This is a genomic window from Paenibacillus taichungensis, assembly GCF_003287275.1.
GTDB classification, from domain to species: Bacteria; Bacillota; Bacilli; order Paenibacillales; family Paenibacillaceae; genus Paenibacillus; species Paenibacillus taichungensis_A.
Genome location: NZ_QEVW01000005.1, coordinates 1 through 57,671 on the forward strand (window position 1 = coordinate 1; position 57,671 = coordinate 57,671).

At 44.6% G+C, this 57,671-nt stretch carries 48 protein-coding genes (1 of these 48 running past the window's edge); 14 read left to right on the top strand and 34 right to left on the bottom strand.

Annotated elements, in window-relative coordinates; genetic code table 11:
* Together DC345_RS32330 and DC345_RS05320 are read right to left on the bottom strand one after the other, a co-directional pair.
* The coding region (locus DC345_RS32330; RefSeq protein WP_220095233.1) for a collagen-like protein at positions 1-860 on the bottom strand (860 nt) is incomplete at its 3' end.
* Positions 861-990: 130 nt separating this feature from the next.
* Positions 991-2,202: an RICIN domain-containing protein gene (locus DC345_RS05320; RefSeq protein WP_397333648.1), complete on the bottom strand. Its 1,212-nt coding sequence runs from the start codon at positions 2,200-2,202 to the stop codon at positions 991-993.
* A gap of 285 nt (positions 2,203-2,487) precedes the next feature.
* Between DC345_RS05320 and DC345_RS05325 the strand changes: the two genes are divergently transcribed.
* The gene (locus tag DC345_RS05325) at positions 2,488-3,423 is read left to right on the top strand and encodes a carbohydrate deacetylase (protein ID WP_181586492.1); all 936 of its coding nucleotides are present in this window, start codon (positions 2,488-2,490) and stop codon (positions 3,421-3,423) included.
* Positions 3,424-3,501: 78 nt separating this feature from the next.
* Here DC345_RS05325 and DC345_RS05330 read toward each other — a convergent pair whose 3' ends face one another.
* Positions 3,502-4,959, bottom strand: a complete 1,458-nt coding sequence (locus tag DC345_RS05330) for an alpha-L-fucosidase (RefSeq protein WP_113052837.1) — start codon at positions 4,957-4,959, stop codon at positions 3,502-3,504.
* Between the two features lie 122 nt (positions 4,960-5,081).
* Here DC345_RS05330 and DC345_RS05335 point away from each other — a divergent pair, with 122 nt between their 5' ends.
* The gene (locus tag DC345_RS05335; RefSeq protein WP_113052221.1) at positions 5,082-5,945 is read left to right on the top strand and encodes an AraC family transcriptional regulator; all 864 of its coding nucleotides are present in this window, start codon (positions 5,082-5,084) and stop codon (positions 5,943-5,945) included.
* A 28-nt stretch (positions 5,946-5,973) separates the two neighbouring features.
* Here the strand turns inward: DC345_RS05335 and DC345_RS05340 are convergent, their stop codons facing one another.
* Together DC345_RS05340 and DC345_RS05345 are read right to left on the bottom strand one after the other, a co-directional pair.
* Positions 5,974-7,044: a glycosyltransferase WbsX family protein gene (locus DC345_RS05340; protein ID WP_113052222.1), complete on the bottom strand. Its 1,071-nt coding sequence runs from the start codon at positions 7,042-7,044 to the stop codon at positions 5,974-5,976.
* Positions 7,045-7,072: 28 nt separating this feature from the next.
* A complete protein-coding gene (locus DC345_RS05345) occupies positions 7,073-8,095 on the bottom strand; it encodes a glycosyltransferase family protein (protein ID WP_181586493.1) in 1,023 nt (340 codons plus the stop codon).
* A gap of 300 nt (positions 8,096-8,395) precedes the next feature.
* Between DC345_RS05345 and DC345_RS05350 the strand changes: the two genes are divergently transcribed.
* Positions 8,396-8,794: a hypothetical protein gene (locus DC345_RS05350; RefSeq protein ID WP_113052224.1), complete on the top strand. Its 399-nt coding sequence runs from the start codon at positions 8,396-8,398 to the stop codon at positions 8,792-8,794.
* Between the two features lie 77 nt (positions 8,795-8,871).
* On the opposite strand, the gene DC345_RS05355 is transcribed toward DC345_RS05350, so the two are convergent.
* From DC345_RS05355 to DC345_RS05380, 6 genes are all read right to left on the bottom strand, one after another.
* Positions 8,872-10,221: a glycoside hydrolase family 30 protein gene (locus tag DC345_RS05355; protein WP_113052225.1), complete on the bottom strand. Its 1,350-nt coding sequence runs from the start codon at positions 10,219-10,221 to the stop codon at positions 8,872-8,874.
* A 22-nt stretch (positions 10,222-10,243) separates the two neighbouring features.
* Positions 10,244-11,887 carry a type 2 periplasmic-binding domain-containing protein gene (locus DC345_RS05360; RefSeq protein ID WP_113052226.1) on the bottom strand — a complete coding sequence of 548 codons (1,644 nt, stop codon included), beginning with the start codon at positions 11,885-11,887 and terminating at the stop codon, positions 10,244-10,246.
* Between the two features lie 76 nt (positions 11,888-11,963).
* On the bottom strand, positions 11,964-12,851 hold the full coding sequence (locus DC345_RS05365; protein ID WP_113052227.1) for a carbohydrate ABC transporter permease: 888 nt from the start codon (positions 12,849-12,851) through the stop codon (positions 11,964-11,966).
* Positions 12,852-12,866: 15 nt separating this feature from the next.
* Positions 12,867-13,859, bottom strand: coding sequence for an ABC transporter permease (locus DC345_RS05370; RefSeq protein ID WP_220095234.1), 993 nt, complete (start codon positions 13,857-13,859; stop codon positions 12,867-12,869).
* 117 nt (positions 13,860-13,976) lie between these two features.
* Positions 13,977-14,999 carry a LacI family DNA-binding transcriptional regulator gene (locus DC345_RS05375; RefSeq protein WP_113052228.1) on the bottom strand — a complete coding sequence of 341 codons (1,023 nt, stop codon included), beginning with the start codon at positions 14,997-14,999 and terminating at the stop codon, positions 13,977-13,979.
* Positions 15,000-15,196: 197 nt separating this feature from the next.
* Complete coding sequence (locus tag DC345_RS05380; RefSeq protein WP_113052229.1) at positions 15,197-15,541, bottom strand: thioredoxin family protein; 345 nt, start codon at positions 15,539-15,541, stop codon at positions 15,197-15,199.
* 165 nt (positions 15,542-15,706) lie between these two features.
* Between DC345_RS05380 and DC345_RS31665 the strand changes: the two genes are divergently transcribed.
* The gene (locus tag DC345_RS31665) at positions 15,707-15,844 is read left to right on the top strand and encodes a hypothetical protein (protein ID WP_181586494.1); all 138 of its coding nucleotides are present in this window, start codon (positions 15,707-15,709) and stop codon (positions 15,842-15,844) included.
* Between the two features lie 114 nt (positions 15,845-15,958).
* Here the strand turns inward: DC345_RS31665 and DC345_RS05385 are convergent, their stop codons facing one another.
* The 3 genes from DC345_RS05385 to DC345_RS05395 all read right to left on the bottom strand — a co-directional run bounded on the left by DC345_RS05385 (position 15,959) and on the right by DC345_RS05395 (position 18,689).
* Positions 15,959-16,252 carry a DUF3817 domain-containing protein gene (locus DC345_RS05385; protein WP_113052230.1) on the bottom strand — a complete coding sequence of 98 codons (294 nt, stop codon included), beginning with the start codon at positions 16,250-16,252 and terminating at the stop codon, positions 15,959-15,961.
* Positions 16,253-16,428: 176 nt separating this feature from the next.
* A complete protein-coding gene (locus tag DC345_RS05390) occupies positions 16,429-17,637 on the bottom strand; it encodes a macrolide family glycosyltransferase (protein ID WP_113052231.1) in 1,209 nt (402 codons plus the stop codon).
* Positions 17,638-17,720: 83 nt separating this feature from the next.
* Positions 17,721-18,689 (bottom strand): LacI family DNA-binding transcriptional regulator, encoded by a 969-nt coding sequence (locus DC345_RS05395; RefSeq protein ID WP_113052232.1) that lies wholly within the window; start codon positions 18,687-18,689, stop codon positions 17,721-17,723.
* A 166-nt stretch (positions 18,690-18,855) separates the two neighbouring features.
* On the opposite strand from DC345_RS05395, the gene DC345_RS05400 reads away from it, so the two are divergent.
* Complete coding sequence (locus DC345_RS05400; RefSeq protein ID WP_113052233.1) at positions 18,856-20,289, top strand: glycoside hydrolase family 1 protein; 1,434 nt, start codon at positions 18,856-18,858, stop codon at positions 20,287-20,289.
* A gap of 132 nt (positions 20,290-20,421) precedes the next feature.
* Here the strand turns inward: DC345_RS05400 and DC345_RS05405 are convergent, their stop codons facing one another.
* The 5 genes from DC345_RS05405 to DC345_RS05425 all read right to left on the bottom strand — a co-directional run bounded on the left by DC345_RS05405 (position 20,422) and on the right by DC345_RS05425 (position 25,018).
* A complete protein-coding gene (locus tag DC345_RS05405; RefSeq protein ID WP_113052234.1) occupies positions 20,422-21,426 on the bottom strand; it encodes an ROK family protein in 1,005 nt (334 codons plus the stop codon).
* Between the two features lie 117 nt (positions 21,427-21,543).
* Positions 21,544-22,131 carry a sugar O-acetyltransferase gene (locus tag DC345_RS05410; protein WP_113052235.1) on the bottom strand — a complete coding sequence of 196 codons (588 nt, stop codon included), beginning with the start codon at positions 22,129-22,131 and terminating at the stop codon, positions 21,544-21,546.
* 41 nt (positions 22,132-22,172) lie between these two features.
* Positions 22,173-22,748 (bottom strand): sugar O-acetyltransferase, encoded by a 576-nt coding sequence (locus DC345_RS05415; protein WP_181586495.1) that lies wholly within the window; start codon positions 22,746-22,748, stop codon positions 22,173-22,175.
* Positions 22,749-22,990: 242 nt separating this feature from the next.
* Complete coding sequence (locus tag DC345_RS05420; RefSeq protein ID WP_113052236.1) at positions 22,991-24,154, bottom strand: MFS transporter; 1,164 nt, start codon at positions 24,152-24,154, stop codon at positions 22,991-22,993.
* 105 nt (positions 24,155-24,259) lie between these two features.
* Complete coding sequence (locus DC345_RS05425; RefSeq protein ID WP_113052237.1) at positions 24,260-25,018, bottom strand: TrmB family transcriptional regulator; 759 nt, start codon at positions 25,016-25,018, stop codon at positions 24,260-24,262.
* A 207-nt stretch (positions 25,019-25,225) separates the two neighbouring features.
* On the opposite strand from DC345_RS05425, the gene DC345_RS05430 reads away from it, so the two are divergent.
* Positions 25,226-25,354 carry a DUF4023 family protein gene (locus DC345_RS05430; protein WP_036664828.1) on the top strand — a complete coding sequence of 43 codons (129 nt, stop codon included), beginning with the start codon at positions 25,226-25,228 and terminating at the stop codon, positions 25,352-25,354.
* A 135-nt stretch (positions 25,355-25,489) separates the two neighbouring features.
* On the opposite strand, the gene DC345_RS05435 is transcribed toward DC345_RS05430, so the two are convergent.
* Positions 25,490-27,526, bottom strand: coding sequence for a catalase (locus DC345_RS05435; protein WP_397333633.1), 2,037 nt, complete (start codon positions 27,524-27,526; stop codon positions 25,490-25,492).
* A 232-nt stretch (positions 27,527-27,758) separates the two neighbouring features.
* Here DC345_RS05435 and DC345_RS05440 point away from each other — a divergent pair, with 232 nt between their 5' ends.
* On the top strand, positions 27,759-28,022 hold the full coding sequence (locus tag DC345_RS05440; RefSeq protein ID WP_063563578.1) for a hypothetical protein: 264 nt from the start codon (positions 27,759-27,761) through the stop codon (positions 28,020-28,022).
* Between the two features lie 82 nt (positions 28,023-28,104).
* On the opposite strand, the gene DC345_RS05445 is transcribed toward DC345_RS05440, so the two are convergent.
* From DC345_RS05445 to DC345_RS05455, 3 genes are read right to left on the bottom strand one after another with little or no spacing between them, the layout of a single operon-like run.
* The gene (locus DC345_RS05445; protein ID WP_113052238.1) at positions 28,105-29,718 is read right to left on the bottom strand and encodes a type 2 periplasmic-binding domain-containing protein; all 1,614 of its coding nucleotides are present in this window, start codon (positions 29,716-29,718) and stop codon (positions 28,105-28,107) included.
* A 39-nt stretch (positions 29,719-29,757) separates the two neighbouring features.
* A complete protein-coding gene (locus DC345_RS05450) occupies positions 29,758-30,654 on the bottom strand; it encodes a carbohydrate ABC transporter permease (protein WP_231952759.1) in 897 nt (298 codons plus the stop codon).
* Between the two features lie 40 nt (positions 30,655-30,694).
* The gene (locus DC345_RS05455) at positions 30,695-31,618 is read right to left on the bottom strand and encodes an ABC transporter permease (RefSeq protein WP_076288345.1); all 924 of its coding nucleotides are present in this window, start codon (positions 31,616-31,618) and stop codon (positions 30,695-30,697) included.
* A gap of 335 nt (positions 31,619-31,953) precedes the next feature.
* Between DC345_RS05455 and DC345_RS05460 the strand changes: the two genes are divergently transcribed.
* Positions 31,954-33,705, top strand: a complete 1,752-nt coding sequence (locus DC345_RS05460; protein ID WP_258530566.1) for a sensor histidine kinase — start codon at positions 31,954-31,956, stop codon at positions 33,703-33,705.
* Complete coding sequence (locus DC345_RS05465; RefSeq protein ID WP_113052239.1) at positions 33,686-35,296, top strand: response regulator; 1,611 nt, start codon at positions 33,686-33,688, stop codon at positions 35,294-35,296. Before DC345_RS05460 ends, DC345_RS05465 begins: the two co-directional genes overlap by 20 nt.
* A 135-nt stretch (positions 35,297-35,431) precedes the next feature.
* On the opposite strand, the gene DC345_RS05470 is transcribed toward DC345_RS05465, so the two are convergent.
* The 6 genes from DC345_RS05470 to DC345_RS05495 all read right to left on the bottom strand — a co-directional run bounded on the left by DC345_RS05470 (position 35,432) and on the right by DC345_RS05495 (position 46,573).
* On the bottom strand, positions 35,432-37,075 hold the full coding sequence (locus DC345_RS05470) for an extracellular solute-binding protein (protein WP_113052240.1): 1,644 nt from the start codon (positions 37,073-37,075) through the stop codon (positions 35,432-35,434).
* Between the two features lie 119 nt (positions 37,076-37,194).
* A complete protein-coding gene (locus tag DC345_RS05475) occupies positions 37,195-38,853 on the bottom strand; it encodes a response regulator transcription factor (protein WP_113052241.1) in 1,659 nt (552 codons plus the stop codon).
* Positions 38,854-38,857: 4 nt separating this feature from the next.
* Positions 38,858-40,609, bottom strand: a complete 1,752-nt coding sequence (locus DC345_RS05480) for a sensor histidine kinase (protein ID WP_113052242.1) — start codon at positions 40,607-40,609, stop codon at positions 38,858-38,860.
* Between the two features lie 75 nt (positions 40,610-40,684).
* Complete coding sequence (locus DC345_RS05485) at positions 40,685-41,575, bottom strand: carbohydrate ABC transporter permease (protein WP_113052243.1); 891 nt, start codon at positions 41,573-41,575, stop codon at positions 40,685-40,687.
* Between the two features lie 15 nt (positions 41,576-41,590).
* Complete coding sequence (locus DC345_RS05490; protein WP_090806028.1) at positions 41,591-42,496, bottom strand: ABC transporter permease; 906 nt, start codon at positions 42,494-42,496, stop codon at positions 41,591-41,593.
* Positions 42,497-42,721: 225 nt separating this feature from the next.
* Positions 42,722-46,573 carry an alpha-L-arabinofuranosidase C-terminal domain-containing protein gene (locus tag DC345_RS05495; protein WP_113052244.1) on the bottom strand — a complete coding sequence of 1,284 codons (3,852 nt, stop codon included), beginning with the start codon at positions 46,571-46,573 and terminating at the stop codon, positions 42,722-42,724.
* Between the two features lie 386 nt (positions 46,574-46,959).
* On the opposite strand from DC345_RS05495, the gene DC345_RS05500 reads away from it, so the two are divergent.
* Complete coding sequence (locus DC345_RS05500) at positions 46,960-49,374, top strand: arabinan endo-1,5-alpha-L-arabinosidase AbnB (protein ID WP_113052245.1); 2,415 nt, start codon at positions 46,960-46,962, stop codon at positions 49,372-49,374.
* Positions 49,375-49,472: 98 nt separating this feature from the next.
* Here DC345_RS05500 and DC345_RS05505 read toward each other — a convergent pair whose 3' ends face one another.
* On the bottom strand, positions 49,473-50,027 hold the full coding sequence (locus tag DC345_RS05505; protein WP_113052246.1) for a helix-turn-helix domain-containing protein: 555 nt from the start codon (positions 50,025-50,027) through the stop codon (positions 49,473-49,475).
* A gap of 134 nt (positions 50,028-50,161) precedes the next feature.
* On the opposite strand from DC345_RS05505, the gene DC345_RS05510 reads away from it, so the two are divergent.
* The gene (locus DC345_RS05510; RefSeq protein ID WP_113052247.1) at positions 50,162-50,743 is read left to right on the top strand and encodes a LysE family transporter; all 582 of its coding nucleotides are present in this window, start codon (positions 50,162-50,164) and stop codon (positions 50,741-50,743) included.
* A 65-nt stretch (positions 50,744-50,808) separates the two neighbouring features.
* Here DC345_RS05510 and DC345_RS05515 read toward each other — a convergent pair whose 3' ends face one another.
* Positions 50,809-51,780 (bottom strand): MBL fold metallo-hydrolase, encoded by a 972-nt coding sequence (locus DC345_RS05515; RefSeq protein ID WP_113052248.1) that lies wholly within the window; start codon positions 51,778-51,780, stop codon positions 50,809-50,811.
* A 172-nt stretch (positions 51,781-51,952) separates the two neighbouring features.
* Between DC345_RS05515 and DC345_RS05520 the strand changes: the two genes are divergently transcribed.
* Positions 51,953-52,486: a DUF1572 family protein gene (locus tag DC345_RS05520; RefSeq protein WP_113052249.1), complete on the top strand. Its 534-nt coding sequence runs from the start codon at positions 51,953-51,955 to the stop codon at positions 52,484-52,486.
* Between the two features lie 105 nt (positions 52,487-52,591).
* On the top strand, positions 52,592-53,572 hold the full coding sequence (locus tag DC345_RS05525; protein WP_258530567.1) for an alpha/beta fold hydrolase: 981 nt from the start codon (positions 52,592-52,594) through the stop codon (positions 53,570-53,572).
* Between the two features lie 100 nt (positions 53,573-53,672).
* On the opposite strand, the gene DC345_RS05530 is transcribed toward DC345_RS05525, so the two are convergent.
* The 3 genes from DC345_RS05530 to DC345_RS05540 all read right to left on the bottom strand — a co-directional run bounded on the left by DC345_RS05530 (position 53,673) and on the right by DC345_RS05540 (position 56,735).
* On the bottom strand, positions 53,673-54,326 hold the full coding sequence (locus DC345_RS05530) for a serine/threonine-protein kinase (protein ID WP_113052250.1): 654 nt from the start codon (positions 54,324-54,326) through the stop codon (positions 53,673-53,675).
* Between the two features lie 274 nt (positions 54,327-54,600).
* Positions 54,601-56,082, bottom strand: a complete 1,482-nt coding sequence (locus DC345_RS05535) for a DHA2 family efflux MFS transporter permease subunit (protein WP_113052844.1) — start codon at positions 56,080-56,082, stop codon at positions 54,601-54,603.
* Between the two features lie 65 nt (positions 56,083-56,147).
* Entirely contained in the window at positions 56,148-56,735 is a 588-nt protein-coding gene (locus DC345_RS05540; RefSeq protein ID WP_113052251.1) for a TetR/AcrR family transcriptional regulator, read from the bottom strand.
* A gap of 219 nt (positions 56,736-56,954) precedes the next feature.
* On the opposite strand from DC345_RS05540, the gene DC345_RS05545 reads away from it, so the two are divergent.
* Positions 56,955-57,671 carry the 5' portion of a LysR family transcriptional regulator gene (locus DC345_RS05545; protein WP_113052252.1) on the top strand. Its footprint extends 234 nt past the window's final position, so 717 of the gene's 951 nt are visible here — the first part of the coding sequence; it begins with the start codon at positions 56,955-56,957; the stop codon falls past the right edge of the window.

The following is a 57,671-nucleotide window of genomic DNA, read 5'->3' on the forward strand; positions in this document are numbered from 1 at the left end:
CCAGTCACCCCTGTGGCTCCGGCCAATCCTGCGGCCCCCGTAGCACCAGTCACACCAGTGACGCCGGCTGTTCCTGTCGCTCCAGTCACCCCTGTGGCTCCGGCCAATCCTGCGGCTCCCGTAGCACCAGTTACTCCCGTCGCTCCCGCCACACCAGGATCGCCCGTCGCTCCGGTTACGCCTGCTGATCCAACAATTCCCGTCGCTCCAGTCACTCCTGTGGCTCCAGTTGCACCACCTGCTGGGCCCGTTGCTCCGGTTGCTCCCGTAGCTCCGTTCAGACCAGCTGCACCCGCTGGGCCAGGGTTACCCTGTGATCCCACTGGACCTATCGTTCCTTGAGCACCCGCAACACCTTGAGGTCCGGCAGGACCTGCTGGGCCTGCGGGTCCCGCAGGTCCTGGAATTCCTGAGTTTCTAAGTGTGTTGGCAAGAGCTACTTCTGCTGCTCGAATAGCAATGACCAACTGGTCTTTGTCCGCGGAATGAATGCATTCCTGTAAAACTACAGACAACAGCGAATCAAGCAATTGCTGCAAATTAATGCCTACACTTATTGGAGAGAAGGGAATGACCTCCGCTGAAGCAATCGAAAGTTCCAAAGCTGCTTCCAGGCTCGACTTGTTTCCTTTCTTTAATTTCAAATGATGAACCAAAGCCAGCAACTTTCGCAAAATTTCTATTAAGACAGAAACATTAACCTGAGTTGGATTAGCAAATACCTGTGCAATGGTAGTTCTCAATTCACCTATTAATTTGAGGAGTAAATGAGCTTCTTCACCAATGCCCGTATGATGTAATTCTTCTCCGCCTTTTCTAAAGCCGCTTCCCCCGGCTCCACTGCGTTTTTTGTATTTCATGTTCCATAATCTCCTCCTTGGGAGCTTTGATAATGTCCGCAGGCCGGGCGAACATCACTTGCCTGATGTCAACAATATATTACCAACATCAAATTTTGTGATGAATACACCTAAAATTATTGCCGTTTAATTAATTCAATTTGTTAAACGACCATCTTTGTGCATCTGTACCGTTATCATTCCATTGCTGGATTACAGCCCCATCTGCCGTTGAAGAACTCGACACATCTACTGCCAATCCATTCACTTTGGAAATGATTTTATAGTAACCGTTCCCTGCATCCTGGATGCTCCACCTTTGGGCGTTAGAGCCGTTATCATCCCATTGCTGAAGCTGCACACCGGGTGACGCTGTTGAGTTGGGCACATCAAGAACTTTTCCGCTATGAACCGCCGTAAGTTTATAGAAACCATCCCCTGTGCTGTCGACCCTGAACGTTTGGTTACTCGCACTGTAATTGGTCCATTGTTGTACTTTGGCTCCGCTTGCTGTGGATACATCCACGATATCCAACACTTTACCGCTTGCTTTGGAACCAATTGTGTAGAGGCCTCCGCTGATAATGTTCGGTGTATTCGCTGCTTGATATACCCGTACGTAATCCACCAGCATTTGGGATGGGAAAGGTGTCGCGTTATTAGGGCTGCCAGGCCAATTCCCGCCCACAGCCATATTCAACAGGAGGAAAAAAGGACGCTGAAACTCCTCAGTATTGCCTGTTCCATTTTCAATGTAAAACTCATTGAATTGTTTGCCATCCACAAACCATCTTATATATTTGGAATCCCATTCGATGCTATACACATGAAATTGGGAAAAATCAAGATTTTCCGATATCTTTCCATAATCGGCATGCCCGTTAGCATCCCAGTGAACGGTACCGTTTACAAAAGCATTGTTGTTGACCCGCTCCATAATGTCGATCTCTCCGCTCTTTGGCCAGCCAACGGAATTAATGTTGCTTCCCAACATCCAAAAAGCAGGCCAGAGTCCCTGACCTGACGGCAGCTTGATACGTGCTTCGACTTTCCCGTAAGTAAAATCCTTCAAGCCTTGGGTTTTGATTCGCGCCGAGGTATAATTACTGCCATTGTAATTTTCTTTGCGTGCAGTGATGACCAGATTGCCACCTGTAACTTGCAGGTTCTCGGTGCGATTCGTATAATACTGCAATTCATTATTTCCCCATCCACCACTGCCGGTACCAATCTCTGCAGACCAGTTCGACGTATTCAGAGAGCTTCCATTGAATTCGTCACTCCACACCAGATTCCAATTGGTCGCTGCGTTTGTCGTCGTGCCAGGCAGTAAAGCGATTAGGAAACTGAACAGCACCAACATACTTACGATTTTTCTTTTTCTCAACAATCTTTTCCCTCCCCATATTAACGGACTGATTCCGAACAGGGACATCCCATTTTTCTCAATCCGTAACAACGTTTACATTAAATGTATTCTGTATGTAGCTCGATTATTTCTTATTGCGAACTGGATATACCATGGACAAGGCAGCATTCCAAGTATTTTATCTGGCCTGTGCGAATGAACGGTCCATACCTTGTGACCTTTAATATATTGGGGACATGGCGAATGATTCGTTCTCAACATAAGGAAGGAGATAAAGGCATGAGCAGGCAAGTGATCATTAATGCGGATGATTTCGGACTGTCGCCCGGCGTTAGTCAGGGAATTATTCAAGCGTATCGCGCTGGTGGAATTACGAGCACTTCAATGATGGTAAATATGCCGGGCCTTGATCATGCATTGAGTTTAGCCCGGTCGCTGCCAGACCTCGGAGTCGGTTTGCATTTCAACCTGACATACGGGAGACCTGTGTCCGATCCGGCTCTTGTGCCTTCTTTGGTGAAGCCTGACGGTGCTTTTCATCAAGGCCAGTGCGGATTAATACGAGAATTCGCTGATATTGCCATAGAACTCGATGCTCAATGGAATGTTTTGGCTCAAGCGTTACTTCCTCCTACACATCTCGACTCCCATCAGCTGCTGCATCAAAACGATCCCATCATATTCAAAATCATGGCCGAGAAAGCTGTCCGGGAAAACATCCCGCTTCGGCGATCTCAGGTCCGGCATGCAAGCCCTGATCTGCCATCCCCTCGGATGACGGATACGATTCTGTTGGATACTTATGGAGATCATGAGGGTTTGCAACGATTACTTCAACATTTATCTACGCTCCCAGATGGCATTACGGAGATTGTATGTCATCCGGGATATGTCGATGATGCTCTGCGTGAAATTTCCAACTGGCTGGACATCCGCGAGCATGAGCTTGCCGTGTTTGTCAATCAGGATGTTCCCCGAACGATACAGGCGCTGGGCATTGTGCCAATAAACTACAGAGCCGTGCTGGATACCACGGAAGAATCATGCGAACTACCACAAATACAAATGACATCACCTCTCAAAACAGTAGAAAAAAGACGGCCTCGCCATCTGCGCCAACGCTTATTGAAGCGGCAGCGTTTGGCGAAGTTACATCGTTTGTCCAAAAAACGAAGAACGCTCCCTCGATCTTTTTCAACCCGCAAACGAGTGTAGTCCATTGCAGATTCGCACAAAGAATAGGACTATAACCAGTACATGTTCCTGTTGGTTATAGCCCTTTGTCCTTTTCTCTTAATCCAGTTCTAATTTAAATACGATGGGTGAGCTGCTTTGAACGTTTCTTGTCGTTATCGCCAAGGACTCTTCAGTTCTGCTCCATTCCGGTTCTTCGTCAAAGCCCAATATCTGAATGTCCCTGATCAGTCCATGGAAATGATGAGAGTTTTCCTTCAGCGAACGAATATGAACGATCCCATTCTCCGGGTAGGCCATAACCGTGGCATAGAGGCAGCTTTCTTTTACGGTGAAACGGATGTCCTCACTTGTAAAGATCTTGGTTTCGCCATCTGTAAACTGTCCTTCCTTCACCTCGGTCGGCCCTTCCCCATACGTCCGCCAGAACGTCGTGTCATAGATCGCCTCGCCATTCACTTCCAGCCATTGTCCTATAGCGAGCAAAATATCTCTGTCTTCATCTGGAATACTGCCATCTGCTTTTGGTCCAATATTCAGCAGCAGGCTGCCATTTTTGCTCACAATATCAACAAGGTCCCTGATGATCTCATCTGCTGTTTTATAGTTGTTTTTTTCTGTATAACACCAGGAATTTTTGGCGACAGCCGTATCCGTTTGCCAGAAATACGGTTTCAGATCGGCGAATTGTCCACGCTCCACATCCGGTACGGCACAACCGAGCATAAAGGCATCATGCTTATAGTTAATCGCTACCGGAATGCCCCACTCTTCACCTTTGTTATAATAGTAGGCGCTGAATTTTTTCAAGTAAGGTTTGAACGCTGCCGTCTGGATCCACCAGTCAAAATAAAAAACACCCGGCTGGTATTGATCCACCAGTTCACAACAACGAATCAGCCAATCTTCCAAATATTCATCCGTTGGAGGTGAGCCGTATAAGTCATGATGATCCGGTTCCGGCATGGCTGGCCAGTAGAAATCACCACGTCTGAGCGGCTCCTTGACATCTGAATCGAAGCTTTTTCCATGAGACATGAAAAACCAATGTTCCGCACGGTGTGACGAGACACAGAATGTAAGTCCCTGCTTCTCATACGCGTCCTTCATCTCACCCAGCAGATCACGTTTGGGTCCCATTTCAAGTGTGTTATAGTGGGAGATGGAGCTTTTGTACATTTGAAAACCATCATGGTGTTCGGCTACTGGCATCACATATCGGGCCCCCGCCTTTTTAAAAAGCACAGCCCATTCATCTGCGTTAAACTTCTCTGCACGGAACATCGGAATAAAATCTTTATAACCAAAATCCTTCGGATGACCATAAACGCTAAGGTGATGTTCATAAGCTTTGGAGCCCTCAATATACATATTTCGTGAATACCATTCACTATCATAAGCCGGAATAGAATACAGCCCCCAGTGAATGAAAATACCGAATTTGGCGTTCTGGTACCACTCGGGAACCTTGAATGCACTAAGGGAATTCCAATTGTCCTTATACTTTCCTTCGGCAATGGTCTCTTCGATCTGTTGCAAATATTCATTTTTATCCATGATCATTCTCATTCCTTCCGTTATCATATCCACTTGTATTGTAGTGGCACGACCAGCGGATAGACATGCAGAACGTTAACTTTAGGATGGACAATACTAACCTTTGTCGGGAGTTGAGGATAATGAATCATACGAAGTTGCTCACAAACCACTTATCCAATCTGCAGGTTGAATTGTTCATGGTCAACTTCAATCGCTGCGATACGGATTGGCGGGACCTCGATTACACACCCGATTACAGCAAATTTTATTTAATCTGCGAAGGCGAGGGCTGGCTCAAGATCGGTGATCAGGAGTATTACCCTGCACCGGGACAGCTTTTTTTAATGCCTGAGGGGGTTACACAATCTTACTCGGCCATCAATGATCGTCCTTTTCTCAAATACTGGTGTCATTTTAGTGCGAGAGTGGGAGGCATCAACCTATTTCAAATTCTTAATTTCCCCCACTTCTGTACATCGGATCGACCCGAACTGATACAGGAAATATTCAACAGCATTCTTGATTACGCACGATCAGGTGAAGTCTATGCCCATATGATGGCAAAAAGCAAGTTAATAGAGCTGTTGTCACATTACATTATGCATCTGGATCAGGAACAGATTAGTTATATCAATGTGCCTGTTATGGAGAAAATATCTGCCGTACTGGCCTATATCGATTCCAACATTGAAGAAAATATTTCTGTACGGGATCTGGCTCAGGTTGCCTACATGCATCCCAATTATTTTATTCGTTTCTTTAAACAGCACATCGGCGTTCCACCCATCCACTACATTGCCAGCAAAAAAATGGATAAGGCAAAAGAACTTCTGACCTGTACGCCAAAAACAGTCACTGCTATTGCCGGACACCTTGGGTTTAGTGACTTATATTATTTCTCAAGGCAATTCAAAAAGCATACAGGTCTTAATCCAACGGAGTACCGCAAACAAATCACAGGAAGAACAGCGAAAGAGATAATAGGATCGCACACAGCCAAATGAAACGGAGCTCCACAAGGGAACTCCATCGTCATAACTTGCTGCGCTTGACCGCTCCTTGTTCAACCACTCTTTTGACCTCTCTCAGATAGGCGTACCCATAATCGTCATCCGGTTCAAGGTACGCCCCTTCCGCCCACTCATTCCATGCGTTGACGAACAGGAAACCACTCCTGTTCAATTCCTTTGCTCTCGTCATCTGTCGCGATAAATACATTCCGAATTTTTCAGGTGTTGATCCTACCGTACTCTGTCCATCAATCGATCGGCGCGGCGTATTGTCCCAATTTACAAATGCACCAGGATATACAACCTCGCCGTTTCGGTGAGGTGTTCTTTCGAGAATGGATGACCATACTTTATCGTAATTTACCACAATGTGCTTCTGCCCCTTAATGTCCAGTTCAATCCAGATTCCATTCATTTGACCATGCGCAAACGTATAGTGGGGCTCAAATTCCATGCTCGCATCAAAGACAGGAGAATTAAAGGTAGGAAAACCACCTATTGTCTGCACAAAATGGATACCCTCCAACCCGTGTTCTATCGCAAGCCTGCGCCAATAATGGATCATTTCCTGACATCGGGGTATGCTTGCAGGCCGATAGATCAAAAATAACGGTTTTCCCCCTACACAAATGTATCGTTTGTCCTTAAACGCTCTGACCAGATAATCGAAGTGTTCTTTCCAATCAGTCTCATCCCCATAGTCTTGCGAAATAAGAATATCCTCTTCGCGTCCGTCCCATTTACGTGTCCAGGTTTCGTTGGCCCATGACAAACAAAAAGGGAAATCCGGTTCTCCACTGTCCAAAATCTCATCAAACGGTTTTTCAAGCAATCGTTTGCCCTTAAACCAGTAATGATAATAACAGAAGCCGTATATTCCATAGTTTTTGGCTGTTTCGGCCTGCCATTTGCGCACCTTGGGATCTGTTAAGTCATAGTAGTTCTGATACAATGGCTTCCTTGGCTGCAGATGGCCTGGATAAAGAGGGATTGTTTTTTTTACATTCGTCCATTCTGTAAATCCGTCTCCCCACCACTTGTCATTCTCCGCAATTCGATGAAATTGGGGCAAATGTAACGCAATAAGCTTCAAGCAGGACTCCTCCAATTAACAGACGTATTCATTGGAAAATAATATCCATAAGTTGCAAACTTTTATGAAGATAGGATTGATTGTATTTCATATAAGAAAGTGCCTGGGAAGCAGCCAATCTTCGTTGTTCCACATGGTCCCAATATTGTCCAAGCTTCTGTACAAGTTCTTCAAAAGTTGCATAGCGTTGGAAAGCATCCGTGTTCGCAGGAGCGTTAGATGAAGCCGAAATGAGTTGAAATGTACCACATGCCGCTACTTCCATGATACGTCTCGCGGATGAGTTGTCCTGAACAACAAGTTTGCTGCCGTTGTACAACTTTTCCCGAAGCTCATGAGGTTGCACGGGTACAAATGCACCGAAACCCTCCCATCCCTTTCCCTCAACACGCACTTTTTTATCTGATAACCACGCATGAGTGGCAAGAGCAAACAGGCAGCTGCCAGGATGTGCATCCCCAATGATATAGACATCTGACTCGTATTCTCTTCCCACCACCTGCGGACAGAACACTGTGGGATTCGGTGGGAAAGGAAGTTCATGACATGAGACATTTCCCATAGATGGAGTGTGAGCGGAATTCTGTGTGAAAACATAATCAAAAAAATGGATTATCGATTCCATCTGTTTTAGATCCGACTGATCTGTCAACCAAATTGCCTTTTTGGCAGAGGAAGCGCTCATTGCTTCCAAATTCTGATTCGACAGAACATCTTCTCCATGCAGGACTAGAATCAAATCCAATTGCTGTCCTGAAGTGTGATCTGCCACTGGCTGGATCGTTTTGATCTCATTGACATATTGAACCAGATGCCTCAAGCTCTGTTCAATCAAAACAGAATTCGCAGAGCTATCTCTTTCCATAAGAGGAGTTATCAGGAGAACATTCAGCTGTTTATATTGAACACGGGGAAAATCTGATACTATTCTGCTGTCTTTACTTTCCACGATCTGTTCCTTGCCGTCTTGAATTATTTTCATAAGATGCTGCTGCAAATCCGATTGCTGTACAACCAGATGATGCTGGATTGATTTGAGTTTACGGTTCAATGTTGCGTTTATTTTTCTAAGATACACCTGATTGGGATGCTGGACAGTGCGCCGATTCTTTTGGGACTTAGTTGGCGTACTCCTCCTTTTTTTGATGATCATACCCTCCAATCACGATACGGATTGACTCTCTTTGCCTACAATATGCATCTGTCTTTGGCTAGGTTTCTATCGACTGATTTTTAGGTGTTTAACTACTCAAAGATGGGCTTCACCCGTGTCTTTAAATGTGCCACAACCCCGTGTCCATACGGTTCTTGTCCTCATAAAATATATTAAACCAGATAGGAGTTGATATGATTGCCAACATTCGATAGCATTCTTGTCACAGGAAACCAGACCATTAATCAGGATTTGCAGGTAAACGGGAATGAAACGATTGGATTGGACCTACAGGTGAACGGAGACCAGACGGTTGCTGGCAGCTTGCAGATTAACGATAGCTCCTCCATTACCAATAACCTAGGTGTCGGTGGGGTTATCGAGGCGGGCGACAGTGTAAAAGCAACGACGCAGTTAATGGCCATGAATCAGCCTACTCATCCAGTTGCCTTGCCACTCGTCCAGCAATTGTTATATTATAATCCCGGTGTTCTGAATCAACCGGGGCTAGTGTTAACAGGCACCAACGGAAATAAGTATGTTTTATTTATTGATGAGAGTGGAGGAACACCAAATCTAGCAATCCAAAGAGTATAGATCACTGGATGCAATATTAAAAGGCGATACTCTGAGTTAATTCTCTGAGTATCGCCTTTTCTTTCATTACAACATTATTACTCTTGGTTAATCAATATGGACAAAGCACTTTTGGATTCGAGTTGGAAACTTAACAGTTCTTCTTCTCTTAGCTGAACCTGCACATTTCCTGTTTCTTCCCCGTCATTGAAAAGCACGAGAGCAATCGAACCATCTGTATTTTTGAAGGCTACGGAACGAATGGCTGCCTCATTGGAGGACGAGTCGATACGTACCGCTTTGGGACGAATCAATGCACTGAAATGAGCAAGAGCATAATAGTCCAGTGTATAAGTAAGTTCTTTCGTCTGTTGGTTAACCTTTACAATGCCGCGACACGTACTTTTCCCGAAGCCAGGAACGGTAGGACCGTTGTTCTCATCCAGTGCCATATTCCAGAGCACAAAAGATTTGCTGTAATTGCGAAGAATCTCAATCCCTGTTCTGATGACATTGGAGAAAGCCTGTTCGAATGGAGGGATCCATTCTCCTCCTGATCCTTCGGTGAAATGTACCTCTTTATCGGCAAAGGCTTCATATACCTTTGTTTGTGCCGAGGCTTCGCCCCCATACCAATGCCAAGCGACTCCATCTACCTCTTCTGCCGCTTCATTAAGCACTGTCAGCGGATAATCCGGACGATCCCAGTTGTGATCATAACAAAGGATTTTGGACTGAATGTCATTTCTGACGAAAGCCGGCTTGAGATGATTTTTGATAAAGTCCGCTTGCGCTTCAGCTGGCATCAACATGCCGGGATAATGACCTGGTTCATAAAGCGCCTCATTCTGTGGTGTTACTGCATGGATAGGCAATCCATGGGATGCGTAGGCTTGAATATATTTCACAAAATATTCCGCATATGCCGGATACCACTCATTTTTCAATTGTCCTGTAATCATGGAGCCACTTGTTTTCATCCAGCCAGGCGCGCTCCAAGGAGAAGCGAACAGCTTCAATTGAGGATTCAGCTCCAAAGCCTTCTGAGTCAAAGGAATAACATCTGCTTCATCGTGTGCAATGCTGAACCCGGAACATTCCGGGTCCGTTTGATTTTCTGGCAGATCATTATAGCTGTATACCGTTCTGGCATAGTCTGAAGCTCCCATCGGATTGCGAATGACCGACAATCCGATGCCTTCCTCGGGATGGAACAACCGGGTCATGACTTCAGCTCTCTGCTCTTCGCTTAGTATCTGGTTGATTAGATAGGCAGAAGAATCGGTAAAAGAAGCTCCAAAACCATCCATTTCCTGATACGTCTGCTGATCATCCAGAAGAACAGTCGTTGTCTCCTTGCCGGAGTCCTGAGATTTCAATTGATCCTGGGACACGGATACAAACAATGCATCTTCTCCCGTGGATTTGTACATTTTGAATTTCGTCATATGTTTTCCCTCCACATTCCTCTTATTGGATACCCAATTTCTCTTTGTTTTGTTTCATTTTCTCACTACGTACCTTCAGGATGTCATCCCAACGGTTTTCACCTAAAAATGACTTGTAAGCTGCGAGCGCATTGTCAAAAGAGGCATCATCTTTGGCACGTACCATGCTTACCAGTGTTGAATTCCACTTGGCGTTGATTGCTGACAACGCACGTGCTTCAGGTGTTCCTTGATCCGGACTAATATTCTCCAGAATGAAGTGTGGTTTCAGTTTTCCTTTGCCCCACTCTTGCATTTGTTTAATCGCTTCCGGGAAAGCATCCGCACTCAGTGCTTTGTGACGGTCATGGCCAAAGAACATGAATTCACCCAACCGGTATTCCTTCTTGAATTTGTCCGCATTGTGCAGTTGCAGGTCTTTCACAGCCGGCAGCAGCTCAACCGTACCATCTGCATTCTTTTTATACGTCTCGCCTTCAATACCATAGTTCATCAGAAGCTGACCTTCTTCACTCAGCAGGTACGTAAAGATTTGAATCGCTTTGGCTGGATCTTTGGCATCCTTGGAGATGAAGTTGATCATCCAGCCTGTAATACCGGATTGATTGAGTGTTGCTGCATTCCCTTTGGTACTTTGCGGTCCATCAACGGCAACATACTCTTTGCCTTCATTGGCACTCAGATAAATTTGCAGATTTCCTCCCTGTTGTGGAGTACCATCTAACAGCATCGTCGCATATTTTCCGGATTTCACTTTTTCCTCAAAGGCCGTACCATCATCAGCAAAGCTGTCATCACTGATATTTCCGTCTCTGTATACTTTATTTAGAGTCTTCAGCCATGTAAGATAATCTTCATCCTGATTGCGATCATAGAATTCTCCATTTTCAGTTTCAAGCGGTACGCCGATGAAGTCTTGCAGCGTATCTCCGAGTGAACCAGTTCCTTCCCCAATCGAGTTAAAACCAAATGGAATCAGCGTTGGGAACTTTTCCTTGATCTGTTTCATCACATTTTCAAATTCCTCTGGCGTTCCCATAACTGGACTCCCCAAAGCTTCATACACATCTTTACGGATGATAAATGCCGTTTTGGCAGGTATGTTGCCGCTATCATAATCGGCTTGCGTATTGGAGTAGTTTGGATAGCCGTACGTCTTGCCATCAGCTAGCTGGAACCAGTTCAGGGTATCGGCAGCCGCAACTTTATTGAAATATGGATCATATTTCTCTGCAAGATCGTTCAGCGGCATAGCCCAAGTTGCGGCTTTTTGCACCACAGGAGAGTTGGAATCAAACACGGTCAGCAGGTCAGGCATATCTCCACCGGCAAAGAAAGTATTTAACTTCGTGTCGTCACCTGTAATGAATTTGATATTGATGTTCAGATCTTCCTTAATCTTCTTGGTTACAATGTCTTTGCCGAAATCCGTGTTCCACCAGTCGGCATTAACATACCAAGTTAGATCTGTTGCTTCTTCCTTTTTATCCAGCTGCCAAGCTGGTTTTTCCGGATCGACTGTATAGCGATCTTCAATGGAAACCCAGTTCCCTTCGCTCGAACCCCCTGATCCACCACTGCAGCCTGTAATCATGATCACCGCTGTCAGCAATGCCGCGCACAGTTTAACTCCTTTTTTGCCAGCTGCCTTATTCATCTTGAACATATTGTTTCCTCCTTATGGTTAGGTAAGAAATATTGAATAGCACGAACTTTCGAACAAGCTTAGATTCCTCTTACTCTTACTCCTTGACTGCACCAAGCATCATACCCGAGATAAAGTATCTTTGAAGTATGGGATAGATTAGTACGATAGGTAATGTGGTAATAACAATCGTGGCAAGTTGAACGCCTTTGGTCGTTGTTTCGATAACAGCTGACCCACCGATATTCTGCATCGATTGCGTTTGGGACTGAACGATAATCTCGTATAACATCATTTGCAATGGATATAGAGACTGATCGGTAATGTACAACTTGGTTGTCATAAAGTCATTCCATTGCCCTACCCCATTGAACAGTGCGATGGTTGCCATCGCAGGCATGGACAGCGGGATGAAAATTTTCAGGAAAATATGCCAGTCTCCTGCGCCATCAATTTTGGCCGACTCCTCCAGGGAATCCGGTACATTCCGGAAGAAATTCATCAGAATGACAACATCATAGAAGCTGAACAATGCCGGAATAATGTACACCCAGAAGCTGTTGAGCAGGCCAAGTGATTTGATCAACAGGTACGTTGGGATCATCCCGCCAGAGAAGAACATCGTGATAACCCCCATGGCTACGTAAAGCTTACGGCCACGTATGTACTTTTTGCTCAGACCATAACCGACCATGGCACAGAAGAACACGTGTGTAACAACTCCGATTGTTGTTTTGGATACGGAGATGAAGAACGCTTGCCAGATGCTTGAATCGTTGAATACAGCTCTATAATTCTCCAGCGAGAACTCCGGTGACCAGAAGATGAACCCGCCTTCCGCCAAAGCCTTGCCTGAGCTAAAAGAAGAGATAATGACATTCCAGAGCGGAACCACAATAATGACAGTACAAATAACGAGCAAAATAATATTTAAGGTATCAAAGATCCGACTATCGAGATCTTCTTTAGCCACCTTTCCATTCACACGGGATGCCTCCTTCTACAGCACAGATTGATTATCGTTTAATTTGCTTGTAATTTTGTTCGCGGTGACCAACAGAATAACGGACACGATCGAGACGCCCAGACCAACCGCGGTAGCATACGAAAAGTCACCCTGTGACATCCCCATACGATATACATACGAATTGATAACTTCTGCCTTATCACGGTTTTGCGAGTTCATCAGCACCAACGTCTGGTCCAGATTGGAACCAAGTAAACCGCTTACAGTTAGAATCAGATTAAGGCTAATGATCGATTTCATGTTGGGCAATGTGATATTCCAAATTTGTCTGAGACGGCTTGCCCCATCAATTTTGGCAGCCTCATAATACGTAGGATCAATCTTCGACATAATCGCCAAATACAGAATCGTTCCCCAGCCGGCCTCTTTCCAAATATCGGATAAGACTGCAATCCACCAATACTTGCCTGCATCCAGCAAAATGTTTTGTGGTTGTGAGATCAGTCCAAGACTGAGTAACAATTGATTAAACAATCCCGTTGTTGAGAACCAAGTGATAAGCATACCGCCCAATACGATCCAGGATAGAAAGTGAGGCAGGTATGAAATCGTTTGCACAAACTTCTTGAAACGTCCGCTGTTTAATTCATAGATCATGATCGCCAGGATAATGGGAATAACGAATCCGATACCCAATTTCAAAAAGCTGATTCCCAGCGTGTTCACTACGGCATCCCAGAAGTATTTGTCTGACATAATGATTCTGAAATTTTCCAAACCAACCCATGGCGCGCTAGACAGCGTGTCAATGACGGTGTAATTTTTGAATGCAATCGTCAATCCGTATATTGGAATGTAACAAAAAATAATCATAAAAATGATGCCGGGTATTATCATCGATTGAATTTCCCATTGTCTACGATAATCGATGACGAACTCTTTTACTCTTTGTCCGATTGGCTTCCTTCCCCCCGGTCTTATAGGCTTTTTACCGGTTGACGACGTCTCTACGGCTAATTTACTCACGCTCTTTTGCTCCCCTCCAACTTAAGCATTCCTTCATAAAAACGTTTTTATTTTCCGGCAAAAAAACCCCCTAATCTCAAATCTATAATTAAAAAAGACCGGAAATGATTGAATCCGCTATGTTAAAAAATCACTCCGGTCGATCTTCACATGACTTGAGCCCCGTATGATTAGTTCACCCGCCAGCTTTTGCGACACCCCATGTTCCTTCTTCTTAATCATGCGAACCAGGTGATTGACCGCCAGGATGCCTTGCCTTGCAATCTGGTTTCTTACGGTACTCAATGGTGGGGAAAAATATTGGGCAATATCAATATCATCGAAGCCTACTACACTTATATCCTGAGGAACCTCGAATCCATGTGACTTCAGGGCATGAATGCAGCCGATTGCGCTCACATCGTTTCCTGCAAGAAAAGCATCAGGCAGCTTGGCAGGATGAAGATGAAGAAAAGATTTTACAGCACTGTAGGTGCCCTCTTCCTCAAAATATCCCTGTAAGATGTAATCATCATCCAGTGGAAGCTGGTACTCACGCAAAGCGGCCAGATATCCATCTCTACGCTGATTACTGTCAAACATGGTGTCCACGCCGGATATGTAGGCGATTTTCTTATGCCCCAGTCCAATTAAATACTTAGTCGCTTCGTAACCCGCCACATAGGAGTCAAAAATGACGCTTCCCATTGTATCACTCTGATAGACCCGATCCAGAAATACAGCCTTGATCTTGTCTTTCTCCATAGCGACAATATCCTGCTCATCAATCCGAAGCTCTTCATAGATGATGACGCCATCCACACGCCGTCCCAGAATATTACTCATAATGACCTGCTTATCCTTGGTCACAAATACGTTCAGACCGTAACCTAAACGATCACATTCGCGAGACATGGACTCAACCAGCTTATAGAAATACGGACCCGATACACTTGTAGTGAAAAAGCCCAGCATTTTGGTTTGCCCGGATTTCAGCAGCTTGCCATTCAGATTGGGAACGTAGTTTAAACGCTCTGCCACTTTCAGAACATGCGATTTAGTTTCCGGATTTAAGACATCCACGCCGTTCAAGGCGTTCGAAACCGTAGAAATGGAAACACCGGCTTCCCTTGCAACATCTTTAATTGTAATCTTTCCCATAATTTTTGTTCCTTTGCTATAAAAACGTTTTTATATATTTTAAATTAGCATAAAACCGTTTTCAATACAACACTTTTTCTTTTAATTATTTTCCACATTTTTTTTTGCTTTGGCGATAGCTTGATCACTTAGCACCGACGTTAGAGATAGATATGTAAAAAAGCAGCTCCTATGTGAGCTGCCGATAATCATGCTTCCTATTCCTCAAGACGGGTGTACATATGATAAATCTGCTGCACCTGCTCTTCCAATCGATCGAAGCGAACAAAGCGATCAGCTCGAATAAATTCCTTCTGCTCCACCAACATAATCATCGTGGGAACTGAGAAAATAAGAAATCTGGACGCCACCTCTTCCACTTGGCTCGCGTTGATGTGAACAAGGTGCACCAGTGGATAGGGTTTGAGCAAATCCCTAATTTTAGGGAGTAAGGCATGACATACACTGCACTCTGGCCGTGATACGTACAAAAAGACCAATTCATTTTGTTGAATCATCTCTTCGATCAATTCTATCGATGTTATGTCATTAAGCTCTTCCATAAGGATCACCCCTTTCAGTCAGTTGAAGCTAGAGTTAAACTATATTTTATCACGAATGACTTACTGTACAAATTTTGCGTTCGCCTAAACATTTCCTTTTCAAACACAGCCTACCTGCATTAAAATGTAGTTGGAAGATCATCCCATATGAAAAGAGGTTATTGTATGAAAAAATCCTTTCTTTTACTGTTTACTGCCCTGATTGCTGTTATCTCCTTCTCCGCGTATGCACCTGCAACTGATGCCTCTGGTGATATTGGAGTAAGCCTGCTATCAGATCGTCAAACAGGCACCGTAAAATAAGCGCTTCACACTCTTTCCAAGAAAAGAACCTGCACAGAAACGAGCAGGCGACCAGTTCGGATAACATCCGGAGTTGGTCGCCTGCTGTCATTGTCATTGTTTTTTCTGCAATCCTTACTTCCAGTCTCTCTTGCGAAGATAGGACTCGAATACAAATGTTCCGAAAGGCAATAAGCCTGCTACCAATCCCATGAACCAGCGTGAAGCTTTCCACTTCTTCACAACTGCTAAATGAACAAGTGCAATCAGATATAGCGGAAAAAGAATACCGTGAATCATTCCCATAATGGTTACTGGGGAAGACATATCGGCAAAATATTTTAGCGGCATGGCTATAAAAATCAATAGCAATAATGATACACCTTCCCATATGCCTGCAATTCTGAATCGACCCGTGACTGTCTTCATCCTGTTCAATCTCACCTTTCCAGCGGCTAGTTTGTGAAATATGTAACTTGTTACAAGATGTTTCAACTTGAAGCCACATAATTTGTAATAATGCAGCTTCTCTTGAAACGTCTTGTTCAGTATACCGCATGGTTCTGGTCCGGAAATGCTTCAATTTTGAATAATTAATGACTGAACTATCCGTGAATGATATGTTGAGTCTTAAATTCGAAAATGGCATCAACAGCATAATGATATCCGCCTGATTTTCGAAAGGATTCCCTCAAATTCGCAGCAGTTTTCTCAAAAGAAGGAACGCTCAACACATGATCCACAGCTTCACGCAGCTGACTGGCAGTCAAGGTTTGCATTTGTAAACGGAGGCCTGCTCCCCTAGTAACAACCTGCTCTGCAATGATTGGCTGATCCGCGCTCTGAGGGAGTATAATGAGGGGCACCCCGTAATATAAACTTTCATTGGTACTGTTCATCCCACCGTGTGTGATAAATAATTTAGCGGACTGCAATACATCCATTTGCGGAACATAACGTTTAACGATGAAATTTTCCGGAATTGCTCCCAGATCAGCAAGCTGTGTTCTATCCCCTACAGACATGACAATGGTATGATCGGTATTCCCCAATGCCTTCAAGCAAAGCCTATAGAAATCAAGAGCTTGGTTAAAAATTGTACCCAGTGAAATGTAAATAAGTCTTTTCCCTTTAATAGCTGTCAGGTCGAAGTCATCATCCGTTAATCGCGAAAATATGGACGGTCCTACAAATTGATACGTGTGGTCGAATTCTTCTCCATTCGGCTGGAATTCCCTTGTCGTATATACAATGGTAAGCGGCGCAGGATTGCAAAACACCTCGTAGGGCGAAGCAATCTCCACATCATATTTTTCCTGTAACCTGATTGTCAGGCTATGGAATGAATCCTTTATAGGTTGGACGATTTCTGCAGGAACATTTAAGAAAAAGTGTTGCATCAAATGATCGAAAGATTCTTCGGTCTGCGCAAAAGAAGTGCATGAATTAATTGCAGGCAGCTTCAGAATTTGCGCAAGCAAATGTCCGCAGCCAAACATGGAATCATGGATGATGTAATCAAAATGTTCACCCTCGATCTGTTCGAGCACACTTGGAATGATGATATCTGCCGTAAGCAAAAGACCGTTGACTCGCTCGAGCAAATAAGTTCTGCCACCTGAGACAAAAGCTTTAATGAATTTTTGACCGTCAAAGGTTCGGACTATAGCACCCGTCTTCTCCATTCGTTCCCGATACGCTTCTATAGTGAAGTATACAACCTCTTCCCCGCGTGTAATAAGCTCTTGTACCACGCCAATCGTTGGATTGACATGTCCCTCTGATCCACCATTAATAAATAAAACACGAGCCACAGCTACCCCTCCTTTATTATGCTTCCAGCCTCTATATGTTGTAAAAATTTATAGGCAAAGATGTACGTTTCCCTACAAAAAATTCAGGTGGTTGCACGTTCGATCAGTTGGAATTCCAATTGCTGAGGCTCTAGCTCCTGCTTGCCAAGAACGGCCCATAATCGATGAAATGCCTGAGTAGCCTGTTCTGCAATTGGATTATGTATGGTCGTTATTCCAAGCACACGGGACAGCTCTATATCATCGAAGCCAACAATGGCAAGTTGTTCGGGAACCTGTATATTCTGTTTGCGTGCTTCGGACCAGATCCCGATTGCTGCATAATCATTTGAACATAACACCGCTTGAGGAAGTTCAGGCCCATTTGCCATTCTTCGCATCGCCTCTTCCCCGTCAGATGAACTGAACACGGAATACTGATAAGCTTCACGCAATATAGGCAGCCCCTTATCTGCCATAAATGATTCATAGGCTTCACGCCGACTCTGGGTATTCAGACTTTCTGCTCTGCCAAAGGCATTAGCAATGCGGGTATAGCCTTTAGACACCAGATGTTCAAGAGCCAGCTTATAGCCTTGCGCCTGGTCCATAGCCACTGACGGAATTTCGTCATCTCCCATCCGCTGCCAGGATACAATCGGACCATACTCGCAGTAGGCTTTTAGTTTGTCTGGATGATTGACACAGGTCATAATCACCAGTCCATCCACCCGTTTACTCCGCAGATCCTCGAACGCCTGCAATTCAATCTCTTTATCTCCACGCGAAGTATAGATCAGGGTCTGAAATCCATAATCCATCGCTGTATCAATGAATTGATTCATGAATGTAAGGATAATTTCGTTGGTTGCGGATGTGACAATTCCAATCTGCTTGGTCTGTCCGGTGGATAACGAAACGGCATTTCGGTTCGGAATATAGTTTAGCTGTTTCATGATTTGCGTTATTTTTTGCCGGGCCTCGTCACTTACATGCGGTGAATGATTAATTACTCTGGACACCGTGGCCTTCGAGTAGCCGGATAGCTTCATAATTTCATCGAATTTGGACACATGAAGTCTCCTCCCTTGCTGATTTTCTATGATGATTTACAGTTTGCCTCAAAATAAATAAAAAGTAAAACTTGACGTGTAACCCGTTCCAACGATTAAGCTTTTTTTATGCAGTGCTGCTGTATGTAACATCCACAACGAATTCATAACGATTGGAGCGATACACATGACTCATTCTCAACATCCATCATTTCATTTCCCCGAAAACTTTCTGTGGGGTGGTGCGATTGCCGCCAACCAGGCTGAAGGTGCATATAATTTAGGTGGCAAAGGTTTATCCACTCAGGATGTGGCTCCCAGAGGTATCATGGGTCCCATTACTGAAGAACCGACTGAAGATAATATGAAACTGATTGGGATTGACCTCTATCACCGCTATAAAGAAGACGTAAAACTGTTCGCTGAGATGGGATTCAAGGTATTCCGCACTTCCATCGCCTGGTCTCGTATTTTCCCTAAGGGCGATGAGCTGGAACCCAATGAAGAAGGCCTTCAATTCTATGATGATCTCTTTGACGAGTGTCTTAAACACGGAATCGAACCACTGGTTACCCTTTCCCACTACGAGACACCTCTTCATCTCTCCAAGGAATATGATGGCTGGGTTAATCGGAAGATGGTCGGCTTCTACGAGCGTTATGTGACAGCCGTATTCAAACGTTATCAAAATAAAGTGAAATACTGGCTCACATTCAACGAAATCAATTCAATTCTGGAAGCACCATTCATGAGTGGTGGGATCTACACACCAAAAGAGAAATTGAGTAAACAGGATCTTTATCAGGCGATACACCATGAGTTTGTAGCCAGCGCTTCTGCTGTAAAACTCTGTCATGAGATCATTCCAACTGCACAGATTGGTTGTATGATGCTCAGTATGCCGACCTATCCGTTAACACCGAATCCCGATGACATGATTAAAGTGATGGAATTCGAACACAGTAATTATTTCTTCGGAGATGTGCATGTAAGAGGCCGTTATCCTGGATACATGAAACGTTACTTCCGTGAAAATGGAATCCAGATTCAAATGGAAGATGGTGACGAAGACTTGCTGCTCCATACCGTCGACTTCATTTCCTTCAGCTACTACATGAGTATCTGCCAAACGGCTGATCCGGAAAAACAAGTTGCAGGTGAAGGTAATCTGCTTGGCGGTATACCTAACCCTTACTTGCCTGCAAGTGAATGGGGATGGCAGATCGATCCGCAAGGACTGCGTTATGTTTTGAACATGTTCTATGACCGTTATCAGAAACCACTCTTTATTGTGGAAAATGGGTTGGGCGCTGTGGACGAGCTTATTACCGGACCTGATGGTGAAAAGACAGTTGAAGATGACTATCGCATTCAGTACTTGAATGATCATCTTGTTCAGGTCGGGGAAGCCATTGAAGACGGTGTTGAAGTTATGGGATATACGTCCTGGGGATGTATTGATGTGGTCAGTGCTTCGTCAGCACAATTGAAAAAGCGTTATGGTTATATCTATGTTGATCGCCATGACGATGGTTCAGGAACACTTGAACGGTATCGTAAAAAGTCGTTCCACTGGTACAAAGATGTCATCGGCAGTAACGGCATGAGCCTAAAACGTTAAGTAGTTGTTACATCCGTAGCAGGTACATTCCTGCTCTCCCCCAGCAGAAAACAAGGACATGCATTGATATACGATCTGATGATGTATTGTTTGCTGCTGGAGGATTTTTTACTAATATAGTGAGTCCCGACTTCAGTTGAATTGAACCAGATCCGGTTCCAACGATTTCAATGTCAGCCATCGCATCCCTGCTTCAAAGTCTTCCCGGAAAGAATCGATCAGAATGACATCAGGATAAGATGGCATGGACAGATCCGCTTGATACATTTGCCATGCTTGAACCAAAGCATCTTCTTCAACGATCTTCTGATAAATCACAACCTGGTCTGGAGCAAGAATCGCATTTACCGTTTGAATCATTTTGCATACCGTTGCAATAAATGCTTCCTTTTCCACTGAATTATACCAATCAATTCCCATAGGAAGGTATTTGACCTCCCCGGCCATGCCAAGTTTTCCTCTGATCACTTTACCGTTCAGATAAATGCCCATGCCTGGAGGATATTTGGTTGGAAAATAAATTCCGATGACACATTGATCCTCGTCTAACTCTTTTTTGGCGCAATATCCGCTAATTGCAGCGTTCACATCATTTTCCACCAGAACTGGTACTCCGAACTGTGCTTCAAGATCTTCAATCATGCGGATACCTTCTAACTGCCGATGACTGCTCACCGTAATTTCTCCATTCACGGTTTGCCCCGGAATACCGATACCGATCACTTTAATGGAAGTATGCTGAGACAGTACATTTCCAATGATTTCATAGAAATATTTCTGGTCAAAGGTGGGCATTGTATATTCTTCTCTAAACACCATGTTATCCTCTAGATTAATGACAGTGGCTGTAATCAGATCTTGCCCCTGCTTTTCGTTGATATACATGACCAAAGCCAAGCTAAAATCGTAATTATATCGGTAAGTTAATGCAGGTCTCCCTCCGTTGGAAGGTACTGTCTCGTCCTCAAACAGTTCACCCAGTTCACACAACTCTTTTACCAGTGAATTGACGGTTACTACACTGAGCTTGGTCAAGGAGGCCAGTTGTGGCTTGGTTGCTGTTTCCACCCGTTTCATGACCTGGCGTACATGGTTTATATTAATTTCTTTCATCAAATACGCATTCGCTATTTTCATAAGCACCCCTGCTCCATAGTTTCTTCTCCAATGTAGTAACTATACAATATCTCCAAAGGGTTTAAAAACACCCGATGAAAAACATCGGGCATTCTGAGGGTTTCTATACACTTGATATTAGCTTCTTCTATACTTCGTTTTGTCTCCTTCTGTTATTTTGCGAATAACTCTGCATGGATTACCCGCAGCAATTACATCCGAAGGAATGTCCTTGGTAACTACACTTCCTGCTCCGATAATTGTGTTATCTCCAATGGTCACACCTGCAAGCACAGTCACGCCGCCACCAATCCATACATTATTGCCCACTGTGATCGGACCTACAATTTCGAGACCCTCGTTACGTTGCTCCACATCATAAGGATGACCAGCAGTATAGAATCCACAATTCGGTGCAACAAAAACGTTGTCACCAAAACTAATTTTTGCCCCGTCCAGCATAACGATATTATGATTGCTATAGAAGTTCTCACCAATTTCAATGTTATAGCCGTAGTCACATACAAAAGGCTGCTCGATCAGGAAACGATCCGTTGTTTTTCCAAGCAACTTTTTGAGCAGCGCCTCTCTCTCAGAGATCTTGCCTGGATGAAGCTGATTATACTCGTAGCAAAGCCCCTTTGCGTACAACCGCTCATCAATTAATTCTTTGTCGTAATTCGCATTATACAGTAGTCCCAGTTGTGATTTCTCTTTTTCTGTCATGAATTCTTATGCCTCCAACTCTTCTGTCCAAATTGAATAGATTAAAGCTCTATCTCTCTAATGATTCTAGCAGGATTTCCACCAACAATCATATTGTCCGGAACATCTTTTGTGACTACAGCGCCGGAAGCAATAACGACATTGTCCCCAATGGTGACCCCTGGATTAATGACTGCCCTGCCTCCGATCCAAACATTATTCCCGATGGTCACTGGTTTCCCATACTCGGCACCTGTTATCCGTTCGAATGGATTCAAGGGATGCGTAGCGGTATATATGTGAACGTCAGGTCCCATTAAACAGTTATCCCCGATGCGCACTTCACATACATCAAGTATCGTACAGTTAAAGTTGGTATAGAAATGCTCTCCAACATGAATGTTGTAACCATAGTCAAAATGAATATTCGGTTCCATGCTCAGGTGTTCACCCGTTGAACCTAGCAGCTCTTTCAATACCTTTGTACGGAGCTCACCATCTGTTTCTGTCGTCTGGTTGTACATGCGTGTCATTCTTCTTGCATATTCCCTGTCTTGAGACAATTGGGGATCGGAAGCCAAGTATAGCTCACCATCGATCATTTTTTGTTTTTCCGATTTTGTTGTGATATTGCTCATGATTGTTTCCCCTCTACGTCTAATATTGATATTTGAACTTATAAATTAAGATACTTTATAAAGCTATTATAATTATATGGGATAACTTAAATAAATCAAGTTCCTTTGCAAATTGAATATAGAGATATTATGCCTAATGTTATTAAAAAAACCTCTGTGATCCAATAATTTTTGGATCACAGAGGTTTGTTGAAGTAAAACAATATCGAGCAGTTTACATAGACAACTTTTAAATGTATACATTAACCAACTGCCTGAACCGTTTGCTCTTTGCGATTAATTGCGTAAACTGCCGACACCAGACCCATCAGGATCAGAACCGATCCCACCCATCCTGTATACATAATGGACGAATGATCGATAACTACGCCGCCAATATAGGTTCCGAGAGCAATACCTGCATGTGCAATTCCTGAATTGGTGCTAATTAACGTTTCAGCCGTTGACGGAGAGGTTTTGATAATCAGACTATTTTGTACCGGGGTAACAGTCCAGCTTAATGCACTCCAGATACTTAGCAGAATCAAGAAAGCAATCAAAGGCAAGCCGGTACTAAACGGAATTACCGCCATACTTATAATAAAGGGTATCAGCACGATGATAATGGCTTTGGCTGGGTGTAAGCGATCTGATAATATGCCGCCGATCCCGCCGCCTGCTACAGCAGCGATACCAAACATCATATAGATAAAGGTGACCATTGTTGAGCTGGCTCCCAGCGCTTCCTGGAGAAATGGTGTGAAATAGGCATATAACGTCAAATGTCCTGCGAGCACAAGCAATGTTGTAACATGGATTGCCAGCATTTTCGGGTTCCATAGAGCAGTAAGCTGCTTCTTCAGGGGCACTGCCGGAATCGGCTGCACACGATCCATGGCAATGCCAATGGCAACCATGACCACTGCAGTCAGAATTGCGATTAACATAAACACTTCACGCCATCCGGCCAGGTTACCCACAAAGATTCCGATAGGTACACCCAGGATCAGTGAAGCACTTCCTCCCATCGTGATAATTCCCACAGCACGCCCTTTATACTGGGGCTCTACAATACGGGCTGCCAGCGTCAGAGACAGGACAAAAATCAGAGATCCCGTCGCGGCCCCCAGTGCTCTGCCTGCCAGGAGCATATAGAAATTGGCACTGAACGCAGAGATCAGATTGCTGATTAGAAAAACGAATAAAGTGCACATATATACTTTTTTACGTTCGAATCTGGCCGTCATATTTAATAATATTGGCGCAGATAACGCATAGACAAGTGAGAAGATGGAAATTAAATACCCGGCTTTTGCCAAAGTCAGATGAAGATCTGTCGCGATCAAGTCCAGAATCCCGCCTAAAATGAGTTCAACGGTACCAACCACAAATGCTGCGATTGCCAGGACATATACTTTTTTATTCATTTTTGAATCCTCCTCGAAAGTTACAACTACGATAGTAACTTAATCAAGAGAAGATTTCAATACAAAAAAGCTATTCTCAGAAAGAATAGCTTTGGAATCATCATATTAATAAATTAATCGTGCCAGCAGACGTGCAATTTCTTCATCTTGAAGCAGCTGGTCACCATATTTTTTGGTGATTTGAGTAAGAGCGACGTCATGATAGAAATAATCCGTCATTGCTTTAACAATTGGTTTGGACGTTGTCTTGATGGCCTTCCAGGAATCATGTTCGATTCCTGCAAACAAAAGATAACCATGGTCAACAATGATTAGCTGCGAGGGCTCAAGATTACTATCCTCAAGCATAGGTATTAACGAATATTTATGGGCTAGAGAAGTTTGCATTCCTCCTACAGCCAGGACCTCTACATGTACACCTTCAGCTTCTTTTTGCTCCAGAAGCTCCCTGTACTTTTCCATTTGCTCGTTCCAGGCCAGAAAAAGGATAGATGAATCCGCTTCCTCAATAAGCTGTTCAATATTTGATGCAATGGATGATGCATCCTTCAATGTCCAGATATGTTCATCTGTGAATGTACGTTTGATTTTATATGTCTTTAATTCCTCAATATCCTTCTCAAAGTCAGCCCTTATTTTGAGGATAATGGACTGAAGATCAACCGCCATATACAATTTTTTCTTTCCATGCATGGTTGTTAGGACGGTTCCCTTATCAATAAGCCGATTAAGCACTTCATATATCTTGGCCTTGGGTACATTGGAGTAATTAACAATGGATGTGGCATCGAGCGGTGCATCCTGTGCAAATATGGCCTCATATACCTGACTTTCATATTGTGTAAAACCGAATTTCTGCAACATGGTTCGATTCGGGCTCCTTCTTGTTTTGTATCGTTCTATACAGTTTAGACGCCTGAACTTCCCATGTCCAGTTTATCCCACCGTCGTTTCTTTCTAATCGTAATGATATTACGGTCAGAGTGGAGCATCCAAATATAATGACCTCCCAATGGTTATATTAAGATTCAGGCTGCACATTTTGATTTTTTGAAGGAGGTTTGCTTAAACATGGAGAGCACCCATGATTTTGTAAAAAAAGTGAATGAGAACGCCGAAAAGGCACGGCATAACAAAAACAATGGTAAAGGTACACCAACGGATAAACTGCCGGCGAAACAGCATAGCACCAATAAGTAAGGGCAATAATCAATTGAAGCAAATTAGGGAAATAGCGCTCTTATTTTTTCAGGCACAAGAAAAAAAGAAAAAGGATCTCTAGTGAGGTCCTTTTCTTTTTATTTGAGATCCGCTTGTTTGAAGGCACCCTGCCTGCTACGTTCGATTCCAGAAGCGTTGTTGGGTCATTGCTTGAATGAATTGATCTGCAAAAGCCGCAGGTTGCTGCTCAACAATGACACCAGGTTTGCCGATAATGCCGACTGGCTGAATCAGTACTGCCCCCACCGGTGTAGCTCCTATCGGTTTAAAATGATTGTATGTTTCAATGGCATAGGACCGGGTGTATTTTTGAAAATAATCATCTTCCTTCTGTCCTCCAACAATGAATAACCCATCATATACCAAAGGTGACCCGGTCAAAAAACTGTCGTCCACCTTCAACCCCACACCGCCCGTTCCATGGACCACACCTTGTCTTTCATGAACAATGACTGGACGTAGTCCCGCGCTCTTAAGCTCATCCAAAATGTATTGTGTGCTCGGACCATCGAATCCTTCACCGACAATCACCCCGACGCGTAGCGTTTTGGGAGAAAACACGGTATTGGACATACTTAACGCAGGGGAGATTTTTGTCACTGTGGATTCAAGCACGTTCGGTACAGAGACTCCAAGTTCGCGGGCCAGAATGTTCGCCAGCTCTGAGCTGATATTTCCTAACATATCAACGACCTGTTGACGAATCGAAACATCCTTTACCTTTCCGAGCTCAAACGTGAGTGCCTGAATGATATGACTCCTTTCCACGTCTGTCATGCTGTTCCAGAATAAACGTGCTTGCGAGAAATGATCCAGGAAGCTGGGTGCTGTTTTCCGTTCCTTAAGACCTTGCACGGTGGAAGGATAGGTTACAAAGCCTCCTTTGGTACCCGGGACAGTATAAGGAGAATTGTTGGCTAGAGAGTTTTCGTGGTAGGCAACTCTTCCCCGATCAATGGTGTAACGGGAAGCTCCGTCTCTCTGGTTGTTATGTACAGGGCACACGGGACGATTAATCGGCAATTCCTGATAATTCGTGCCCACCCTTGCCAATTGTGTATCCGTATACGAGAATAGCCGGCCTTGAAGCAGTGGATCATTACTGAAATCAATACCACGTACAATGTTGCCAGGATGGAAAGCCGACTGTTCCGTTTCCGCAAATACATTCTCGACATTTTGGTTAATCGTCATTTTGCCAATGATTCGTACCGGAATGTCTTCTTCTGGCCATAATTTCGTTGCATCCAAAATATCAAAATCAAACTTGAACTCATCCGCTTCCTCCAGCACCTGTATTCCAAGTTCGAACTCAGCAAAGTTACCTGCATTGATATTCTCCCACAGGTCCCTGCGATGAAAGTCGGGGTCCGCTCCGCCCAGCTTCTGCGCCTCATCCCACACAAAAGAATGCATACCAAGTACCGGCCGCCAATGAAATTTCACGAATCTGGATTTACCCTCTTTGTTCACCAGCCTGAAGGTATGTACTCCAAATCCCTGCATCATTCGAAAGCTTCGCGGTATTGTGCGATCCGACATAATCCACATGACCATCGCTGCCGACTCCTGATTATTTGCAATAAAATCCCAGAAAGTATCGTGCGCAGTGGAGCCTTGTGGAATTTCATTATTAGGTTCCGGCTTCAAGGCATGAATCAGATCAGGAAACTTGATCCCATCCTGAATGAAGAAGATCGGAATATTGTTCCCGACCAGATCAAAATTGCCTTCATCGGTATAAAACTTTACTGAAAACCCACGCACATCCCGATTCGTTTCGTTCACTCCTTTGGAGCCTGCTACCTCGGAAAAACGAACAAATAGCGGTGTTTTCACACCGGGATCCTGAAGAAAATGAGCCATTGTTAACTCTTCAAGTGACTCATATAACTCAAATTCACCGTAGGCTCCATATCCCCGTGCATGCACAACTCTCTCCGGAATGCGTTCCCGATCAAAGTGAGACAGTTTCTCACGCATCAGAAAATCTTCAAGCAGCGTGGGCCCGCGATCCCCAGCTTTTAGCGAGTTGCTGTCATCCGATATTTTAATCCCTTCGTTGGAGGACATTTCTTTGCCGTTATTATCCCGAAGAAAGGCATTTCGCTGCTCTATCTTTTTGTTCTCATCCATGGGTTCCTTGCTCATTCCAATCACCTCCAGCATTATATGTATGGGACTGGAAGAACACTTATGATTGCCCGGTATACCATACTTTGATGCAAATCCCGTGTGTGACTACAAATACGAATTGCATGAGCTTTGCCATGAGGCATCTCTGGTGATTGTCCATTTATTAAATATCGCGTCTTCTGTCTAGCACCTTCTGAATCTGCTTTTCATTTACTATAAAGAATCTAATAGAAAAGAGATGATGAGGATGGCTAGTGTAAAAGCTGTTCCACAACCGGATTTGGTACTGATCTATTGGTCCAGAAATCCGCTCGTTCCCGGTTCTGCACGCCGAATCAGAAGTGTACGTGTGATTGGGAACACGTCCCCTTGTACCTTCACACTGGTGCGTGGTGCATTGCTGATTAATGCCTTAAACTGTTTGCTGGACAATGATATTGGTTTTAAAGTGGTCTACAGCAAAAAAACATCGAGCATCAGTGGTGTTTTATTGTTGAAACGCAGATCATAAGCGAACAAACAGGTGCCCTCCTTCAATAAGGAAGCGCACCTGTTTGTTATTTATTCAATGAATTATGTGACTGAACTCCACTCTATTTGACGTTCATATAACGTTCGAAGGCATTATTACGGATGGTCAGTAACTGTTCAAGTCCCATATCATTCAACTTTTTGATATAAGCATCCCAGCCCTCCTCGATGCCGCCTTTGGTTACCCACTGGGCACGCATCGTTGCTACATAACCGTCAATATCCGTCGTTAATGTTGGCAGCTCTTGGAACTCTTCTGCATTGTACATAACCTTCGGATAAGGTGTCGTTACATCGGCACTTCCCAACTGATCGATTTCCAGCTTGAGTCCGTCACCAGCCTTCGGATTAAGCTTAATTTTCTCTTCAAAGGAAGGGCTTACATATTTGGGTCCGAAATCACGCAAGGATTGATCCCAGTACCAAGCATCGGCGCTGGTGCCTGCCGGCGGGTCCATCAACGTGTATGTGCCATCATCATTTTTCTCAATTACAGTTCCGATCGCACCCCAGAAATTCTGAATGCTGGCTTCGTTGGAATAGAACTGATCTGCCCAGCGTGCGGCTACTTCAGGAACAGTACATGAACTTGTAATGAGCAGTTCATTACGGGCCAGATTCATGCCGCCAGGATCCCCTGGCTGATAGCGTTTGCCATCAGGTCCGGCAATAGGTGCAATCGCTTCATATTGGTCGCTCCACTTGCCAAACACGGCATCAGGCGTCCATTGGTTGCTAAAGCCGACGATTGGAATGTCTGCATTTTGCCATTTGGCTGATGTCATTGTATTGTCTTGTGTAAACAGTTCCTGATCAATCAGACCTTCTGAATACAGCTTGTGTGTATAAATAAGAGCTTCTTTATAGGCATCGGTCGTTGGGAAGAAGACCGGTTTACCGTCCTGCACAATCATACTGCTGGCATTAATGTCAGTAATTCCGAATGGATTCAGGAAGTCCACATTCAGCCCCGTTTCCGTGTACGGAATCTCATCCTGTTTTCCATTTCCGTTCGGATCTTTTTCCTTAAACGCTTTCAACACCTGATACAATTCTTCCGTAGTCGTTGGTGCTTTCAGCCCCAGCTTATCAAGCCAAGCCTTATTGATTACAGGCTGATTCCGGCTCTTCGGACGGGCAGGCAGTCTTGTTGGCATGGAATAGATTTTGCCATCAGGGAACGTGCTGATTTTCTTCATGTCTGGCGTCTCTTGCATAGCCGCCTTCAAGTTGGGCATATACGAGTCAATGTACTCATCCAGTGGACGGAAATAGCTCAGGTTGTTAACAATGTCGGAGTCGCTGAACACCTGGTCACCCAAGATAATATCCGGGAGCGTACCACTGGCAAGCATAATGGATTTCTGTTCACCCCAGTCATTGGAGGACATGACCTGCCACTCAATTTTTACATTGGAATCCTTTTCCAAATCCTTGAGCCATTGATTCTGAGTAAAGGTGTCGCCCATATTCCCCCAACGAACCGTCAGCACCTTAAGTGTGACCGGTTTATTGACAATAGGCAGTCCTTCCTGATTAAAATCGCTTGATACTGTAGTTTCGGCAGGATCACTACCATTCCCGCTACTACAACCAACAACACTGACCAACATGACCGACGCGAGAAGCACGCTGCTCATTTTGGTAAATAACTTCTTGCCTATCTTTTTCCCCATTTGGGAACCCCCTTGATTCGTAATGAAATTCAACCTGACTTACTCCTTCACTGCGCCGATCATCACCCCCTGATTGAAATACTTTTGGATGAACGGATACACACACATGATTGGAATTGTAGCGATAATAATAACGGAATATCTCATCAAATTGGCAAGACGCAGGGCTACTTGTGCTGCTTCGCCTGTGCCCATGCCGGACTGCATCTGATTTGTGATGAGTATATTGCGCAGAATCAATTGCAGCGGATACAGATTCGGGTCTTTCAGATAAATCAGGGCGTTAAAATAGGAGTTCCAATACCCTACTGCAATCCATAGTCCGAGGACTGCGATGATTGCTTTGGACAACGGTAATACGATCAGTACGAAATACCGCAAGTTACCACAGCCATCGATCTGGGCCGCTTCCCATAAGTCTCCCGGAATGCTGGTCTGGAAAAATGTCCGGGCAACGATCATGTCGAACACGACCACGGAGAACGGGAGCACCATTACGAGGAACGTGTTGTACAGATGGAAGTCGCGAATCGTCAGAAAAGTTGGGATCAATCCCCCGCTGAAGAACATTGTGAATATAAAGAACAGCGAGAAAAATTTGCGTCCGACCAGATCTTTTCTCGATAAGGCATAGGCCGCCGAAATATTAACAACAAGCCCGAAGAGCGTTCCTACCACCGTGTATAGAATGGTATTTCGATATCCAATCCAGATGTTCTCGTGTCGCAGCAGTTCCCTATACCCTTCCAGCGTAAAACCTTTAGGGAAAACCCACACCTGTCCGTTAGCCACAGATGAAGGATCACTGAACGAGGCGATGACAATAAAATAGATCGGATAAATGATAGCAATTAGAAAAAGAACAGCAAAGGCATACAGCACAACTTCTGCAACCGTAACACGTGATCGACGTTTTGTACGGGGAGTTCTGGTCATTGCTGCCGGTTCCATAACACTCATCTTGTTTGTCTCCCCCCTACCATAGACTGTTTTCACTGTATTTCTTGGACAACTGATTGACCAGAATAAGCAAAATGAAATTAATGACGGTATTAAACAGGTTTATCGCTGAGGAGAAGCTGTATTGGCTGCTCAGTAACCCGATTTTGTATACATAAGTGGACAGAATTTCACTTGAGAGAATGTTCAGGTCGTTTTGCATCAGATAAACCTTCTCAAATCCTACTCCGAGTAATCCGCCTACCCGCAGAATAAGCAGCGTAATAGCAGTCGGCAGCAGCATCGGTATATCGATATAACGAACCTTGTGCCATCGACTTGCCCCATCAACTGTGGCCGCTTCATAGAGGCTTGGGTCTACGGCAGACAGTGCGGCAATGTAGATAATGCTGTCCCAACCGACATGCTGCCACACGTCAGACCATACATACACACTGCTGAACAGAGCTGATGAACCCATTAAGTCCGGTGCTTGTGCTCCAAACAGCTGATACATATTACCAACAAGTCCTGTACTTGGCGAGAACAGGATCAGCATCAACCCGACCATAACTACCGTTGAGATAAAGTGAGGCATATAGGAGACTGTCTGAAAAAACCTCTTGAACCTTCCTGCTCTCATCTGGTTTACCAGTAATGCAAGCATAATTGGGATCGGAAAAGTAGCCAAGCTGTACAGACTGATCACAAGTGTGTTACGTATCGTGTTGGTGAATTGATAGGATTTGAAGAATTTCTCAAAGTATTTGAATCCAGCCCAAGGGCTGTCTCCGATCCCAAGCGCCGGACTATAGTCCTTAAAGGCGATTAATACGCCGTACATCGGCTTGTAGGCAAATAAAAGTGTCAACAGAACCGCTGGAAAAAGCAAAACGTAAAGACCCCAGTTTCGCCTGATTCTCTCCAGCGTTCTTCCAATATAAAGTGGATTGGTCCTCATGGTTCTTCCTTCCCTCCTGTAAATATACTGATGCTGCTCTCCCGTAGGACCTGTCATCTCTGGAATAGCTTCAGTATAAACTGCTTCACATTGGGTTTATCGGACCGCTAAGGACGTTATTCGGACCTCTATAGTTCCATCCATGAACTTTACAAGTAACCAAGATGCTTACGAGCAAAAATCATATCGTTATCCAGACTTTCGTGTGTGTAATCCGGACTTCCGAATCAAAAGATGCAAATCTTTATGTTTTTTTTAGATAAAGGTTTTATACTATTCCTGAGATATTAAAGCGTATTCATAACCAAGCAATCAAGAAAGTGGTGCATTGTTCCATGGCAAACCTGAACACCATCAAACCCTACCCCATCCGGCATTATATCCGCATGATGTTCGTCATTTCTTTTGTCGTGCTCATCTTGGATCTCGTGATCAGCATTGCTTCCATCTCCATGGTCAAACAGCAATCCACCCAATACTTGCAGGATGCAGCCGATCTGTACATCAATCGCATTAATCACGATTTTGCGTACATTAACCATTTCATGGGGTGGACACTGGCCAATGACGAGAATCTCGACAACATGAATACATATGGCGTGAACAGTATTCCGTTCCTGAAGGCCAACGAGAAACTACATTTGCTCTTCGCCGAACTACAGCGAAACTACGGGCAGTCATACAATTTCTTTTATTATTTGGAGAATAGTGAATATTTCCTCAACTGCGCACCAATAAGTATCTCCTATTCGGATTATTCAGAAGTTAAAAAGCAGATCATTACGCTTACCCGTGATAAAGGTGTATATGAGAAGTTCTATTCCCATTGGACACCAATTCACGTGAATGGCACTTCTTATCTTATCAATATTGTGCCGTACTACAACCGTTATCTTGTTGCCTTGATATCCGCAGATGAACTGATCGCCCCTCTCCAGCAGATTAATCTGGGTGCCAACGGGTACGCCTCTCTGGTAGATGAGAATGGAGTACAACTTTCCGGACCTGCCGGCGGGGATCACATACCAGAAGAGAGACATTCGTTTCTCGATCTGTTCCAGTCTCATAACATTGTCAGCAGCGACTTTTCCAATGCGGCATTCAGCGTACATATGGCCATCAAGTTTGGCGCATTCGAGAAAATCATGGTCGCTCAGCTGCTCATTATGCTGCTTTTTCTGATCGTGACCTCCACGTTAAGCGCAATCATCATGTTTTTCAGAAGAAATCTGCTTGTTCCCATTCAGCGATTCTCCAAAAACCTGGCGCGTATTAACGAAGGGGACGAAGCGACAGACTTCAAGAGCAGCCGGATTATGGAACTGGAGCAGGTCAATGCACAGTTTAAGGAACTGGTGGGCCAGATTAAACGGTTCAAGATCGATCGCTACGAGCAGGAATTGGAGAAACAAAAAATACGGTTGGATTATATGAAATTACAGATTAAGCCCCACTTTTTCCTGAATTGTCTGACGAGCATGTACAGTATGGCACAGATGCAGATGTACGAAGAAATTGAGAGCATGGCCATGGCTACGTCCCGATATTTCCGATATATCTTTCAGAGTGGAGAGAATTTCGTTCTTCTGGAGAATGAAATTGAACATGTGAGAACGTTCCTGGACATCCAGAAGTCGCGTTACCGCGACGCTTTTTCCTATCGAATCGAACAGCCTGAGGTCATCACGGGCATCGCCGTGCCCCCACTTGTCATTCAGACATTCATCGAAAATGCAGTCAAATATGGGGTCTCTCGGGACCGGGAACTATGTATTACTTTGTCCGTGACGGAACAACGACAGGAAAATGGCGATCATGTACTCATCCAGATTTCGGATACAGGACCAGGCTTCAGCCCGGATGTGCTTGACGCTCTGATGCGTGGAGAAGCGCTGGAACAAACTGGCGGTAACCGGATCGGCATTATGAATACCATCCAACGTTTGGAGTTGTTATATCGAGATGAAGCAAATATTACGTTTGCAAACGACGAAAGTGGCGCTCGGATCACGCTTTCCTTGCCTAAAATGATACTAAATTCAGATACTCCGGGAGAGGTGACAAACCATGAATGCATTGCTGGTTGATGATGATTACTTTGTTGTCATGGCTTTGGAAAAGAAAATTGATTGGAAGGCATTGGGGATCCATAGAATATTCACCGCCTACAATATTGCGCAGGCCAAGGAAGTTTTGCAAAATCATCCCGTACAGATTCTCATATGTGATATTGAGATGCCCCAGGGCAGCGGGCTGGAATTACTCGCATGGGTCCGGGAGGAATCGCATAATGTACAGACGATATTTCTGACCAACTATGCCGATTTCAACTATGCCCAGAAAGCAATTGAGCTGCAAAGCTTTGATTATTTTCTGAAGCCTATTGAATTTGACAAGTTAACTCTTATTATTCAAAAGGCGGTTGCCAAAGCCCGCGACCAGCAATTCATTGAGAAAGCCATTCATGAGGGTGAGCTCTGGCAGAAAAACCGAAGCAAACTGATTGAGGACAGCTGGCGCAGGCTAATCTCCGGTAAAGCTTTTCCTTCCGGCCCGACCAACGTCTCTGCCTTTTTGACAGAACAAAATCTGCCTTATGAAATAACCGATCTGTTTCTTCCTATTCTGGTTAACCTTTTTCCGTACGATCATACGCTGGGCAAGACGGACAAGAATCTGTTCGATTACGCGTGTTTGAATGTAATGGTTGAGCGGTTCCAGAACACGTTGTTCTCCATTGAAGCCATTATCGAGATCAAGGATCATAACTGGATGATTATTCTAAAATGGAACGGAGCGCCGGATGCACAGCTGATCGAATCCATGTGTGGTTTGTTCATCCCCGAGGTTAATAATTACCTAAAGTCCGATGTTTGCTGTAGTATCGGATTCTCTCTACCACTGGGTCAGATTCGTCATACCATCAACGAGTTGTTGCTTATGAATGAAGAACGAATTAAACATCGTAACCAAACCTTTTTACTTGAAAACTATAATAGACCCGAGTTGAATTACACACCGCCTGATCTGGGATTGCTGGAGAAATTGTTAAATGAAAATCGATTTCAGGCGTTTCTGGATGAAACGGGTCGTTATATGCATCAACTGGTGCGTGAAGGTGTGGTGGGTACCGCCGTTCTAAGTCTGCTACGTCTTGATCTGGTACAACTTGTGTATGCCCAGTTGAAAAGTAAGGAGATCGAAGTGCACAAGCTGTATATGGGCAAAACAAACGATCAATTATTCATGCAATCTCTGCATTCAATTGAAGACATGCAATCCTACATTGCCTACCTGGTTAATACGGCTGCGGAATATCTGAATGTTGCCGAGCAGCCGAAGTCAGTTGTACATGAGATTACCCATTATATACGCACGCACTACGGAGAAGATTTAACGAGGAATAACCTGGGAGAGATGGTCTATCTGAATCCGGATTATCTGGCAAGGTTGTTTAAGAAAGAGATGGGCATTTCACTGGGCCATTATGTCATCCATACCCGTCTTGTGGCGGCCCGACATTTGCTGGAGACCACCGCACAATCGGTGCATACCATTGCTGGAAATGTTGGCTATACCAATTACTCTCACTTCACCAAACTGTTTAAGCAAGAGATGGGCTGCAGCCCCAATGAATATCGCAAGAAGCAGAAAGAAGGCTCACATGAGACCGGATGACCCGGGTACCCTAGCGGAGAATTAAAAGCTTATACTTTAATTGTATGAGTGTGATTCCTCTGATTTATATGTTTTCGCTAAAAAATGCCACTCTGCGTATCGCACGCAGGGTGGCATTTGCTCTTTTACTGCACTTTACTTATTCGTATTAATGACTTCATTCACTTCCTGAGTGATCTGGTCACCACCAAGCTTTTTCCAATTTGCAACAAAATTGTCGAACTCGTCAATAGACAGGTTGCCGTAGATGATTTTCAGAAACGTCTCAGCGCGCAGTTTATCCAGGGTTGCCTGTTTCGTGTTCATGGTTCTCGTTGGGGCGTAGATAAATTCATTCATGACAATGAGATCGTTATCCCGATAATATTTAATGACGCCTTGCGAGCTTTCCGGTCCAAAAATACGTTCCATATGCCACTTATCCAGATTTCCATTGCGGTAATCCATAATATCATCGTAGAACAGCTTCGCTTCAAGCTCTAATCCGGATGTATCTCCCGTTTTGAGCGCCTGCTCGACCTCATCCTGTGCCTTCACGTTTTTGTTGGCAGGCAGATTGGATACAGTCGCATTATGAAAACCAAGTCCGGTCAAGCCGTTCAAATACGCAGCACGCTCTTCCTTGGCCGACTCACCGAACATTTTCTCTGCCTGAAAATTCAGCAGCTTGATCAATGCTTCCGGGTGCTCGTAGCCTTTACGTACGGCAAATATGCCGCCCAAGCTTAAGTGATTCTGCGTTTTGGCAGGTTGATCGTCGATCGATTGAACCGGGTAAGGAAGCCAGTCCACATTCTTATCCTTCTTGATCATGCTGCTAACCTGAAATGGTGCCCATTGTGGTAGAAAGAACATGCCTGATTTGCCTGCATTCACATCTTCCATCATCTTCGTAAAATCCTTAACACCAAACTCAGGGTCGAGAACACCCTTTGAATACAGATTTTGCAGTTCGTGTAATCCTTGCTTCACCTCAGGCTGAATGGTTCCATTCACAACCTGACCTGAAGCATCCTTGATCCAGGTTTCGAGATAACCATGATAACCAAGCAGGAACGCATTAATTGGTAAATCCTTGTTGAGCGCAATTCCATACGTATCATCTTTGCCATTTCCGTCCGGATCTTCAAAGGTGAAGGCTTCGGCAATTTTGATAACGTCCTGCATCGATTTTGGTGCTTCAAGTCCGACCTTCTTCAACCAATCCTGACGAATCCAGATCATATCTGAGGAATCCAGCGAGCCTGGGAAACTGACCATTGCGTATATCTTGCCTTCCTTGGTCACTGGCTTCAAACCTGCTCCATCCTCAGCAGACATAAATTCCTTGACCAGATCGGATGCGTACTTATCATAGACTTCGGTCAAATCTTCCAGCATCCCCGCTTCATGCAGCTGTTCAAACTGCACAGCACTTACTTTCAGAACATCAGGCAAATCGCCACTAGCCAGGGTGACGTTCATTTTATCGTTATAATTGGCATCCGGGACAATCCAGTCATAGGTGACATCGATCCCCAGCTCGTCCTTGTATCCTCTGGTCCAAATGTTATTGGCGTGTGTATCTCCCTCAGCAAGCGACTCTTTCCCGGTTTCATTCATGGTTGATGTTAATTTGATGGGTGGATCATACTTCGTAAGCGGACCTCCGGCATCCTGCTGTGTGTTCGGTTGGGCTTCATTCTCAGCACTTCCCGTACCCGATGAACAGGCTGCAAGCGTGGTTGCCAGAACCATGGTTAACGTTAACAATGAGAATTTCTTTAATGACGTGTTCATGCGAATCCCCCTTTTTATTCCTCCAGCGAGGTATAATTTTATTGTATAAAGAAAGCGCTATCACCTCGAGTGTACCCCGTTGACATCTGGTATCTTTGATTTACCATTTCATACTTGATCTAACTTTTTTGATCCCGATATTCCTGTGGTGTGCAGCCGGTGGCCTTTTTGAAGAAACGATAAAAATAGTGCTGATCACTAAATCCAACCTTGGCGGATATTTCATGCATTTTGCAGGTAGAGCCGAGAAGTAATTCCTTGCTGCGCTCGATGCGCCGTTCATGAATATAGTCGGATATGCCTTTGCCAGTAATACGTTTGTACCAACGGGATAGATATGACGGATTGAGGGAAACCTCCTGTGCAATTCGGGTTAGTGAAAGGTCATCCTCCAGATGATGCTTGATATAATGATGAATAGTGACGAGAATCTGCGACTGATCATGGATGCGAGTAACACTTCTTTTGGAGATGATCCATTCATAAGCCGATTGATAGAAAACGACCAGATCGGACCAAGGCGTATGGATATTAAAATGAAGCATTCGAGATAACGCAATTTCCTCCATTGCTGATTCATACAAGCCCAGTTCATGAAGAAGCTCCATCAGTCCATTACCTGCACCTGAATAGATTCTCATTCGAAAGAATGGATCTTGAAGTCCTTCTTTTGAAGCCTCTGTCCACTTGTGAAATGACTCCATCCACTCCCGATCCCCTGATGTAACGCGCTGCCTGATCTGATCCAGATGAAGACTGGCAACACTCTGCTGATTCAAAATATTGGGGATGTAAGGCGAATCATGCTGTACTTTGACCCGAAGAAGCTTCTCCATCCCAAGTCCAGGGCCCTCATGGATCGACAGGCGCAGCTGTGCAATGGCCTGACTTAACTCCATCCACTCCACCGCCTGTTCGCTCACCATAATGGAGACGGACAGATTCAGACAATCCGCACAGGATTGCTGCACAGACTCCAGCGTTCCATAGACAAAACGCAGTGTCTGTTCCCACTTCTCCTGCTGTCCTGTATGGAAGCTCGATGGCTGAGCCTTGGGCTGAACAAAGCAGGCAATCACCTGATAATCCAGATCAATAGCTTTGACCTTGGCCTTATCCTGAAGCAGTTCCTCTGCAACGTTGGCAACCGCATAGCGAATTAAACTCCGGTCCGAATGGGATTGATAGTTGTTCCACTCCTCAACCCGTATGATGATCGGGATTACCGACTCATTCGACATGAAAGGTAACTGGACTGCATCCAATTCTTCCTGAAGCGAGGCGATATCATGTCTTTCCGTTCGTTTTAGGAGATCCAGCAGCAGCTGTCTTTGCAGCTGCGGCAGCGCTCTGGGCAGCTTGCTGCGAAACCAGGCATGTTGGTAACGGAAATCATTTTCCTCCGATATTTGTGTTAAAGCCCGCTCTACCGCTGCACGAATATGACTCATGCCTTCTGTCTTTAACAGGTAATCCACAACACAAGGGTTGCGTATCGCTTGATGTGCATAATCAAATTCGTTATGACCTGTCAGCAACAGAACTTTACATCGTGGCCAACGATCCATAATCTTCTCGATCAGCTCCATGCCATCCATGCCAGGCATGCAGATGTCGCTGAGTACGATATCGATTTTAACGGAATTCAACCACTCGATTGCTTCAAAGGCAGAATATGCCTTAATGATCTCCATATCGTGAAAATCCGCTTTTTGAAAAAAAGCATAAAGACCATCCAAAATAACCGGTTCATCATCTACAATTAACATCCGCTGCATACGACTACTCCTGTCTCCATGGAATATTTAATATCATGCATAAACCGCCCAACTCACTGCGCTGCGCACAAAGGCCATAGCCTGTCCCAAACTTGATCCTTAAACGTTGATTCACATTCATCAGTCCTGTAATCTCTTCATTCCCATGCCTCTGGTTCGCAGATTCCTGAAAGGATACTTGCAGGCTACTCAGAATTTCCTCCGTTAAATGATCGCCATCATCCTCTATCCGAATGGACAACTGTTGGTGGTCCACTTGATAGGATAATTTCAGAATCCCTCCCTGACTGCGCTTGGCAAGGGCATGTTCAAAGACATTCTCCACAATCGGCTGAATAATGACTCGGGGAATGGCGATGTCTCGGTACTCCCTACTCAGTTCCTCCAATTGCAGTTGGACTCTTGAGCCAAATCGGATTTTCTGAATAGAAGCATAGACTAAGGCGTGTTCCACCTCTTCACCGAGCGAAACCTCAGAATGAGAATCCCTGGACATATACCTGAAATATTGACCCAAATAGTCGGTAAATTCCTGAATCAATTCAACATTCTCGACCTCGGCCATTTGTTTGATGCTGAACAGACTGTTATATAGAAAGTGAGGCTGAATCTGGGACTGCAAATGTTTGAGTTCTGCCTCGCTTGTTCGAATCCGGGCAACATAATTTTCATCAATCAAAATATGTAAGCGTTCTATCATGTGGTTGAAGCGAGAGTATAAATAACCAAATTCATCTCGTCTGGATTGCGGAATATGAATAGTTGTCTGACCTTGCTCCGCCATTCTGAACCCGCGAATGAGCACAGATAACGGCTTGTGAATTGACCTGTAGATTGAAAAGGAGAAGATCATAATGATAATGATTGAGATAAGCGTCAATGTCCACAGCCACAGGTTATATTGTTCCAGGGGAGCTTGGAGCACATCATTAGGGATGCTGGCTGTCAGCGTGAACGAGTGATCAGGATCATAAAGCGAATAATACAGATATGGATCGGACTGAAATCTCGTCACTTGCATGGATTCTGGTGATTCCGGTGATACCTGCTGCAATTGTGCTGCCGATACAGGTTTATCAGAAGAAGAAATGACCACATTGTGCTGCTCACCGAAGCTCAGTGTAATATCACTGCCTCCCGTTTCCGCGAGCTGCTGCAATCTGTGCTTCAGTTCTTCCGCAGACAAACGTATGCCTAATATAAAATTGGGCGGTTCCTCATGATTCATGTTATACGGATTGCTTTTGAGAAAATAAAGATTGTTATCCGAATAAGACAACTCACCATTCAGATTGCCCATGGTCGCCAGCAGATCCTTCCATTCTGTATCCTCCACATTGCGAATTCCGTCCACCGCGCTGACCCGTTTATGCAGAGCCGGAACATAATACACAACATCGCTGATATAGGGACTCGTCACCATGATCTGCCCCAGCTTGTTATGTATATTATTGAGACTGGAAGTCACCTCATATCTGCCCATAATTGCAGCTCGTGTACTTAGGGTGGACATCGTTTCATCGAATGAAAATTCGGTAACAAGACCACTCATTCGCTCCAATTCAAATTGCAGATGATTGTGGTAAAAATAAAGCTTTGATTCATGCGCCTTCTCCACTTCCGTCTGCATTTGCTTGGAGCTGGTATGCGTGATCATAATACTGATCCCATATAAGGGCAGAATGACGAGCACAAAGGCAATCATCAGTTTGACGACGATGGATGCATTTTTCCATCTCCCCCATGTGAATCTCATTTCACTACACTCCTCTCCTCAACGGCAAAAAGGAGCCGGAAATCGGCTCCTCCCATTGGTTTTCCTCCATCGATCTTATCCCTTTACACTACCGACAACAAGTCCATGAACGAAATACCTTTGCAGGAACGGATACACGAGCAGAATGGGTATCACGGACAAAAAGATTTGGGATGCCTGGGTCGTTCTATCCGACACCTGACTTAACAGTGTCGCATCCTCAAGGGTCATCATTTCACTCTGGATCATCGTCACTTGCTGGAGCATCGATTGCAGATACGTGGCTAGTGGATAACCTTCCGGACTTTTCATATAGATCATGCCATCAAACCAGGCGTTCCAGTGTCCCACCATGGCAAACAATGTGATGGTTGCGATACTGGGCAATGAAATAGGAAGATAAATGCTCCATAGCGTGCGGAAATGGCCAGCACCATCCATCCAAGCCGCCTCTTCCAACTCCTTTGGCAAACCTCGGAAGAAATTCAGCATAAGCAACACATTGAAGATCGGAACCGCTCCCGGTAAGATCAGGGCCCAGATCGAATCCAACAGACCTGCTTCTTTGACGATCAGATAACCCGGGATTAATCCTCCACTGAACAGCATGGTAAAGACAAATATCCACGCATAGAACGTTCTGGAACGGAACTTCGCTGCCTCTTTGGAGAGCGGATAGGCTACAAGAATCGTGAAAATCAGATTGGTCGCAACTCCGAGTACCACACGGAGAAGACTTGTACCGAATGAATTTAGAAACTGCTGATTTTCGAGAATGTATTTATAGGAGGAAAAGGTGAAGTCCACCGGCCAGAATGTCACACTCCCCGCCTTGACTGCATCACTCGAACTAAACGAAATTGCCAGAATGTTCACAATGGGAAACAGGCATAGCAAGGCAAGAAGGGTCAGGATGACATAATTCATTCCCAGAAACCAACGATAGGCTCTCGAAGCGTGATGCATGTTCTTGCCTCCTTTCTAGAAAATCCGATAATTGGCTAATCGATAGGCGAGGAAATAGCCAAGCCCGATAAAGATAAACGAAACCACTGATTTGATGAGCCCCAATGCGGTAGATACGGAGTACTGTGCATCCTGCAAGCCAATCCGGTAAATCATCGTATCCAGAATATCTCCGGATTCATAGACCAGCGGATTGTAGAGGTTGAACACTTGGTCAAAACCACCGTTAAGTACGTTACCCAGACTCAGTGTAACCATCAGAATCACGATTGGACGAATGCCAGGCAGCGTAATATGCCAGGTCTGCTTCCATCTTCCTGCTCCATCCATAACAGATGCTTCATACAGGGATTTATCAATGTTTGTCAGTGCGGCCAAATATATAATCGTGCCAAATCCGAATTCTTTCCATTGGTCCGTAATGACGAGTATGTAAGGAAACCATTCGTTACTGGCCAGAAATTGAACCGGCTCTACACCCACTGCCTTAAGCAGCATATTTACGATTCCGGTACTGGGGGATAATACATCCACAATGATTCCAGCCAAAATGACCCAGGAAAAGAAATGCGGCATATAGATAACCGTCTGAATGGTTCGTTTAAAGCCTGTTTTGCGCACCTCGTTCAGCAGCAGGGCCACAAGTACCGGAATGACCAAACCGGACACAATTTTCATGGCGGAAATAAATACGGTATTCCATACGACCTGTCCGAACCCAGGCAGATCGAACAGATACCTGAAATTGTCCAGGCCGACCCAGTTCATATTTTTGAATCCGGCAATGGGAGAGAAATTCTGAAAAGCAATGGAGAGTCCCGCCATCGGAATGTAACCGAATACAATAATGATGATCAGTCCAGGCAATATCATGAGATGAAGCGGAACGTTTCGTATAAATTGTCTGTAGTTGGAACGCATAAGCTGTCTCCTCCTTCAAACTCATTATAGAATCCGTCAGGAACCGGAAATAGTGTAGGCTATTTACTTTAGGTATCTTTTGTTGACCCTCTTTCCGGAACACCAAAAAACCGCGATACTCGCGGTTTTTTGGTGCAACATATATATCTGGGTATAACAGCAATCGGAAGATGGTTCTGACCACGCAGTGACTTTGTGTGAAAATTATTGGTTCAACTTAGATAATTATCGCTGGACATCCATAACCAGTACATTGACCGAATTTGCAGGAAGCTGCAAGACAACCGAATCCTCCTGCAGATGCATCACTTGTTCTTGTGGAACAATTTTCTCATCATTCTTCTGGTTCACATTAGGCACATGTAGCAATTCTTCATCTCCGCCAAGTGTTATCAATCTCGCAACAGAGGTAACGCTCAGATTCTGAAGGCAAATTTGGGTTGCTTTGTCCACCCCATCTGCGTTCACCAGTTTCACATACACATGCTGCTCGTCTCTTGTAACGGAATGGAATACGTCCCGGTTATATGCTTCCAGTTTGTAATCCAGAATTTTGCTAGTCGTGCGACCATCGGTATAAGAGCAGATCAGATTCTTCCCTGTTTCACCACCATAATTGACCGTAATCGTATAATTCGTATCGCTCGCCAGCGGTTCATAGTTGGCTGCCCGGAGATTACCCGCCGCTGAACTGGAAGAATAGTCACCCAGAGTGTAGCCTTCTACACCTTGTTTGTATACTTTGACTCCCGTTGCATTGCCGCCATATCCGATTGCGTATTCAATGACATCCTTTTTATCAGGTGAACTATCCGTCAATCCCACACCGATGGTGAAGCCATCCTCACCCGCTATGCGCTGAACCTGGACTTCCACTTTATAATTCGACCATTCATCGTTCAGAAGATACAACCCATTCAAGCCGTTTGCCTGGGCTTTCAAAATCAATCCTTTCCCCGTCTCCAGCGTGTATCCTGCCGATCCCGGAATCCAATTCCACGCTTCATTCAGAGCTGTCTGCTCCCTGAAATCTTCTGTAAACAGCACGCTGCCATCCTGGTTCGATGTAACCGTAATCCGTTCCACCACAATGTCGGCATTACCTGTCGCAATCTCGATGCCGCCACGTGGAATGAGTTCCATCGGTTGACCCTTGCTGTACGTTGAAAATGAAGTGCCCAGCACCTGCTCGCCCACATACTTGGCAAAAAGCTGCTGCACATAGTAATTCGGTGTGTACCACACCGTTTCATCATCAAACCAGATGCAGTCCGGCGTCCAGCGATAGGTGCCGTCCGTCAGTACTTTGTTGAACAATGGCGCATAGGCAGCCAAGCGAACAACGTCCGCATTATTTTCAAAACCCGTCATGACCGCCGCTTCTGCGATTGCTCCTGCCAGTGTATTTTTGTCCGTGGATGCATATTCTCCTACAAATACCTTGGATGTCTCTGTCCAATCCATACTGCCGTCTTCATGATAAGCCCGCTCATAATAGTTGTACCGATCCACGTTGTTCAGCAAATAGTCATTGGAGCGATAGTAGTGCTCATCCGCAATGGTATCCATATAGTTATCCTGATTCTCATACCAAGTGACCGTCTCCTCAATTACCTCTTTGCCATCTGCAAAAGCCACCTGAGCTGATCCGGTCAGATTGCCGCTCAGGAATTTCCATCCCTGTTGGTACGCATCATCGTCTGCTTGGGCTCCAACTGTCGAAATGATGTGAAGTTCATGATCAGGATAATGACGTTTCATATAATCATCAATTGACGTCTTGAATACTTCAAAGTTGGCGAAAAATTCAGTTCCCCAGTTCTCATTGCCTACGCCAAGATAACGCAAATCGAATGGTTCAGGATGTCCCATGCTGCTTCGGATGGCAGCCCATTCGTTATGTTTAATATCCGTGCTGAGCGCGAAATCGATCAGGTCTGTAAAGTTTTGGATATAGTAATCCCTCAAAGCGCCACCCGCCGGGTGTGCGTAATCCGAACGAGCCTGGCACAGAACGCCACAGGCCATGACCGGTACCGGAGCAGCATTCAAATCTTCTGCCAGTTGGAAATACTCCATATACCCGAGACCCATCGTCATCATGTAACCCCAGACGTTATAGTTCTCTTTGCGGAGCTCCACCGCTCCCACCGAATCCTTCCAGTCATACACATTGTCCCAAATAAACGAACCTTCGGAAATGCATCCCCCCGGAAAACGCAGAAACTTTGGATGCAGATCGACAAGGGCCTGAACCAGATCTTTCCTAAGTCGATAGTTCGGATTCCCGGTATAGTTGGCATGCGCTGAAGAGGATACTCCCAGCTCTTTCGGATCGGCTCCCCATACATCCTGCGGAATCAACGACACCATGTCTATGGAAATGTCTCCTTCAAAGGTAAGTGCCAATTGCCCCAGCGCGGTCTCCGTTCCAGTCAGGGTCACGTTCGAATGGGTGATGTTGGGCGAATTGGGGTGAGTCAACACATGGCTGCCACTTGCATGACCGCTGAATTCCGCATTGGCCACAAGGACACGGTTATCAGAATAGGCGATCCCGTACTTCTTCCATGTGTTACCTTCTTCAACTCGCAGCATAGCTGAATCACTGATGGCAGCACCATTTCCATCCTGCAATTGAATCGTAATTGTACCTGGGGATACTGCCTTTGCCCACACGGTGAAATCATATGCCTCCCCTTCTTTAATGGACATGGCACAATGCTGATTGGAATCCGAGAATCCGCGATTTCGAATCGTGGCACCAGTCTGAACCGTTACATAATAAGCATTCACTTCCGGGTCTTCCACGTTAAGATGATTGTTTATTCCATCAGTATTCTGTACGATCATTTTCTCGGTATCCCCGGACCAGGCAAACAAAGGATCACGGTTCCGACCTGTCGAACAACCACATTCCCCAGAGTCATGCGAGTACGTATCGAATGCAAAGGATTCAAACGAACGGTTCTGAACTAACTCTGCATAGATTCCCCCATCTGCTGCATTGTTGATATCCTCGTAGAACAGACCGTACATCACTTCACTAACATCCGTCACCTGCTGGTCCCCATGGATTGTCACGGTATAAGGTGGAAGGTGTTCAGGTACAACGGACACATCAAAACTTTTGCTCAGGGTACTCCCACCCTTGGTTAAGAGCGCATTCAAACGAATCTCCTGTGCCGAGCTCAGAGGTTGAACCTTTCCATTCGGTGACATAACTTCAGGCTGACTTGAATTCCATTGAACGTTTACCTTGCCCCCAAGCAAAACTACAGGCAATGACACATCTTTGGTAATAATCCGGGCTGGAGCAGACAAATATTTATCTCCAGCCAGCTTCACAATCTCTTTATCCGTCAGAGACTCGCACATGACTTCGATCACTTCATCCATGGACAGAGCCGCCTGATAAATTCGAAAATCAGACAGTGAGCCTGAAAAATCCACATCTGCCGCGTACTGAGAGCGTCCAATATAATTGCGGCTATAATTCGCAGGGTCCACGAACGAATCAAACCATCTGCGCAGCTTGGCATAATTGCCACTGGATGTCTGACTGATGGAACCGTCTGCCACCTTCTCACCATTCACATATACAACCGGACCCGCACTGCTGCGTGTGCCGCCCTGACTGCCTGCCACCGATAAAGCAATATGCATCCATTCCCCGCTGACAAATCCGCGTCCCGGGTCTACAACCAGATCATCGCCTGCATATAACGTGCCTCGCATCTGACGAGTCAGAAATAAATAGGGACCCTTCTCGCCTTTACCGAAGTCGAAAATCCGCTCCCACACGTTTGATCCCTTGCCCAAATGGACCCATGCTGCAACAGTCACTCCGGTGTTGTCGCTTACATTTTGCAGTAAATTCGTTGGCAACTCCAAATACGATGTTCCGTTCGATCCACCGGTAAAAGTCACCGCCCATCTGCCATTCACTTCAGAAATGTCGGGTGATTTCTCTCCTGCGGCAATTCCAATGTGCCCGTTTCCTGAACTATCCTTGCCAATGTCTGCTGCATCTTCAAACTTATAGTGTGCGATTAGTTGATGGTGAAATGTGGTCATCTTCATTCCTCCTATGTAGGTTGAATTTTCGTAGATAAGTTTTCTTTAATTCGTATAAACATAAATTAATTAACAAATATATAAACACATAATCTAATCGTATAGTATCTTATTTCGAGTAAATATTTCAATCACAAAATTACAAATCATCTGTTGTATCATAGGAATTCTTACGAAAAATCAATCTTTTGCCGATCTCCCTCTCAATCCTAAAGTCACTCAACCCTGATATTTATAGTTTACAAATATATAAATTGATTGATAATATAACAAATGAAAGCGCTTGATAAATTATGGCAATCACAAGGAGGGCTGTCCAACGAGTTAACGTTTGCGGCAATGATTAGGGCTATTTTTCATTTCAGGTATTGGGAAAGGGGAAACGTATGAAACGTTATTGGATAAGCGTACTTAATATTTCTTTACTGAGCTCTGCATTACTTACGACAACAGCTTTGGCTCCCGTCTCCGTGTTGGCGGACAGTCCGGGGGCAGCCAGTACCAACCCGCAAGTTTCCACATCCATTGCGAATGCGATTCCAGCATTCAGGAATGTCTCCGTTCATGACCCTTCCGTTATTAAGGTGGGTGATACCTTTTATATTTTTGGTTCACATCTTCAAGTAGCAAAATCGAAGGATTTGATGAATTGGGATTCTGTCGCCTCCGGGGTTACGGATGACAACCCTGTTGTGCCTAATGTAACCAAGGAATTCGCTGAAGCCCTGCAATGGGCGCAGACCGATACGTTATGGGCAGCAGACGTCATTCAGTTGGCGGACGGAAAATTTTATATGTACTACAATGCGTGCAAAGGGGACTCTCCCCGCTCTGCGTTAGGCGTTGCTGTGGCAGACAACATTGAGGGGCCTTATAAGGATCGGGGTATTCTGCTCAAATCCGGCATGTGGGATGAGATCAGTGAAGATGGCACTATTTACGATGCTACCATACATCCGAATGTGGTCGACCCTGATGTATTTTACGATAAAAACGGCAAGCTCTGGATGGTGTACGGTTCCTATTCCGGAGGAATTTTCATTCTGGAGATGGATGAAACGACGGGAAAACCTCTCCCTAATCAGGGGTATGGCAAAAAACTGACCGGAGGCAATCACAGCCGTATCGAAGCACCTTATATGCTCTATAGTCCCGAAACCGACTATTATTATCTGTATCTGTCCTATGGCGGATTGGGTGCTGACGGGGGATATAACATTCGGGTAGCCCGCTCCAAAACACCCGACGGCCCTTTCCTCGATGCTGAAGGAAACGATATGATCAACGTCAAGGCGGATAAGGACAAACCCTTGTTTGATGACCGCTCGATCGAGCCTTTTGGCGTCAAATTACTGGGGAATTTCCTCTTTCAAAGACAGATCGGTGACCCGGGCACAGGTCAGGGTGTTGGCTATGTATCACCAGGACATAACTCCGCTTATATTGATGCTGAGACGGGAAAACAATTCCTGATCTTCCATTCACGCTTTCCAGGCCGCGGAGAAGAGCATGAAGTCCGTGTACATGAGATGCATATGAATTCGGAAGGATGGCCTGTTGTTTCTCCTTACCGCTATGCGGCATTGGAAGAAAACACTGCCCAATTGACAACCCAGGAGATTGCTGGTCAGTACCAATGGGTGAATCACGGGAAGGAAATTACGGCCGAGATCAAATCTTCACAGACCGTTCAGTTCACAGCGGATGGGCAAATTAGTGGTGCGGTGACGGGTACATGGAGTCTTGAAGCAGACAATCAGGTGCAGATCACATCGAATAATGTTGTGTATACAGGTGTCTTCACGCATGAATGGGAGCCAGATTCCCAGAAGACGGTTCTGACCTTTAGCGCACTCTCCTCCTCTGGCGTGGCCATCTGGGGAAGTCAGATGGCTGCACTCAAGGATCAGGATATTGTTAATGCGGTGAAAAAGGATTTGAGCATCGGCGACACAGGGAACGTATTTTTCAACCTTTCCCTCCCGACCAAAGGAACACGTGATGCAGAGATAACATGGAAATCTTCCAACACCTCTGCCCTTTCAGCTGCCGGAGTAGTGAACCGCCCTCGTGCTGGTAAGGGGGATGCCAAAGTGACATTAACCGCAACGATTCGCAAAGGTAGTGCCGTAAGCTCCAAAACATTTAACGTTATCATTCCACAACAGGCGGTTAGTCCACTGCTGGGAGAATATACATTTGAACAAAAGAAACTTGCTAAAATCGCACAGGATTTCAGCAAAAATGAATATCACGGCAAAGCCTTTAATGTGACGACTTCTGCGGTTGGCAGCAAAAATCAGGCTGCTGCTTTTAATGGAACCGACAGCTACATCCAGCTGCCCGGAATCATTACCGATACAACGGATTTCACCTTTAGTGCATGGGTCAACTGGAGTGGCGGCGGAGCCTGGCAGCGAATTTTCGACTTTGGAAATGGACTGACCAGACATATGTTCCTTACTCCCTCCCAGCATACCGGAGCTCTGCAATTCACCATTCATGATCAGGGACGAGATCAGAGCCTGATTGCTGCTGAGCCGCTGCCCTCCAATCAATGGGTGCATGTCGCGGTTACCCTTCAAGGAGATACCGGCACTATGTATGTGAATGGAAAAGTCGTAGCAAGCAGCACGAAAATCACGTTTAACCCGAAAGATCTGCAAGTGACGGAAGCTTATTTGGGCAAAAGCCGCTATGCAGCCGATCCCTTCTATAAAGGCTCACTGGATCACGTAAGAGTATATGATAAAGCGTTAACCTCCAACGAAATTCAGCGTCAGGCAAAAGAAAAGCCTTAATTCATTCAAACCCTTAGGTATGAAATTGATTTGAGATAACAAAAACGCCAATATATCGGTCGAATTCACAGACTGTTGTATTGGCGTTTTATTTCATTTCACTTTGAATAATGAATGACCATGCTTAATTTATTCGCAGAGACTCCCGAATTTTTATAGCCATGAGCCTTATCCGCGCGAAAACGAATGGACTCCCCCTGTTTTACCATATACTCCTCCATCCCAACCCGAATCGTAACTTCTCCTTCAAAAACCGTAATGAATTCCTCTGCCCCTTCTATATGCGGTTCAGCATTCAAAGAAGACTCTTCATCCATTTCCATCATGTACATTTCAAAACGACGCCCCTCTTCGAAGGTAAAATGCGGATAAATGCGAATCTTTCCCTCATCCTCCATCAATGCCTGAATATCACTGCCCGTTACAACTGTAGTGTCCGACTTCGGCTCGTGGATCAAGGCGGTAAAGGAAATTTTCAAGCCGTTCGCAATTTTCCATACTGTCGCAATTGTAGGGTTGGATTCACCCCGTTCAATCTGACCAAGCATCGTCTTGCTGATTCCAGACATCTCGGCTACCTTGTCCAGACTAAGTTTTCTTTGTTCCCTGAGCTGCTTCAAATTCTGTGCCAGAACAACATTAATGTTTTTCAATATACTGTCACCTCTGTTTTAAAAGATTATATTGTGCTGTATAGCGTACATATTGTACAATTATAAAGAACGTACGTTATAGCGTACATTTCAATTAAATATAACACACAACAAGAATAATATGTGGAGGACTTATGAATATCTTACCGTTACTGACTTACGCAATCGTGGCTTCATTCACACCGGGTCCAAATAACATCATCGCCATGACGCATGCAAAAAACGAAGGGTTCAAAAAAATTCTTCCATTTATTGCCGGCGTAGCAGCTGGCTGCCTGCTTATTATGTTTCTGTCCAGTTATTTCAACCTTATTCTGCACCAATACATCCCTAGGATCAAACCGGTCCTGAACATATTGGGATGTGTATACATGATCTATTTGGCGATCAAAATTATGCGAAGTAAACCTGCAAATGCCAAAGACCCAAAGGTTAATCGTTTTACGTTTCTCTTTGGCTTCACCCTGCAATTCCTCAACCCCAAAGTCATTCTGTATGGTCTGACGGCCATCTCGGTATTTGTTATGCCTCTCGGAGACTCTCATGTTCATATGATCCTATTTTCGTTGCTTCTAACCATCATTGGCATTAGTGCCAATATGACCTGGGGGTTATGCGGCATGTTATTTCAGAGCTTTTTAATGAAATATGAGCGTCCTTTTAATATTCTAATGGGTGTTTCGCTCATCTATAGCGCACTATCGATTTTAAAATAAATGCAAGAGAAAAAGCGTCCTCCCATCTAATGAGTTGGACGCTTTTATAATTATTTCAGATCTCCTCAGTTTGATCTCCACCACGGTTGGCTTGGGTAAGATCCCGTATGCAGTACAACCTTCTCACCGATTTTGGGCGTTGCAATGGTGACATTCAGGGCATGTGCAGCCTTGGTGATCCGTTCAACCGGCTCGTTCCAGGCATGATAAGCCAACGTAAAAGCAGCCCAATGAATCGGAATGAGCAGCCTTCCCTTTACATCCAAGTGTGCCTGTACCGTTTCTTCTGGCATCATATGAATGTTGGACCAACGCTCATCATATTGCCCGCATTCCATCAGGGTCAGGTCAAAGGGTCCATACTTACTGCCGATTTCCTTAAAATGAGGACCGTATCCGCTGTCGCCACTAAAGAAAACCTTCGTTTCTTGTCCAACAATGACCCACGAACACCATAGTGTCGAATTGCGGTCCAACAATCCCCTGCCCGAGAAATGCCGCGCCGGCGTGCAGGCTAATGTCAAACCTTTAAAGGATAGCTCATCCCACCAGTTATGTTCGGTAATCTGTTCCGAGGGCACACCCAGTTGAATCAGTCTTCGACGCACGCCAAGGGGAACGATAAATCGCTGTGTTTTATTCTTCAATCGGCGGATAGAGGAATAGTCCAGATGATCATAATGGTCATGCGATATAATGATCGCATCCAAGGCTGGAAAATCCTCGGGTTGAATCGGCAGATTAGTACTGTATCGTTTCGTACCCGCCCAAGATACAGGAGATGGACGGTTGCCCAGCATTGGATCAAAGAGCAATCTGTGTCCTTCAATCTCAAGCAAAAAAGCCGAATGACCGAACCATGTCACCTGTGGATGATCGGATACATTTAACGATTCCGCTGGTTCATATTTCTCTACGGGAATGTTAACCGCAGGTCTTCTCTCTATACTTCTGCGCATGGAATCTTTCAACATGCTCACGAGGGAGCTAAAGCTCATACCTGCGGATGTCGGAACCTGATTTTCGTATTTTGTCATTATTCATACCTTCTGTTCTCTATAATCAATAATTCAAGCAATCATTCAATCTTGAGTAAAACAGGAGCAATATTAGCCTTTATATTAAATCATTGTTCGTCTATAATCAATTCGCCTTCGGTTATCTGAATTTGATATCGAATCAACCCTAATGAATGGAGGACATGTTATCATGATTAAACTTATTCAGGACGTAATTGAGGACATGAACAAGCAGCTAGAACGTATTGAAATCAGCTTGAACAGGTTGAACGAGGAACAGATTTGGACCAGACTTCAGCCTGGTATGAACAGTGTGGGGAATTATTGTCTGCATTTGGCGGGCAATGAATATCAGAACCTGGTGACTGGTATTGGGAACCAGCCTCTAATCCGGGAACGCTCTGCTGAATTCAATACCAATAGCGGTCTGAGCCGGGAGGAATTATTAACCAAGCTTCACAAGGTGCGAACAGAATCAATCGCTATATTATCTAGTCTGGAAGAGGAGGATTTGTCCAGAGAAGTGACCATTCCCTATGAGTTGACCGATTGGAATCGTATGAACCGTCGTGAGGATGAAGCCACAGATGCGCATGAGCATAAATTCGTACGTTCTCTTTTGATAAAGGTCGCCTCCCATTACGGCTACCATACAGGCCAGATTGTACTGCTGTCGAAGATTTTACAGCCCAGCGACGAACATCTCACAGGACTATATCACTAATAACTATCGAGCAAAAAAATAATTAAGGTGGAATTAAGACTCTGTTTTCTCTCCAATAAGATTGGGCATATATGATAGAGAAAATACAGAGAGAGTATGTGAGAGATGATGAAAAAATTCCGCAGAAGATTATTTAAGACGTTTATATTCGGAGTAGTGGCATTACTTCTCCTTCTGGTTACGGGCTTGATCTATCAACAAGTGAGTACCCGTCAGGATCAGAAAACATTTATTCCGCCTGGCAAGCTCTACAGTATACATGGTGACAATATGCATTTATATACGGCTGGGCAAGGAGATACAACAGTTGTCCTTGCATCCGGATGGGGCACTGCTGATCCTTATGTGGATTATTATCCGCTCTACGAAAAGCTTGCACCTTATACGAAATTCGCGGTTTATGATCGCTTTGGCTATGGTTATAGCGATGTGACCGATAAGAAACGTGATGTCGATACGATTGCGGATGAATTGCACGAGTTATTAGAGGTTTCTGGACAAAAGCCGCCATACGTACTGGTTGCACATTCCCTCGGCTCGCTGGAAACACTGCGATTTGCCCAAAAGTACCCGGATGAGGTGCAGGGTATCGTGATGGTGGATGGAGGAAGCCCGGAATACTACGCCAATGACACTGAGGATATAGCAAGCGTGGTCGGCGGCTTCATGAACCAGTTCCGTATCCAAACCGGATTGTTCCGATTACTTATGCAATCTGACGCTGTTGTAGAAGCCTCGAATGCCAGTCGTAACGGCCTGAAGCTTGTACCAGATGATTTGAAGAAAATAGATACAACGGCTCTGTTGCTTAATTACGGCAATGCCAACACCGTAGATGAATTGCGCGAAACCACAACCAATGCCAAGGTTGTCATCGACAACAAAAAGCCCTTTCTGTTTCCGCTTACCATACTGACCGCAGATTACTTCGGCGCCAGTGAACCCGAGTGGGATAAAACACAGGCTGAATTTACATCCTGGTCGGAACAATCCAAACATATAACTGTTAAGGATACCGAGCACTATATTCATCAATATCACCCGGATCTTGTTGCCAATGAAATATTGGATTTGGTTAAGAAGTAAATTTCCTGAACAAACGAAAAAAAGCGTAAAATTCGTTCCAAAATAAATAAAAAACCTAACGATTCTGGTAGTCGTCAGGGTTTTTATTTCGTTAAACTCGTTACTGTGCTAGTGCCATCCTCGGTGTTAGCGATCTGAAATGTGCCAATGCCTCTTGGACCTCCGTGGTTGTAAGACCGTGTCGATCAAAATAATGCACGATCTCCTCCAGGCCAGCTCCATCACCGCTGTATATCCGCTCAATCTTTCGAATAATCTCTTGTTGTAATCGCTCCCGCAATCGCATACAACTGACAGATTCACATAGCCAAAAATCAGTCCGCTTGACCTCCCCTGTTGCAGTCCATAACAAATTCTCATATCGTATGACATCCCAATCACGATAACCCGCCTGAATCTGCTGAAGTTCTGTTGAGAACATATCATATATCAGATTGTGCGGTATGTGCCCGTATGTTGCCCGATACTGTTTCAGGTTGAAGCCTTCGATCCATTCTGTCAGGACAAAATTCCCCGAAGCGTACGCATACAATTCGGGAACATGATGGTTGTTTTGCAATGACAAGAGCGCCTCACACTCCAATTCCCCATCCACTTTTCCACGAGTCGTATATACTTTAAGGCAGTACTCTTGTAATTGATAGACAACCGACTGTTTTCCCATTAGAGAAGCTTGCATGGTCAGATGACCATTTTTCTCATATCGATCTAGCAACTGTTCAATATTCGCAGGTATAGTTTTAACGATTCTCATAAAGACGTCTCCTTGATTATAAAATACATTCTAAAACGTTTTCTTCTATCCGTTTTTATTAATCTACTCTCTATATTATCTTTAAAATTCCATATGAACATATACAATTTCGCCAGAACATGAACTATTTGCTTTCAAAATCAAGATTTATTCTATTCACCTAGCAGGTTTATTTTCACTCTAATGGATGGAACCCGTTTCATGTCAAGGTACAAAAAAACGATGCCCCTCTATTAAAGAGAGAGCATCGTTTCATTTCATATATGACTTTCAATTAATGCATAGGACCTTGTTGGCCCTGCTGAGCACCGACCTTAACTCGTTTCACGAAGAGTGAAATGATCAAACCAATCACAGCAAGAACCAGTGCGAAAATAAATGCATTTTGTACACCGGATGTGAAACCTGCCAACTGATTCTCTGGACTCTCAGGATCTGTCACACTGCTCAAGAAGCGTGTCTGACCTGCGCTCAATATACTTACCGCAACAGCTGTACCAATAGCTCCCGATACCTGCTGCAATGTATTCATAATCGCCGTTCCGTGAGGATAGAATTCAGGTGGCAATTGATTCAAGCCGTTGGTTTGAGCAGGCATCATGATCATTGAAATCCCGATCATCATGAAGATATGCAGCGTAATAATCTTGCCCAGGGTCGTTGTCGGAGTGATTCCTGTGTACAGGAAGAGTACAACAGTTACAATCGCAAGACCGATTATCACAAGCCACTTCGGACCGAATTTGTCAAACAGACGCCCCATAACCGGAGACAAGAATCCATTCAGCAAGCTGCCCGGTAGCAGTACCAGACCGGCAGTCAGAGCCGTAACCGCCATACCTTGTTGCAGGTACATTGGCAGGATAAGCATGGATGACAACATCATCATCATACAAAGGAAGATCAGAATCAAACCGACTGTAAACATTGGATATTTGAATGCCCGCAGATCCATCATCGGCTGTTTCATTCTCAATTGACGGATGCTGAACAACAGCAAAGATAGTACTCCAATAACCAGTGTAGCTACAACGATAGGACTGGTCCAGCCACCACCACTTTCCCCATGGCCTCCTGCACTACTGAATCCGTACACGATGCCACCAAAACCAAGTGTGGAAAGCACAATGGAAAGAACATCAATTTTGGGCTTGGTCAAGTTCGAAATATTCGGTAAGAACAGCAAGCCGCATACCAATGAAATAATGAAGAAAGGCAAGGAGATCCAGAAAATCCAGTGCCAGCTCAGATTGGCCAAAATCAGACCCGAGATACTCGGACCACTCGCTGGTGCAAACATGATTACCAAACCGATCAATCCCATGGCAGCGCCACGCTTCTCAATCGGGAAGATAACTAGTATGGTGTTGAACATTAGCGGCAGTAAGAGAGCTGTACCTACAGCTTGTAATACCCGTGCCACCAATAGAATTTCAAAGCTCGGTGCAATAGCAGCAACCAGCGTTCCTGCAATCGAAAAAATCAGAGAAGTTGTGAACAACTGTCTCGTCGAAAACCATTGTAACAGCATACCGGAAACCGGCACCAAAATACCCAAGACGAGCAAATATCCTGTCGTTAACCATTGAATGGTCGTAGGTCCAACTTCGAGCAAGCCCATAAGCGGTGTCAATGCCACATTTAGTGCTGTTTCACCGAACAGACCAATAAAGCCGCTAAGTAACATAGCGAATAAAATCGGAAATACTTTATATTGTTTTGTTTCTTGTTGATCCTTTACAGAACCAGCCTTCATGGCAGCTTCCACAATCCCATCCTCCTCAAACAATCTGACGATTTCTATTTCTCTCTTTACGAAGCTTATTGCTTCTCTTTTGCATTCTTCGCCACAACGGACAAATAATCAGCAGCCGTCAGCAAAGGCTGTTTATCCTGGTTGGTCAGGCTGATAATCAATGCGCCCTCCATTAATGAAATGACGAGGAGTCCCATCTCTTGTGCTTTCTTTTCACCTATGCCATCCAAAATCAGATGTTTCGTAATGATTTGCTGCCATCCTGCAAACACGTTCTGACAGGCAATTCGCAATTGATGACTGATGCACGAGGTCTCCACGGCTGCCCAGAAACTAAATGGAAGAAAACCCGTAAAACCTGCCGCCTCCGTTTCAATGGCTAAGTCATGAATAAATTGCTGAATGGCATCCCCCGTATTATCATGAGCAGCAAATACTTCTTCAAACTTCTGCAGAATGTTTTCATTGGCTTTTTGAATGCACTCGTGAGCGAGCTCTTCCTTGCCATGAGGGAAATAATGATATAGCGAGCCTTTTGGCGTACTGCTCTCCTTAATAATCTGATTTAGACCGGTCGCATGATATCCTTGTGAAAAAAACAGTCTGGCTGCTGTGCTGACGATTAGTTCTCTAGCATTAGACTTTTCACTCAATAAAGCCACATCCTTAAATGAATTATAACAATCGGTCTATATAATTAAAACCGTTTCGAAAAACACTGTCAACCCTTATATTTCGGCCAATTTTCTTGATAGCGCTATCAATCCAGTGCATGCAAAGAACAAATACAAATTACTCTTGATAACACTCTAAAAACATAATATCCTATTGGGATAGTATGTATTAACCATGATATACTGATCATTACAATAATGAATAGAAAGGTGTTTGCCATGGAAATGCGAATGATCAAGACCTTTCAAACGATTGTAAAGCTCGGGAGCTTTCAGCAGGCAGCAGAAGCTTTGCAGTACTCACAACCCGCCATTACACTGCATATGCAGAAACTTGAGGCCGATCTGGGTATGAAATTACTGGATAGAGGCAAAAAGATTAAATTGACGGAAGCGGGGAAAATATTTTACGCCAGAGCCGATCAGCTTCTGAAGGAATACGAGTATTTGACAAATACGATCACCGACATTCAACAGGGACAAGCGGGGTTTGTACGAATTGGAGTATCTGAACCAACAGCAAGCCATCGCCTTCCTGCTATTCTGTCTTCTTTTGTAAAACAGAATCCCAAGATTAAGCTCAGCGTGCGCATCGGGGACAGTAAGCTGCTTAATGAATTGCTAATTGATGAGCAGCTTGACTTTGCCGTCTGCCCTTCTCCTGAGACGAGTATGGAAACCGAGTTTCAACCGCTGCTTTTTGAACCGATGGCATTGCTGTTGTATGATTCACATCCATTCGCTCAGGGTGATGAAATCCATTTGGCAGATCTGAAAGGACAACAATTTCTATTCACACCCCCCAATTGCCCAATCCGCATCCGTATAGAGCAGCTATTGGCCGAGAAAATCGACAGCGACTATCAGGGAATTGAAATAAGTAATATTCGGTCTCACAAGTATTATGTACAAGCC

What these genes read in the sequence shown, in the direction of transcription:
- DC345_RS05410 (WP_113052235.1), bottom strand. Translation starts at nt 22,131, where the DNA reads ATGACAGAAAAAGAGAAATCACAACTGGGACTACTGTATAATGCGAAT.
- DC345_RS05435 (WP_397333633.1), bottom strand. Translation starts at nt 27,526, where the DNA reads ATGAGCAAGGAACCCATGGATGAGAACAAAAAGATAGAGCAGCGAAAT.
- DC345_RS05425 (WP_113052237.1), bottom strand. Translation starts at nt 25,018, where the DNA reads ATGTTGCAGAAATTCGGTTTTACACAATATGAAAGTCAGGTATATGAG.
- DC345_RS05460 (WP_258530566.1), top strand. Translation starts at nt 31,954, where the DNA reads ATGGCAAACCTGAACACCATCAAACCCTACCCCATCCGGCATTATATC.
- DC345_RS05380 (WP_113052229.1), bottom strand. Translation starts at nt 15,541, where the DNA reads ATGGAAGAGCTTAATGACATAACATCGATAGAATTGATCGAAGAGATG.
- DC345_RS05520 (WP_113052249.1), top strand. Translation starts at nt 51,953, where the DNA reads ATGATTAAACTTATTCAGGACGTAATTGAGGACATGAACAAGCAGCTA.
- DC345_RS05440 (WP_063563578.1), top strand. Translation starts at nt 27,759, where the DNA reads ATGGCTAGTGTAAAAGCTGTTCCACAACCGGATTTGGTACTGATCTAT.
- DC345_RS05330 (WP_113052837.1), bottom strand. Translation starts at nt 4,959, where the DNA reads ATGGATAAAAATGAATATTTGCAACAGATCGAAGAGACCATTGCCGAA.
- DC345_RS05465 (WP_113052239.1), top strand. Translation starts at nt 33,686, where the DNA reads ATGAATGCATTGCTGGTTGATGATGATTACTTTGTTGTCATGGCTTTG.
- DC345_RS05490 (WP_090806028.1), bottom strand. Translation starts at nt 42,496, where the DNA reads ATGCGTTCCAACTACAGACAATTTATACGAAACGTTCCGCTTCATCTC.
- DC345_RS05495 (WP_113052244.1), bottom strand. Translation starts at nt 46,573, where the DNA reads ATGACCACATTTCACCATCAACTAATCGCACACTATAAGTTTGAAGAT.
- DC345_RS05335 (WP_113052221.1), top strand. Translation starts at nt 5,082, where the DNA reads ATGAATCATACGAAGTTGCTCACAAACCACTTATCCAATCTGCAGGTT.
- DC345_RS05405 (WP_113052234.1), bottom strand. Translation starts at nt 21,426, where the DNA reads ATGAAAATAGCGAATGCGTATTTGATGAAAGAAATTAATATAAACCAT.
- DC345_RS31665 (WP_181586494.1), top strand. Translation starts at nt 15,707, where the DNA reads ATGAAAAAATCCTTTCTTTTACTGTTTACTGCCCTGATTGCTGTTATC.
- DC345_RS05420 (WP_113052236.1), bottom strand. Translation starts at nt 24,154, where the DNA reads ATGAATAAAAAAGTATATGTCCTGGCAATCGCAGCATTTGTGGTTGGT.
- DC345_RS05430 (WP_036664828.1), top strand. Translation starts at nt 25,226, where the DNA reads ATGGAGAGCACCCATGATTTTGTAAAAAAAGTGAATGAGAACGCCGAA.
- DC345_RS05530 (WP_113052250.1), bottom strand. Translation starts at nt 54,326, where the DNA reads ATGAGAATCGTTAAAACTATACCTGCGAATATTGAACAGTTGCTAGAT.
- DC345_RS05480 (WP_113052242.1), bottom strand. Translation starts at nt 40,609, where the DNA reads ATGAGATTCACATGGGGGAGATGGAAAAATGCATCCATCGTCGTCAAA.
- DC345_RS05485 (WP_113052243.1), bottom strand. Translation starts at nt 41,575, where the DNA reads ATGCATCACGCTTCGAGAGCCTATCGTTGGTTTCTGGGAATGAATTAT.
- DC345_RS05400 (WP_113052233.1), top strand. Translation starts at nt 18,856, where the DNA reads ATGACTCATTCTCAACATCCATCATTTCATTTCCCCGAAAACTTTCTG.
- DC345_RS05320 (WP_397333648.1), bottom strand. Translation starts at nt 2,202, where the DNA reads ATGTTGGTGCTGTTCAGTTTCCTAATCGCTTTACTGCCTGGCACGACG.
- DC345_RS05385 (WP_113052230.1), bottom strand. Translation starts at nt 16,252, where the DNA reads ATGAAGACAGTCACGGGTCGATTCAGAATTGCAGGCATATGGGAAGGT.
- DC345_RS05375 (WP_113052228.1), bottom strand. Translation starts at nt 14,999, where the DNA reads ATGGGAAAGATTACAATTAAAGATGTTGCAAGGGAAGCCGGTGTTTCC.
- DC345_RS05535 (WP_113052844.1), bottom strand. Translation starts at nt 56,082, where the DNA reads ATGAAGGCTGGTTCTGTAAAGGATCAACAAGAAACAAAACAATATAAA.
- DC345_RS05515 (WP_113052248.1), bottom strand. Translation starts at nt 51,780, where the DNA reads ATGACAAAATACGAAAATCAGGTTCCGACATCCGCAGGTATGAGCTTT.
- DC345_RS05455 (WP_076288345.1), bottom strand. Translation starts at nt 31,618, where the DNA reads ATGAGGACCAATCCACTTTATATTGGAAGAACGCTGGAGAGAATCAGG.
- DC345_RS05510 (WP_113052247.1), top strand. Translation starts at nt 50,162, where the DNA reads ATGAATATCTTACCGTTACTGACTTACGCAATCGTGGCTTCATTCACA.
- DC345_RS05475 (WP_113052241.1), bottom strand. Translation starts at nt 38,853, where the DNA reads ATGCAGCGGATGTTAATTGTAGATGATGAACCGGTTATTTTGGATGGT.
- DC345_RS05355 (WP_113052225.1), bottom strand. Translation starts at nt 10,221, where the DNA reads ATGACGAAATTCAAAATGTACAAATCCACGGGAGAAGATGCATTGTTT.
- DC345_RS05525 (WP_258530567.1), top strand. Translation starts at nt 52,592, where the DNA reads ATGATGAAAAAATTCCGCAGAAGATTATTTAAGACGTTTATATTCGGA.
- DC345_RS05450 (WP_231952759.1), bottom strand. Translation starts at nt 30,654, where the DNA reads ATGACCAGAACTCCCCGTACAAAACGTCGATCACGTGTTACGGTTGCA.
- DC345_RS05470 (WP_113052240.1), bottom strand. Translation starts at nt 37,075, where the DNA reads ATGAACACGTCATTAAAGAAATTCTCATTGTTAACGTTAACCATGGTT.
- DC345_RS05325 (WP_181586492.1), top strand. Translation starts at nt 2,488, where the DNA reads ATGAGCAGGCAAGTGATCATTAATGCGGATGATTTCGGACTGTCGCCC.
- DC345_RS05415 (WP_181586495.1), bottom strand. Translation starts at nt 22,748, where the DNA reads ATGAGCAATATCACAACAAAATCGGAAAAACAAAAAATGATCGATGGT.
- DC345_RS05360 (WP_113052226.1), bottom strand. Translation starts at nt 11,887, where the DNA reads ATGTTCAAGATGAATAAGGCAGCTGGCAAAAAAGGAGTTAAACTGTGC.
- DC345_RS05445 (WP_113052238.1), bottom strand. Translation starts at nt 29,718, where the DNA reads ATGGGGAAAAAGATAGGCAAGAAGTTATTTACCAAAATGAGCAGCGTG.
- DC345_RS05500 (WP_113052245.1), top strand. Translation starts at nt 46,960, where the DNA reads ATGAAACGTTATTGGATAAGCGTACTTAATATTTCTTTACTGAGCTCT.